Source organism: Pseudomonas sp. NBRC 111123 (assembly GCF_001320205.1).
Classification (GTDB): Bacteria; Pseudomonadota; Gammaproteobacteria; order Pseudomonadales; family Pseudomonadaceae; genus Aquipseudomonas; species Aquipseudomonas putida_J.
This window is the reverse complement of sequence record NZ_BCAZ01000034.1, coordinates 1-57,671: the sequence shown is the minus strand read 5'-3', so window position 1 is coordinate 57,671 and position 57,671 is coordinate 1. Positions and strand designations below refer to the sequence as shown.

Genomic DNA, 57,671 nt, shown 5'->3' with positions numbered 1-57,671 from the left:
TGCAGGTGCGGCTGTCTGGGGCCTTGCCAACATGCCAGTCGCCGGTACCGGCAGACGCCACATGCACCTGCTCAGCCAGGCCGGCCGCCTGCAATTGATGGCGCAGCACGCCTTCGGCGGTGGGCGAGCGGCAGATATTGCCGAGGCAGACGAACAGGACGCGCATCAGGCCTCCAGCAAGCGCCGTACGCGCTCCAGGTCTTCGGGGGTATCCACTCCCACGGCTGGCGCCTGGATGGCGTCTTCGACGTGGATACGCACGCCATGCCACAGCGCACGCAGCTGCTCCAGGGCCTCGGTCTGCTCGAGCCAGCATGGGCCCCAACTGACGAAGTCCTGCAGGAAGCCGACGCGGTAGGCATACATGCCGATGTGGCGGCGATACGGCACGCCTTGCGGCAGCACGTCGCGGTCCTTGGCAAAGGCGTCGCGGGCCCAAGGCAGCGGCGCACGGCTGAAACTCAAGGCCAGGCCGTTCTTGTCGCTGACCACCTTGACCGCATTGGGGTTGAACACGGTTTCCGGCTCATGGATCGGCTCGGCCAGGGTGGCGATGCCGGCTTCCGGGTGGGCTGCCAGGTTGGCGGCCACCTGGTCGATGATCACCGGTGGGATCAAGGGCTCGTCGCCCTGTACGTTGACCACGATGGCATCAGCCGGCAGCCCCAGGTGCGTAGCCACTTCGGCCAGGCGGTCGGTGCCCGATTCATGGTCGGCGCGGGTCATCAGCACTTCGGCGCCAAAGGCCTGGCAGGCTTCGAGGATGCTGGCGTCATCGGTGGCGATGACCACCCGACTGGCGCCACTCTTGCGCGCCTGCTCCCAGACGTGCTGGACCATAGGCTTGCCAGCAATTGCCAGCAGCGGCTTGCCCGGCAGGCGCGTGGAGCGCAGCCGGGCGGGAATGACCACGGTGAAGTTCACGCTCATTTGTCCAGACGCTCGTCGTCGGTCAAGGTACGCGCTTCGCTTTCCAGCATCACCGGGATACCGTCACGGATCGGGTAGGCCAGGCCTGCGCCCTTGCTGATCAGCTCGGTCTTGTCAGCACTGAGCTTGAGCGGGCCCTTGGTGATCGGGCAGGCGAGGATATCGAGCAGTTTGGTGTCCATGGAGGCTTCCTTGAGGCCAGGTGGCCGGAACATTGAATAAGCTGAATGAGCGTTCAGGGCTTGCGCAGCAACCGTTGCAGCTGGTTGTCGAACCAGGCGCCGAAGGCAGGCGTGGGCTGTGCCTCGACCGCCAGGTACCACCAGTCGTCGGCGGCGAAGGCCCGGCATTTCACCGCATCCTTCTCGGTCATGATCAGCGGCAGTGCCGGGCTGAACGCCAGGCTTTCGGCACTGAACTGTGCATGGTCGGCAAAGGGGTGCGGCACCGGCTGCCAGTTTAGCTCCAGCAGGGTATTGAAGAAACGTTGCGGGTTACCGATACCGGCCACCGCATGCAGGCGCTGGCCCGGCGGGAAAAAGCCCAGTTCGCGGCGTTCGCCGCTGCGCAGGTTGACCAGGGCAGACGGCTGCAGACGGAAGCCAAAACCGTCCGCACGGTCGCCATCGGCACCGTTGTACAGCACGGCGTCCACCTCTTGCAGGCGCTCGCGCGGTTCGCGCAGCGGGCCAGCAGGCAGGCAGCAGCCATTGCCCAGACCACGTGCGGCATCGATCAGTACCAGTTCAAGGTCACGGGCCAGGCGGTAATGCTGCATGCCATCGTCGCACAGGATCAGGTCAAGTGGCTCACTGGCGAGCAGCGCCTGCACCGCGCCGGAACGGTCAGGGTCGATCATCAGCGGCACGCCAGTGCGCTGGACGATCAGCAAAGGTTCGTCGCCGGCTTGTTCGGCCGGCTGGCTCGCTTCTACCCGCCACGGGTAGTGCGGCGGCTTGGCACCGTAGCCACGGCTGACCACACCCACCTTGAGGCCCTGGCGGCGGCAATGCTCGATCAGCCAGAGAATCATCGGCGTCTTCCCGGTGCCGCCCACGGTGATGTTACCTACCACGATGACCGGCACCGGCGCCCGATAGCTGGCACTTTCGCCACTAAGGAAACGCGCGCGCTTGCGCCTCACAACGCGCCGGTACAACGCTTCAAGCGGGCGCAGCAGCGCCAGGGCCGGATGCCCGGTGTACCAGGCGGCGAGCAAGCGGTCGGCGAGCGCCATCAAGGTGTCCCCTGGGCAGCCTCGACGGTGGTCATGCGCAGGTGGCTGAAACCGAGCTTGCCGGCGGCATCCATTGCGGTGATCACGGCCTGGTGTGGGGTCTTGCCGTCGGCGCTGATGGCCAGCGGCAACTTGTTGTCACCGCCAGATTCGCGCTCGATGGCCTCGCTCAGGGTCGCCAGGTCGCTCTTGGGCAGCAGGTGGTTGTTCACCGAATACACACCATCGGCGCTGATGGTCACTTCCACCAGTTTGCCCTGATCGGCCGGTGCCTGCTCGGCGCTGGCCGCTTCGGGCAGCTCGACACGCAACTGGGTCTCGCGGGTGAAGGTGGTGGTGACCACGAAGAACAGCAGCAGGACGAACACCACATCGATCAGCGATGCAAGATTGATGTCGACGTTCTCCCGCTGGCGATTGCGCCGGAACTTCACGCCTTGCCTCCGGCCACTTCCACTTCGCGGTCGCCCTGGATCACTTCCACCAGCTTGATCGCCTCCTGCTCCATGCCCACCACCAGCTCATCGATGCGGCGCAGCAGGAAGCGGTGGAAGAATACCGCCGGGATACCAACCATCAGGCCGGCCGCAGTGGTGACCAGGGCCTTGGAGATACCGCCGGCCAGCACAGCGGCGTTGGCGGTCATCTGCGAGCCCATGAAGGCGCTGAAGATATCGATCATGCCCAGCACGGTGCCCAGCAGGCCGAGCAGCGGCGCCATGGCAGCGATGGTGCCGAGGGTGCTGATGTAGCGCTCGAGTTCGTGGATGACGCGCGAGGCGGCCTCCTCGATGCACTCTTTCATGATTTCGCGGCCATGGCGTGAGTTGGCCAGGCCAGCAGCGAGAATCTCGCCCAGCGGCGAATCGGCGCGCAGGGCCTTGAGCTTGTCACTGGTGAGTTGCTTGTCCTTGATCCACATCCACACCTGGCCCAGCAGGTGCGGCGGGCTAACGCGGCTGGCGCGCAAGGTCCACAGGCGCTCGACGACGATAGCCATGGCGGCGATGGAGCTCAGAATGATCGGCAGCATCATCCAACCACCGGACTTGACCAATTCCCACACAGTAAACGCCCCTCTGGAAAAAGGCCGCCACTCTAACACAGGAGCGCAAAGGGCTCATCTGCCGGAGGTCAGGCAAATGGCAGGGCCGGCCTCTTGGCGGGCAAGCCCGCCCCTAACGAGGCTTGCGATCGCCCGTGGGGCGAGCTTGCCCGCGAAGAGGACCGGTCAGCCACCGCCAGCCTCCCGCCAGAATCGCCGCTGCCGACGCACACCCTCGACATCGCCATGGCTCCCCAGCACCAGCCGCAAGCCCCCTTCTTTCGCCGTGTCGTGAATGGCCACGCCATGCCGACCATAGCGTTCGACCACCTGAGCATGCGGGTGCCCGAAGCTGTTGTTGCGCCCCCGTGAAATCAGCACCCCACGCGCAGCCGTAGCGCGGATGAAGGCCTCGCTGGAAGAAGTGCGGCTACCATGGTGCGGCGCCTGCAGCCAGTCGATACGGGGCGCTTCGTTCTGTGCCAGCCAAGCCCGCTCTGCGCCGGCCTCGATATCCCCCGCCAGCAGCAAACGCTCGCCCTGCGCCTCGACCAGCAACACGCAAGAGCGGTCATTGCTGCTTTGCCCGTCAGCCCAGCGCCATAACGAAAAGCGTACGCCATCCCAGGTCCAGTGTTCGCCACTGATGCAAGGTTGCAGCTGCACATCATCCAGCGCTTCGCCGCCAATCATTTGCCGGACTGGCAAACCACGCTCGATGGCCGCAGCACCGCCCGCATGGTCGGCATGGGCGTGGCTGATCAACATCAGGTCCAGGCTGCCCACCCCAAGCTTGCGCAGGGTCGGCAGCACCACCCGCTCGCCCAAGTCGATTTCGCCCTTGGCCGGCCCTGCGTCGTACAGCAGGGCGTGATGCCGCGTGCGCAACAGCACCGCCAGACCTTGACCGACGTCTAGCTGCCATACCTCTACCTGACCATGCGGCACTGGCTCTCTCGGCACCCACAAGGCCAGCAGCAGGACCCCGCCCAGGCCGCGCACCGGCACTCCGCGTGGCAGCAACCACAGCAGCGCTCCAATACACACAAGCAACCATGCATGCACCGGCAAAGCTGGCGGTGTCCATGCCGGGCGCCACGCTGCTATCAAGGCAAGCAGGCGCAACAACAAGTCCAGCATGCCTCCCGCCAGCCATAGCAAGCCCTCGCCAATGCCTGCCAGCGGCAGCAACAGGGTGCCGAGCAACGCCAACGGCAACACGCCCAGGCTGACCCAGGGCACTGCCAGCACGTTTGCCAGGGGTGCGGTCAGGCTCACCGGCAAGCCCGTGGCCAGCAACACCGGCAGCAGGCCTACGGCGATTACCCACTGGGCCCGCGTCCACGCCTCCCAAGGTCGCCAGCCGCCAAGGCGCGCGGCAAAGCTGCAGATCAGGATCGCCACTGCCGCAAACGACAACCAGAACCCGGGTAGCAACACCGCCAGCGGCTCTGCCAGCAGCACCAGGTTCAGCGCCAGCAGCAGCGGGAACATCGCACCTAGCTGACGAAAGCGCAGGCGCCACAACAGCACCACCGTCAGCATCAGGCAAGCGCGCTGCACCGGCACGCCGCCGCCTGCCAGCCAGCCATAAGCCAGCGCCGCCGTCAGCGCCAGGCCGCATGCCCAGGGCAACCATGGCCAGTCACGCGGCCACAGCCCCCAGCGCGCCAGCCCCGCTATCAAGGCATACAGTAGCCCTGCAACCAGGCCGATGTGCTGGCCGGAAATCACCATCAAGTGCACCGTGCCGGTAGCCTGCAGTACCTGCCACTGGTCGCGGGCCAACCCCGCGCCATCCCCCAGTACCAACGCCACCAAAGCAGCTTCCTGACCAAGGGCATCGACATTCAACAGCCGCTCGCGCAACGCATCTCGCCACCCCGGTGGCGCCGCGTGCAACACCTGGCCCGCTTTCACGGTGCCAGTGGCGCCGATTCGGCGCGCCAGCAGTTGAGCCTCACGGTCCGGGCCATGAGGGTTGAGCAACCCCGCCGGGCGCTGCAGGGTGACCGCCAGCCGCCAGTGCTCGCCAGCGCGAATGGCCGGGCCGTTGAACCAGCTCAATTGCAACCGCCGGGGCAACTCGGCGCGACGCGAACGTGGCTGCTCCAGCTCAAAGCGCACGCCCTGCGCAGTCCGCGTCGGCAAGCCTGCGACCCGGCCCTCCAGCCAAAGCGTGCGGCCATCGAGCCCCGCAGCCAGGCGCTCATCCAGCGCCTGCTGGGCCGACCAGCAGGCCCAACACAGCCCCAGCACAAAACAGCCCAGCGGCCACAGCCGGGTGCACGCGCAGACACCACCCCCCAGCACAAGCAGTAGCAGCCACCCGACCGACGGCAAAAAGGGGAGAAAGCCCAGGCTCAATAGCCCGAGCGCGAGCGCAAACATCCCTGTGCGCATGAGGTAGAGCTCCAGAAGCGGAATCGCCTACTGAGGCATAGCCGAAAAGCCGCCCGTGCCTGCTCAACAATTGTCACAAACTCTGAACAAGGCTGAGATGGAATCAAGGCATACTTCCCCGATCAATGCTCCGGGAGCCCACATGCCGCGCCGCCTTTTCAAACGCTACATGCCGGACCCGACCAGCATTCGGGAACACAAGTCCTTACGCTTTTTCGGCAAGTTGCTGCACGACCCTAACCTCTGGCACCTCAACCGCCACTCGGTGGCGCGGGCCATGGGCGTGGGCCTGTTCGCGGCGTTGATCCCCATCCCCATGCAGATGCTGCTGGCTGCAGCACTGGCGATCCCGGTACGCGGCAACCTGCCGATCGCCGTCAGCCTGGTCTGGCTGACCAACCCGCTGACCATGCCGCCGGTGTTCTTCGTCACCTACATGACCGGCGCCTGGCTGCTGCAGATACCGCCCCGCAGCCTGCCCGACGAACTGACCTTCGAATGGATCACCGACCAGCTGGCCACACTGTGGCAGCCGTTCCTGCTGGGTTCGGTGGTGTGCGGGGTGGTGCTGGGCATTTTCGCCTACTTCACCACCCTGCTGTACTGGCGCTGGTGGATTGGCCGGCAGTGGCGCCGGCGCAAGCAACGGGTGTCAGGCACGCATGCCGCGGCCACTGACCAGCAGGCGAACGCACAGCACATAGAGCACCGCGGTGGCCACCAGCATGAAGGTGATCGCCGTGCCAATACTGATATCCGACACCCCTAGGATGCCGTAGCGGAACGAGTTGACCATGTGCAGCACCGGGTTGGCCAGCGACACGGTCTGCCAGAACGGCGGCAGCAGGTTAATGGAGTAGAACACTCCGCCCAGGTAGGTCAGGGGCGTCAGCACGAACGTTGGAATGATCGAGATATCGTCGAAGTTGCGCGCAAACACCGCGTTGACGAAGCCCAGCAGCGAGAAGATTGTCGCGGTCAGCAGTACCACGACCACGGTCACACCCAGGTGATGCACCTGCAGGTCGGTGAAGAACATCGACAGGATGGTCACGATCACCCCAACCGCCAAGCCACGCAGCACGCCACCCAGCACATACCCCACGAGAATGGTGTGTGGCGACACCGGTGACACCATCAACTCCTCGATGGAGCGCTGGAACTTGCTGCCGAAGAAGCTCGACACCACGTTGCCGTAGGAGTTGGTGATCACCGACATCATGATCAGCCCCGGCACGATGTACTGCATGTAGGTGAAACCCCCCATGTCGCCAATCTGCCGGCCGATCAGGTTGCCGAAGATGACGAAGTACAGAACCATGGTGATCGCTGGCGGCAGCAGGGTCTGCGGCCAGATACGCAGGAAGCGCCGCACTTCGCGGTAGACGATGGTGTTCAGGGCGACCCAGTTGGTGCGCAGTTCCACACTCATACGGCCACCTTCGACAGGTTTTTTTCCACCAGGGACACAAACAGCTCCTCGAGTCGGTTGGTCTTGTTGCGCAGGCTCTGTACCTCGATGTTCTGCAACGCCAGCTGGCCGAACAGTGCGGTAATGCCGATGTCCTTCTCCACCTGCACTTCCAGGGTGTGCGGGGTCAGCAGCCGGCAGGGGTAGCCTTGCAGCACAGGCGCCGAGGCCAGGTCCTGCTTGAGGTCGAGGACGAAGGTCTCGACATGCAGCTTGCCCAGCAACTGGCGCATGCTGGTGTTCTCGACGATGGTGCCGTGGTCGATGATGCCGATGTTACGGCACAGTTGCTCGGCCTCTTCCAGGTAGTGCGTGGTGAGGATGATCGTGATGCCCTTCTGGTTGAGCTCGGTGAGGAAGCTCCACATCGAGCGACGCAGCTCGATGTCCACGCCGGCAGTCGGCTCGTCGAGGATCAACAGCCGCGGCTCGTGGATCAGTGCGCGGGCGATCATCAAACGGCGCTTCATGCCACCGGACAGCGAACGCGACTGCACATCGCGCTTGTCCCACAGGCCCAGCTGGGTGAGGTACTGCTCGGCGCGCTCCTTGGCCAGCTTGGGCGGGATGCCGTAGTAACCGGCCTGGGTGACTACGATGTCGAAGGTCTTCTCGAACTGGTTGAAGTTGAATTCCTGCGGCACCACGCCCAGGCAGCGCTTGAGCGCCGAGGGCTCGCGGTCAAGGTCGTGGCCAAACACGTTGACTGTGCCACTGGTCTTGTTGACCAACGTCGAGAGGATGCCGATGGTCGTGGACTTGCCGGCGCCGTTGGGGCCGAGCAAGGCGAAGAAGTCGCCTTCGGCAACATCGAGGTCGATGCCTTTGAGGGCCTGGAAGCCGTTGCCGTAGGTCTTGGTCAGCTGTCGGATGGACAGGGCGGAACTCATAGCGGGTCACTTACCGAAGAAAAAGGTGCAGGACACGCCAGGGCAGATCACTGGCGCAGTGAGTGCGGCCATGGTGCAAGGCCCGGCCGCACAAGTACAGTCACATCTATTGATAATGACTATCGAAGCAAGCTCAGGTCAGCGCGGTCATTACGGCGGCCTGGTAGGCCGGGCGGGCCTTGAGGCGCTCGTACCAGGCTTCCAGATGACGCATGGCCGGGCGTTCGATGGGCATTTCGAACCAGGCGTAGACGAAGCTACCCAGTGGGATGTCGCCCATGCCGATCTGGTCACCGGAAAGGTACGGTTGGTGCGCCAGGGTTTCGTCGGCAATTGCCAGCAACTGTGCGCACTGCTTGTGCGCGGCGTTGATTGCCACCCAGTCGCGCTGTTCTTCAGGGGTGCGCAGCAGGCCCCAGAACAGCGGGCGGAACGGGGTGGCAAACGATGAGGTGGTCCAGTCCATCCACTTGTCGGCCAGGGCACGCTGGCGGGGGTCTTCCAGGTACCAGCCCTGCTCTGCACCGTATTCGGCGCACAGGTAGCGGACGATGGTGTTGGATTCCCACAGGGTCAGGTCGCCATCTTCAAGCATCGGCACCAGGCCGTTGGGGTTACGTGCACGGTAGTGCGGCTCGTTGACCACGCCAAAGGCGCCACCGGCGTCAATGGATTCGAAATCAAGACCCAGCTCATGGGCGACCCACAGCGCCTTGCGCACATTGCTCGAATTCTTGCGGCCCCAGATCTTCAGCATGGCAATGTCCTTATGGAATGCAGTGGGTGAACAGTCTACTCCAGAGTTTTATTGCCTGTACTGGCCTCTTCGCGGGCAAGCCCGCTCCCACAGGATCATCACAACCTTCAAGCCGGCGATATTCCTGTGGGAGCGGGTTTACCGGCGATGAGGCCGGCACAGGCGAACAATGATCTGAAACTCCCACCGCCACACCCTGTCACTGTTCTGAACAGGCTGTTCACAGTGTTGCGTCTACGCTGTGTGGGACGGCTCAAGCCCTTGGTTCCAAGGAGGACCGATTATGTTGCTGTTGTGGTTGGTGGTGCTGGTGATCGGCGCGGCATATCTCACGCACCGGCGCCTGGCGCCCTTGCAGATACTGGGCATCATGGCGGCCTATGTGCTGTTGATGGGCATTTTCAGCAGCGCCCCTGGCTGGCTGCTGACGCTGCTGTGGATTGTACTGGCCCTGAAAATCGCCCTGGTGGCACTGCCGGACTGGCGCCGCAAGGTGTTCACCGGCCCGGTGTTCAAGTGGTTCCAGCGTACCCTGCCTCCCATGTCGCAGACCGAGCGCGAAGCCATCGACGCCGGTACCGTGTGGTGGGACGGTGAGCTGTTCAGCGGCCGCCCCGACTGGCGCACCCTGCTCGATTACCCGGCACCCAAGCTCACCGAGGAAGAACAGGCCTTCATCGACGGGCCAACTGAAGAGCTGTGCGCAATGGTCAGCGACTGGCAGATCGGCCAGGACATGGACCTGCCACCCGAAGCCTGGCAGCACATCAAGTCCCACGGCTTCTTCGCCCTGATCATTCCCAAGGAATACGGCGGAAAAGGCTTCTCTGCCCATGCCCACTCCCAGGTGGCGATGAAACTGGCCACGCGCAGCGGCGACCTGGCGTCCACGGTAATGGTGCCCAACTCACTCGGCCCGGCAGAACTGCTGTTGCACTACGGTACCGACGAACAACGCAACCACTACCTGCCGCGCCTGGCTCGTGGCGATGACATCCCCTGCTTCGCCCTCACCGGCCCGCTGGCAGGCTCCGACGCCGGCGCAATGCCCGACACCGGGGTCATCTGCAAAGGCCAGTGGAACGGTGAAGAGGTCATCGGCCTGCGCCTGAACTGGGAAAAACGCTACATCACCCTCGGCCCGGTCGCTACCCTGCTGGGCCTGGCGTTCAAGGCCTACGACCCGGATCACCTGCTGGGCGAAGAAGAAGAACTGGGCATCAGCCTTGCACTGATCCCCACCAATACCCCCGGCGTGGATATCGGCAAACGCCACTTGCCGCTGGGCGCAGCCTTCATGAATGGCCCTAATAGCGGCAAGGACGTGTTCGTGCCGCTGGACTTCCTGATTGGCGGCCAGGCCATGCTCGGCAAGGGCTGGATGATGCTGATGAACTGCCTCTCGGTAGGCAGATCCATCTCCCTGCCTGCCGTTGGCACCGGTGCCGCCAAGTACACCAGCCTGGTCACCGGCCAGTACGCGAACATTCGCGAGCAATTCAATGTGCCATTGGCGGCCTTCGAGGGTATTCAGGAATCACTGGCGCGCATCGGCGGCAATGCCTGGCTGATGGACAGCGCCCGCCTGCTGACCGCCAAAGCCGTGGACCTCGGTGAGAAACCTTCGGTGTTGTCGGCGATTCTCAAGTACCACCTGACGGAGCGTGGCCGCGAATGCATCCAGCACGCCATGGACGTGCACGGGGGCAAGGGCATCATCATGGGCCCGAACAATTACCTGGGCCGCAACTGGCAAGGAGCACCGATTTTCATCACTGTCGAGGGGGCGAACATTCTTTCGCGCAACCTGATGATCTTCGGCCAGGGTGCTATCCGCTGCCACCCGTTCGTGCTCAAGGAGATGGCCCTGGCCGGTCGAGAAGACCGTGATCAGGCACTGAAGGAATTCGACGACCTGCTGATGAAACACATCATGTTCGCCGCTGGCAACGCGGCCAGCACGCTGGTGTTCAATCTGGGGCTGGGCCGCCTGGAAAAGGTGCCGGGTGATGCCCTGAGCCAGGGCTACTTCCGTGCTCTCAATCGCCAGGCCGCCGCATTCGCCCTGCTCGCGGATCTGTCGATGATGCTGCTGGGCGGCGCGCTCAAGCGCCGCGAACGCCTGAGTGCGCGCCTGGGCGATGTGCTGAGCTATCTGTACCTGTCCAGCGCCGCACTCAAGCGTTATCACGACCTGGGTTCTCCGGAGCACATGCAGCCACTGCTGCGCTGGGCCATGGAAGAAAGCCTCGGCCAGGCTGAAAAGGCCTTGGACCGGCTGCTCGACAACTTCCCCAACCGCTTTGTCGGCTGTGCGTTACGCGTGCTGGTGTTTCCGTTCGGCCGCCGTCATACCGGGCCATGCGATGAACTGGATGCCGAAGTGGCGGCGCTGATCGGCCGCAGCAAGGGCGACCCGGCCCTGGAGGAGTTGCTTGCAGGATGCTTCCGCCCGCAGGCCAATGGCGACCCAGTGGCGGCACTGCAACGGGCCTGCGACTTGTTGGATGAGGCAACCCCGCTGCACAAGGCGCTGCACCAGGCGATCAAGGAAGGCAGGGTTCAGCCTGCACCAGGGCAGTCGATGATCGATGCGGCAGTGCAAAGCGGTGCGCTGCAGCCAGGTGAGGGGCAACGGTTGCACGAGGCAGAGCACGCCCGCCGGGCGGTGATCGATGTGGATGCCTTCGACAAGGCACAGTTGCTGCCCGAGCCAGGCAAGGTGCGCTGAGCAAGGGGCCGTTTTGCGGCCCCTTCCGCAACCCGCGTATACTCCGCCACCGTTTCGACTACCCCGAGGACCTCCCCCATGGCCAACCCCCACCTGGAATATCACCTGCAACTGCTCAACCACCTGCGCACCATCCTGGTGGCACTGGGGGACGCCGAGCAGGTGCCAGAGGAAAGCCACGCCCTGTTCCTCGAACGCTTTGACGAGCTGCTGGCCCTGTTGCCGCAGAATCCGCTGGAAAGCCAATATCTGGGCCAGGACCTGATTTGCCAGGTGATTCAGCGCTACCCGCAAATCGCCCACCTGGTGCCGCGCGACCTGCTGTGGTTCTTTGGCGGTGATTGCCTGCACTACATGCCTGACGAGGAACTGGACCTGTACCAGCGCCTCGAAGACCGCCGCTACGAGGCGGAGCAAAACGACGAACCTTTCGACTGGCACCAGGAAAAGCAACTGCTCTCGATGCCAAGCGGCTCTGCCAATCATTGACCACCTCGACGGTCGCGCCTGCACCCAGGCGCGACCTGACGCTGTAGCCAACCGCCAATGCCCCGCATTCAAGTTGATTCGCCTTACAGACGCTCAGTGCCGTGCTGCTTAACCTGCACGCGTCCCTGCTACAGCTGAGCAACGCTGTCCAGGACTCCAAATGCGCCCATCATCCGTAACGATGATCGCGGCCATCAACTGACCAACGGGTATTTCCAATGAAAAAAACCTTGATCGCCCTCGGCTTGGCCGTGGGCGCCAGTACTGCCCATGCCGTACCGGACACCGGCACCATCCTCTTCACCGGCAAAGTCAACGGCAACACCTGCTCCATCGAGATTGTCGACCCATACAACGGTGCGGTACTGAACCCGATCGTGCTGCCTGAGGCTGAAGCCTCACAGCTCACGGGTGGCGTTGACAAAGAATCATCCCCTCTGGGCTTTGGCCTTAGCATCACTGCCGGAACCAATTGCGACCCGACAGGCAAGAAAGGCGTCGTCTCCTTCTCTGGCAAAGACGGCCCAGCAGGGGCGGGCGACACTCTGCATGCACTTCACCCTGGCAGCGCCGCTGGCGTAGCGCTGGCAATCAAGGACAACACCGGCACCGTCATCCCTTGGGGAGCCGAATCCAAGGAATATGACCTGAACGCCACTGGCCAGAGCATGATGCTGTTCTACGCCAACCTGCGCTCGACCGCAGCAACCGTCAGCGCCGGGCCAGTCAACGCCACGATTCCTTTCGTGTTCAACCTGAAATAGCCCCAAAGGCCGCACCATGCGCGGCGCGGCCCTTCCTTCACAATACTCTGTGCAGATCATGTCTAACACCGGATACCAACGCCTTCGACGCGCCCTGCTTCCTCTGTGCCTGGCCCTTTCATTACCAGCCGCCGAAGCCGCGCTGACCATCAACGCCACACGGGTGATTCACACCAGCGACGCTCGCAGCTCATCGGTTGTGATCGCCAACCCGACCAACAGGCCTTTCGCCGTGCAGACGTGGGTCAATACCCAGACAGACGATACCCTCACGGCCGTACCTTTGGTCCCGACCCCCGTGCTTTTCCGCCTGGCCCCTGGCAAAGACCAGCTTGTGCAGATCAACCGCCTGCCTAACGACCTGCCGCAAGACCGTGAGTCGCTGTTTTTCTTCAATGTCCAGGAAATCCCGCAGCAGGAAGCGTCTGGCCAAAATCAACTGAACATCGCCATGCGCACACGCATCAAGCTGTTCTATCGGCCCAGCCAACTCAAGGGCTTGCCGCAAGATAACGTCAAGAATCTGAACTGGTTCCTGCAGCAACGCGATGACGGCTTGCATCTGGTAGTCGACAACCCGACGCCTTTTCACTTCACTTTCGACCAACTGGAAGTCAATGGCGCCGGGCAGTCGGAAAAACCCAGCACCATGGCCATGGCACTTCCGTTCGCCCAACAGTCCTACCGCCTGACGCAGGTCCGCAAGCTGCAGGGGCTGCAGGTGACCTTCAATACCCTTAACGACTATGGCGCCTCTACCGCCGTCATGCAGCAGCCTCTGTCACTCAGGCCAGCAAGGTGATCTCCAGCGGCTCGAAATTCGGCAGCGCCGGCCAGGTACGGCCGGCGTCGAAACTGACCATCACTTCGATCGTGAAGTTCTGCCCCAGCAGCAAACTGCTCAAGAACGCAAGCGGCACCGTCGCGTCACCTGTTGCACCGATTCCTGACGTCAACTCACCCTCTGTGACGGCATGATTGCGCATGACCTGCAGATCACTGGCGCCTTCAGCGGACACACCGCGAATTTCGATACGAACCCATTGGTCCTGGCTTATCAACTTCCAGGGCGCCAGAGTGATGGCCGGGTCCCGCGTCTGCTGCTTCAAACTGAACGTCGTACCTGTCGTACCTGATAGCTGTGGAATTGGCATGCTGGAGCGTGGAAGCGGCTCTATCACCACCCGCCTGACATCAGACCACCATGGGCCGTCGCTCCCGTCTACCGTGTAACGCAGCGGCACTGTCTTGCCGCTCAGGGCAACCACATGACGCTCGGCAACACGATAGCTGCTCACACCCTCCACACCCTGCAACAACTGCTCACCGAACAGCCCAGGTGCCCATTCCACCGTGAACGGCTCGCCCGGATGAATGACCGCCGTTCCAGGGATTCTTATTTCCACAGGCTCATCAACGTCGACCAGTTTCAGGGTCACCTGCTCCTGGCTGCCAGTCGCCAGCGGCACCTCTGGCCTGGGAAGTACCCGCGGAATCGGTTTGGCATCGACGGTAACGGCCTTGGGCACAGAGACCGGGCTACTGTTTCCTGCGCGATCGCGCACCAGATACTGGGCATAGCGGCCACCATCACCGCGTTCCCGGATCATCTTGCCGTCATATTCGATGATCACGGGATTGCCGGCATCCTGACTGGTCAACGTGACTTCGCCTACCTGGGTATTGTCCAGCGGCTCATCATCCCAGTAGTACACGATCGTGTCGCCCGGCATGAATGTCTGGTAGACCGGCACCTGCCCGCGCAACACTTCGCCATTGTCCTTGAGAAACTTGTCCGTCACCGGTTGCGAGCCCAGGTCGGGAAATTCCAGGCGCCCTCTGTCACCCCCCAAAACCGGAGCGGTGCGATCAATGGTCAAGGTCAAGGGCTTGGAACCGATTTCGACACCGTTATAGCCCAGAACACGGTAGGTAACCTGAAACTCACCCTCTTTGAGCAATGAGTCGGTCGGCACATCGATAAACAGCTCATCGGGGTTGATGGCCGCATACCAGGTCTTTGCATCAACCAACTCGCCCCCCCAGTACAAAGAGAGTGTTTCCGGCATATCCGGCCCAGGGCTGGAAATCGGCCACTGCGGTACCTCGATGCGCAAGGGCTGGCTGAGGGCTGCAACTGGCAACAAACCTGGTGCGCCATCTGTGATGTCGTCCAGCATCGCCGGTGCAAACGGAGGCTCCAGAACACCGTCATTGTGTGTTAAATCCATTGGCATGATGCCTTCCTCCAGGACTGGAAACGCCAAGGGCGAGCTTGCGCTCGCCCTTGGCCAACATTACCAGCGGTAGCTCACGCCAACATTGGCGCCCCAAGGCTGCTCGATCCGTTCACCGTTGCTGTAATCGAAATCGGCATGCAGTTGAAGGCGCTCGTCCATCGCCACCGCGACCCCGACCCCCAGTTCACCACGCGAACCGGCCAGGTCATTGTCGAAACGGTGGTCATTGACTTTCACCTGGTTATTGCTCACGAACTCATGTGCATACGCGGCGCGCACATAGGGCTGGGCGAAACGCCCCTCACCCAGGTCAAAGGTACGCCCCAGCGTGGCACCAGCCTTGCCCAGCAGCGACCGGGTGTCGTCACCCTTTGCCTGGAGACCGTTGTCCAGGTGGTAATCCTTGCCCGCAATGTTCACGGCCGACCACTGGGTATAGGGCTCGACGAAGTAACCCTCACCCAAGGCGATATGGCGGCCAAACTCTACAGACCCACCGACGCCCAGGTTGTCATAGCTGCCCTTGGCACGCCCGCCATCGCTCAGCGTTACTTTCGAATCGTTGTCGAAGCGGTTGAGTTTGACCACGCTATCCAAGTAGTAGCCGCTGCTTGCATCGAGCCAGGTGGCATACAAGCCGAGGTAGTAACTTTTGACTTCGGCAGAACCGCCGCGGGTCAGGTTGAGGTCGGACGAACTGTGGCCGGCCATGACCCCGGCCAGCCACTGCCCATCGCCCCAAGGCAACGGTGTGTCAGCCCCCAGGGAAAATCCTTGTTGGGTTTGCTTGTAACCTGCTTGGTCGCTGACGTTGTACTGGTTGCCGTAGGCTCTGGCCCAAGCCCCGGCCTTGCGCTCGTCCAGGCGCAATTCGCCCATGCGTCCACGCAAGGTGGTCAACTCACCGTACCAGACCGTTGGCGCCGTATTGAACAGCGCCAGCACCGATGCAGTGCCAGGGCTGATGACCTTGCTCGAGCCGTCAAGGTACCAATCGTTACCGCGCTGCGCCAAGCCATAGGAAAACGCCCCCAGGTCGACCGGCCCGTTGAGCAACGAAAACGAAGCATCGCCACTATCGACGTGAACCAGGTGCAACGAATTCGGTCCGGCCGGCTCTGCACCGCTGCTACCGACCAGCAAGCTGTGGTTGCCGCTGGCATTCCCGGTCACTTCAAGGAAGTCGGTCTGCCCGGTGGCGAAATCGGCGTCCATGATGAACGTACCGCTCCCCGACAACTCACCCAGGGTCAAACGCTGGTACTGGTTGGCTTCACCGAAGCGCACCTCACCGCCGTTCATCTGCAGCTTGCCGACCTGGCTGTCCTCGACCATAGTCCAGCGGCCCTGATTGGCCAGCGTCAGGCTTGCCACATTTTCCAGGCGGCCGGTAAGGCTGGCATGGTTATCCAGGCTCACATTCGCGGTCGAACCTGCTTCGGCACGAATGTCTCCGACCAATTGGGCGTTGTCGACACTCAGGTTTGCCGTGGAGTCGCCCAACACCTCCAGCAGCGTGCCGTTGCTGCCCTTGAGGGTCGACCCTGCCCCAATCAGGATATTGGCGCTCGCTGGCCCCAGGAAGGCATCGCCCACGACGATTGCCGAACCGTCCAGACCTTCGACATGCGTCCCGACCAGGTTCACCTTGGCCGCATCGGCAAAATCTGGGTCGGCCAGAATCTCCAGGCCGATGCGCGCACCACGGATGATGCTGCCCCTGGCAGTCAGGCTGGCATCACCGAACAGTTCCGCCGCTGCTAAGTTGCCATTGCTGACCAGCGTGCTGTTGTCCAGCACCAGTGTAGAGCCAGCACTCAGCGACGCGCCCCCACGCCCCCCTTCGATATGGCTGTCACTGACCGTCACCGTCGAGCCCACACTGCCTTGGCGACCAAGGCGCAAACCGAACAGCTCGGCGCTTATGGAACTGTTGCCGCTGATAGTCCCGTTCGCTGAAACGAGTGTCACGCCCTCCGATGCTCCCCCATCAACCTTGGTGCTCTGCAGGTTCAACCCACTGCCTGCGTTTGCCCTGATGCGCTGGGTGGTGGCGCCAGTGGCATTGAGTTGCCCACCCGCATTGACCTGATAACTGTCAAGCGCGGTCGAAGCGTCAATGTTCAACTCACCATCGACAATAGTTTGCGCCCAAACCGGAGCGGTCCAGAGCAGCAGCAAGGAGGCTCTTAGGCTTCGGGTTAACCCATTCAGACCGAAACAGTGAATAGACTTCATAAGAAAGGCTCGCCTGTAAGAAATGCGTCGAAGACTTACAAAGCTACGAAGAAATTACGCCAAAATCTGTAGGAAAAGCCGTCAAACGCAAGTGGACGGCCCTTCCTCACAGGCTCAGGGTTTCAAAGGGCAGGAGCCTGAAGGTCCATGCATGGAAACCACCTGTTCCTCGATGTCCGATACATAAGAGCGCCCAGCCAACTTAAATTCATAGTGCACCCTCCCTCGCCCATCGTGATCAGGAGGCGCAAAGTCATAAATGGGGAGAATATGGTCTTCATAAGGCTGGACACGCCAAACGAAACCATTGATGTTGGTCGCTGTGAGTTCGATAGCTTCTTCCAGGGCCACACCCGGTATCACTGTCTCACCAACAAACCCTTGAACAGCTGTCCATTTCAAGGTCACCGTGTCACCTGCCTTGAGCCCGTACTGTGCCAGGTCCGGCACCCGAACACGGATTGCAGGGTCAAGCGGGTCAGGATTATCCTCATCGTACAGCGCACCGCAGGTTAGCCAGCCGACAGGGGCACCGGTATTGCCGCCCAGGAACTCTGGTTTCTCCGGATGGATGTCGATGGCAGTCACGTCCACATCGACGGTATCGGACCCTACAACGTTCGGGTTGCCGGGTCGCCTGACCTTGTAGTGGACCGGAACGATATCGTTGCCCCTCGCTGCGATGGCCGCCCATGGCACCTCGAACTCCACCTCTTCACCGATATCATCGCTTGCCAATGGATAGTCCAAACTGTCGAGATGGGCGTCGTCCCAGTAGAACGTGAGTTCGTCTTTCTCCTGCAACGTTTTATCAATAACCAGCATCAAGCGCGCATTTTCAAACTCATCAACAGGAAGCAATTCGTTCTCGGTGTCGGACACTTTGCCGTAAACAGCAGGAAGTGGCAGCCGCGGGTTTACCGGGTCTGGCCATTCCGGATCAGGATCGGGACCCGGGCCGACTGGGCCAATGCGCTCGAGATTGACCATGACCTCGATGCCCCGCCCCCCTTGCGGCACGGTGCCCCTGCGCACTTCGTATGCCACCGTCACGGCAACCTCACCCTTGCTGCTGCCACCGTAGCTGTCCCAAACAACCTTCGGTGTCATCCGAAAGTCCATCGGAAATGCGTTGAGGCTGCCCACCTCACGCCACTCGGACTCATCGCTACCCCAAATCACCCGCACCTGGTCGGTAGGCTTGGCGTTATCGAACGCCAGCACTTGCACGACGATACCGTCGAATACATCCTGCTGGTCGATCACGCCATCAGCAGCAGCATTCACTACAGGGTCTTTCAGGTTGCCAGGCAGTGGGCCTACGGCCACCCCCACCTCCCGTGCGGCCGAAATCCGGCTGACATTACCCGCCTTGTCCATCAACACGTAGAGCGCATATATACCGCCGTCCCCCCTCGCTCTGATGACGTCGGCAGGCACGGGGATATCCTGCGGCAACTTACCCACGTCGGCAAAGCCATCAGGGTCGACGTCTTCACCTTCAGCCGGTACTTCGTTGAGCCAGAACCAGAACACCTTGTCGCCGTCGGCCCGGTCTGGATAATCGGGCAATGAAAGTTTTACGGTAGCCATGTTAGCGTCAGTAATATTGGCGATTACCGGGAACGCAGCAGGGTACGCTTTATCGTAGGGTGGTTTGCGGTCAAACCTGACGTCAAGGGGGCCCGATGCGTCCTCCATACCGTTGTAGTACATCACCTGGTAGTCAAAACTATTTACACCATCCGACCACGCGTCCAACTGCGCACGGTTAAATTCGATTGCGAGTGGAAATTTATCGGCATCGTCGCGATTAAATTCATTCTCCAAGACCGGCGTACCGCTTTGCACATGCCGAACAACCAATGTGTCGTACCGCCCGGGGGGCGCCAGGACCCAGGTAGGAATGGTAATTCTAAATACCTTGCTATCATCTTCCAGGTATTCGACCTTGACCGTATTATCGGCAGGGTCTGCAATCATGACTGTGTCAACGCCCGGGGCGGACAACGCGAGTGGCTGAGCATGATGAATACGAATCGGGCGAAGTTTCGGCTGACCCTTGTTCACCGCAGGTCGCTTACCAGCTGAATCACTCATTGCAAGATCTCCCGTTGATCGGCGCAGGCTTAGTTCAGTGACTGAGGTACCTGATCGGCAGCAGCATCCCGGATGCCTCGGTCCTGACTGAAGCCTGTACTCAATCGCCGCGCATCACAACTGGCATTTTTATCAGGTATCTGACCCCCCCTTGGCCTTGACAGGCATGAAAAAGCCCGTGCAAGCACGGGCCGTTTCATTACCGTTTACACCACCAGATTCTAACTATCCTGACTGGCCAGCCGGTCCACAGGGTCATAGCCGTAGTGACACGTTTGCTCGGGAACATCGTCCTTTGCAGGCACGATCACTTTGATCATACGGTTCAAACCGTCATAGGTCATATCACGCCCTGCGTCATCCTTGATCATACACCCGTTCGGGTTATATTTAAGCTCCACATTACCACTGGCGTAATCAGGATGATCGTTGATGATACCGGTTAACTGTGCCGGGTCATCGGGATTTTCGAATAGGTAACTTGCCTGATTGCTGCCCCCTTCAAATGCCGTTACTACATCGGTGATATTATCGATTTCGTCAAAGCGGAAGTACTGCTCACGGATCGTCTTGCCAAATGGATCAACCGGGGAAAGTTCACCGTCGCTGGCATACTCCTCCAACCGCGCTCGATCGTCGTAGCCATAAGTCTCCTTACGCAGTACATGCTCACCCTCCTGCAGCGTTCGCGAGATCAAAGCGTCCCGTACATCATATTCCTGCGCCAGGCTTTGCTCTGTTGTATTCATCGTGAACGTGCGCAACACTTCTCGGTCAAACGCGTCGTAGCGCAACTCCGTTATCAGGAACTGCTCCCCTTCACGCGTATCCGTCTTGATCAGACGGCCAAGGGTGTCATACGTGAAGCGCGCCGTTACTTCCCCTAAAGTCGTCAGCGCCAATTGGCCTGCAGTGTTGTATTCATAGCGCTGAACCTGGCCGAGCACATCGGTGTAGGTCAGTTCGCGCTCACGTAAGCTGGCCTGGTAATACATGCTGTAAGCGTTGCGCACTTCCGACTTGACCGCACCCGTGCTGAAATAGGTACGCTCGAGCTGCTCCCCTTGCTCGACGGCAGTGCTCAAGCGCGCGTTCTGCTTGTCGTAAGCATACGTGGCATCGAGGTTCTTCGCAGCAACCTGGGACGTCGGATCGACGACCTTGCGCGTGACAGGCTCATCATTCAATTGAGGGTTGTACGTGTAGAGAATGGTTTCACCGGCTGGCGTAATCACCTTGTGGGGCTGGCGCTGGCCCGGCAGGTAGAACATCTGCCGTTTGCGCCCCCCCGTAATTGATCCGACCATGCGGGCCAGGCCATCGAACTCTTGTTCACCGAGCACCTTGTTACCGACCTTGATGAGCACCGGCAAATCTTCTCCGCTGTGCGAGGCATAGTCGCGGTGCACCACGCTCCCGTCAGCGAGGGTTTCGTCCACCAGCCGGTCAAACAGGTCGTAGACAAAGTATTTGCTGGCCTTGCGAGGGTCTATCTCCTGCGTCAGGCGCCCCAGGCCATCGTAGTGGTTTTGCTGCACGCTGTAGGACGCGCCGACCTGGCCCGGCGCCTCGAGGTCGAAGCGCTCCACCTGTACGGGCATTTCAAACAGGTTGAGCCAGCTGACAGTCTTGCCTGTTCGGCCTACTCCGCCAGTGCGCAGTAGTTCACCCGTGCTGGCGTCACGCAGTTCGCCATCCTCCGATTCGCGCCAACGGGTTTGCACCGGGCCTTTATTCCACTTGTCACTGCCCTGCGGGTCGGTCTGCTCGAAATGCCTGACGTTGTCCGGGCCGATCTGGCAATACTGCTGGCCCCAATCATCGTAGAGGTAGCGCGTGGTGTAGGCGGTTTCCGCTGCCGTCGCCTGCACCGGCTTGCCAACCTGTTGTGCGGCCCGGGCATCGACGTTGCCGGGCTCATAGTCCAGCCAGTCGTACTCGGTTTCCTCGACAAGGTTGCCGAAGCCGTCATGGGTCATCTTGTAACTGCTACGGAAGGCCTTGGCACGCAATTTATCGGGGTTGTCCGCATCCTCACGTTCCTGCGCCACAGCGCGGTTCAGGCCATCTACCCAGGTACGGGTGACCACTCCCTTGACATCCTCGCTGGTTTGCTCAGCCTGCTGGCCGGCCAGGGTAACCAGACTGTAAGTGTACTTGCGCGTAGCCCTGAACTCCGCGTCGTTGGGCGAGACAATCTCCTCGATCACTCGACGCAGCGGATCGTAGACGTACGCAATCTCTACCTCATTGTCGTCACGGTTGAGCAGCGGCAGGTTGGTCAACACATCCTGACGCAGGGTAATGACTTTTTCAGCATGACGAGGGCTGCCGTCCGCCTGAGGCTTGCCATGGTCGAAGCCGGTATGTGTCTGTACCGTTTGTAGCACATTGGCACCGATCTCCTGCGACATCTCATAAACGTAGGAAATGCTGGTCGGTTTTTCGTCGAGCGTGGTGACCTGCGTTTTGAGGCGGCCGTATTCCATACCGGCGCGGTGCGTATCGTAATACGTGTAATCCGTCGCACTGTATGACTGGCCGATCTGGTCGCTTTCACTGGCAAGGTTCAGTAAGGTCTCACTCTTGACCAGTAGCGTACCCGCCCTGTCTTGGGCGCCCTCCCTGGCTGGCAGCTGCGCATAGGTAAAGCGAGTACAGCGGATTGGCGCCACCGTTTGCCCCTGCTCGCCAGGGCCAGGTATCACCGTCGTGTCGCGCAGGCTGCGCACAAACTGCTGGGGATCCGGCGGGCAGTCGGTACCCGCCCCCTCCTTGGGGTAAAACGCATAGCGGGTGCGCACACCGTTGGCCAGCATTTCGTCAAGCAGGTTGCCGTAATCGTCGTATAGCGTCTTGTCAGTTTCTTCCCGTGACCCTGTAGAGCCGCTGCCTTTTTTCCAGCGCCGCGTAACGGTGTCTGGCATCTGGAAGAACTTCGGCTGCCGCCTGAAGGGCAAGCCAGGCACCTCGTGATACTGCGTGGCCACTTCGTGCACGTTTTCGTTCTGCGCAGTGACTTGGCGGGTCATGAGGTGAAAACGGTTGTAGTACTGTGTAACGGTTTTCAGCACCTGCTCTGGTGCATTCTCTGGTTTGTCGGCGTGCAGGTAATGAGTGATCTGCGTGTGATACTCGAAATCCGCACCCGTAAACTGGTAGAGGTTGTCAAGGCCATTGTCGAGCCAACTGACACCAGCAGCCCCGCGCCCCAGGAAGTTATTGTCCGAGTACGCGTAGGTGGTCAACATGGCGGGCTGCCCGGCACCAGGCTCGATGCGATGACGCTTCACCCTTGGCAACGCCGGATGTACATCCCCCGGGAAGCGATGGCCAATCCTGTCACCGTACTCGTACTCGATGGTCTCGCTGCCACCTACTGGGTTGTCCACCTTGCGCAGCACCGCAAGGTTGCGGTCGCGCTCGTAAGCGAAGTGTTGGTATTGCATGCGCCAACTGCCCTTGCTCGCGGTTGGATCATCCTGGTCAAAGGGCAGTTGCACCGATACCGGCAAGCGCAATGCAGGTGTACCCTCGGTGCTCAGGCCCAGGGTATACCGCGCCAACGGCCTGCCCTGGCTACCTGAATCTGGGTGCAGGTCAAGGCGTACCTCGCCGCTGGTGTACGACAAGCCAAGCAGCTTGAGCCCGGCGCCGTCTTCGATGCTGGTCAGGCAAGGTATGCCGTTGTAACTGTAGTCGTAGGCCAAGGTAATCCAGTGCCCCAGTGGGCCCTCGACGCGTACCGGCAGTGCAACGGTATTGTTACCACTGCCCCGCAGCTCCAGAAACTCTACCAGGCCGGACTTGTGCACTACCCGCCAGTGGGTGCCTGGCGTGTCTTCATGCATGTGGAAGCTTTCCAGCGTACGCTCGTCGATGCCCAGCCCGGTGCCATCGCCCATGTCAGACCCGGTGACCTTGTAACGCTCCCCGGTGTGCAGTTCCAGCATATTGCTGGCGGGCGTGTATTGCGTAAGGTTTAAACTCCAGCCATGACCAAAGCCTGAATCTTGACTGCTCATCGGGTTGAACCCAAGGCGCAGTGGCAGCGAGGGGCCCATGAGCTGGTTGCCCACCAACTCCGGCAAGCTGATACCCAGGGTGTACTGCCCGGTACGTGGGTCAACACTGTTCTGCACGAAACTCACGAAATTGAACGCGTTCGAATGCAACCAGTTTTTATTGCTCATGCTTGATCCCTCGATTAGTGCCTATGTTGAGTACCAGCAGGTTGCGGCTATCCAGCACGGTACGACCCAGGAAGTCGACCCGCAGCTCATGAAGGTTGCCCTCTTCATCGTACAGCTGGGCTTCGAGCCCTTTGTCCAACTCGGCTCGGTACATTTTCTGGACGCTGCCCTTGGCCATCTTGTCGTGCCAGTACGGCATGTCAGGTACGCGATGCAGGCAGATCATCAGCTGGCCTTTGCCAGGCACCTTGTTATCGACAAAGTCGGATTTCAGCCCTTCGTATTTCAGTTCATCAGCCATCGCCAACAGGCGGCCGTCGATCGTCAGTTCCGTCGGCGCGGCCTCACCTGGGGAGTTGAAGGCATATGACAGGTAGCTGAAGTAGGTTTCCTTGACTTGCTCGCTTTCCCAGCGAATAGCAGATGCCGCACTCAGCGTGCAGGTCATGAAACGCACCGGAACCCCCAGGTGGTGACACGACAAAAACCAGTAGTCGATGGTTTCGTCGCTGAAACTGAATTCGTCCTGGCTACCGGCAGGAGGCGGCGGCTCATTGAATACCCGCTCGCGCTCGAACGTATAGTCCGACTTGGGAAAGCTGGGGGCAGTGAGGCTCTGCAACTTGAGTGTGTTCTGCTTGTCGCGGGAGTCCCATTCACCGCCGCCGTCCTTGGTGAACTTGGCGTAGAATTCCGGGTTGCCGGCAGTGGTGCTCTGGAAGTAGAACAGCTTGCGCTTGGTCGCGCCTTCCCCTTGCACCTCACCCCGCACGGTCGGGGCTCCGCGGGGTTTGAACGGGTTTGCAGCCAGGTTGACATGCCAGGGCGCAACACCTGGCGCAGGACGTACCCCATCGTCACCCGTCGGTACGAATGGCAATTGCACATTGCTGATGAGGTCATAGAATTTCAGCGTACCGATCTCGGTCGGGCTCAGCGGAATCTCCACGTCGCCCTCTTTGGTGGTCTCGATGGTGACCAGCACTTCCACCTGTTGCATACCGTTGGCCAGGCATTCGGGGGCGCCACGCACCTCCAAATCGAAACGCTGCAAGCTGCGCCAGACCGGCGGAACCTTCGATTTCTCAGCCAGTTCGATCACGGCATAACCGCTGGGGTCTTCGTTGACTTCTGCCATGACCACAGCTGCAATGGATGAACGCGTGGCCGGCGGGGTATACAGCCCACTCTGGTCAATGCTGCCTTCCCCGAACACTGCCCAACGCGTAGCCAGGGCCGGGTCAGGCAGACTGAGGGATTTTCCATTTTCCAGTTCAACCTGCTGTGCGGCCAGCGCGAACTGGATGGGTTCTGCGGCATCGACTTCGGCTACATAATCGGGCTCGAGCGTAAGCGTGCCGGGGTAGGCATAGATGACCACCACGGCTTCGGCACTTTCCCCGCTGCTGGCAGTCGCCACAATGCGCTGCATCAGTACTTCCGGGACATACTCCGTAGGTGTGTCAGGCACGAACTGCGCCATTCCCCCACCTTGGTCAGTCAGCTTGCCGTGCGCTGGCTCACCCGGCGCAATTGCAAAGGTTACCGAACTGTCGGAACTCGAAAACGTGATAGCCCGGTCGCCCTCCGACCAGGTGGCCACCCGCGGCGATAGCTCCAGGGCCTTGACCGACTCGACAATCAGGGCATTGCGCACTTGTTCGCCCTGCTGGGTCTGGAAGTGGTTGGAAACCACCACCACCTGCTGCGCCTGGCGGAAGCCTTCGGGTTGCGAGGTATAGTTCCCGCCTTGGGTAATATCCTTGGAACCGATGGAGAACTGCATCAACTCGGCGCCCCACAACTGCTGGGCGGCGTCGACGGCTGTTGTGCCCCCCTTCAATGTCAACTGGCGTCGCTGGCCGGCCTCCATCTGCGAGCGCAACGGCTCGACATTGTAGGTATCCGGGGTTGGATCGATGCTACCGAACAGCACTCGATCCAGAGGGTCATGCTGCTCCAGCACACCCACTGCCTGGGCGTTGGGCATGCGCAATTGATCCAGCATGCCTGACTGATACTTGGTGAAAAGGCCTTTAAGTTCCTGGTTCAACAGCACCGTGGTATTGAACGTCGGCACACCGTCTGCGCGAGTATCATTCGGAATCAGGTAGGGGAATGTAGCCGGGTTGGCTGGTAAGGTGCCATCCTTTGCACCGACCTTGAGCCTGCAAAACAGCACCACCGCCCCCTCTCCAGCATGTGGCGAATCCTTCAACAGGCCTTCAGGATGTGGCTGGGTGCGCACGGTGAAGTCCACGGGGCACAATGGCCCAAAATCACTGAAGTCCAGCGTAGCGGCAACCGTGGTCTGACTATACGAGGGGTGTTCCAGGATTCGCTGGTTGATACGCTGGCCTATGAGCGCAGCTGCCCTCTCGGTCACCCCGAGGTTACAACTGGGTAGCTCGCCCTTCGCCAGGTCGAGCGTCAAACGGCCCTGGTTGCTGATGCCGGTCGCCTGAACTTGCAACATCACCGTCATGCTCAGCTTATAACCCATGCGCTCATGCAAGTTCTTGCTGTAGTTCAGACGCGGCGGGCGGCCGGCGAAATGCAGCCTGGAGACGACACTGCCGGTGAGGATGGGCAGCGTGACCTTGGCCTTGGCATTGGCCATCGAAGCGCTTTCGAACGAAAGCTGCGGCGGCCCGAGCACCACATTGGAGAGGGTGAGGAATTCGGTCTGGCTATCATCCAGGGCGAAGGCATCTTCGAAGGGCAGGATGAAACGCTGGTCGTCGAATGCGCTCAAAAATTGCTGCTCGAGCATCCGATTGATTTGTGCGCCATCGATCGCCACGATCGCACCCCAGTCATGCATCACGCCACCACTGCGTAGGCGTTCCAGGAGGGCATCTTTGGAATGGATGTTCATTTCAGGTCCTCCTTGACCATGTCAAGGTAGGTTTCCACCCCAACGAACGGGATCGGCAGAATAGCGGGCACCCACTTATAGACGTCGTCGTTTTCCTCGATCGCCACGATGACGGCGTAGGTTTCATCAGACGAAGGATCGGGCGTATATACGCCGTCAACGAGCGTTCCCGCGCCCTTGACTTTGAACCAGAACGTCTTCTCCTTGGGCACGATGTGATCACCCAGCTTTTTGTTGGTGCTCCAGTGCTCCAATTGGATTCCCTGGCCTGACGGCTTGAATTCGAACCAATTGGTGATGTTTTGCATGAGCAGCAGCACTTCGACTTCCTGCTTGCTTCCTTTGGAACCTTGTGCAATTACCTGCTCAACATGCAGGTACTCGGACAGCTCTTCTTCAAGGGTCCATTCTGGCGTCTTGCGGTATGCCAGCCATTGCGCCGGAATGGGTCGTGGCCCCGAAGCAATGTCCGCTTGGCTGGCAGGGGGGACATACAGTTTCGAATAAGGGACTGCAGGATCGGCGTCTGGGTCGTCGATCACCTTGCCCTTCGCGCCGTTCGACATTTTGAAGGTAATCGTTTCGCTACTATCCAGGCCTGTGGCGCGGACCTTGTAGCCGGTGTTACCGGGGTTGGCCATCATCACAATCGGGTCAAGGCCGATATCCCGGCTGACGATGCCGACCAATGCCTGGCTCACTGCATTACCCGATTTTGCTTTCGCGGTGACGATTACCCGCTTATGGTTGCCGGGCAAGTCTGCTTGGACGGGGGCTGTGTATTCGCCTGTGTCGGGGTGGATCTCGCCTGTTTTTCCGCTCCCATCCGGAAGGTTTGCGACCGACCACGTGACCGGTACGTTTGCACCCGTGGTCTTGAATTTAAACGTGCGGCCTGCGCCCACGATGGTTTCTTCCGGGTCAATCTGGAAGGTTGTCAGTTTCGGGCTCAATTGGCCGAGCGTTACCAAAGGGCCGGGGGCATGGGTACTTTCGGTGTGAAACACCTGCGTTCCTTGGAATAGCAGATTGTGTAGGAGGAAGGTGTCGATTTCCGTGTCCAGACGCTCAAATCCTTCCGTCACCTGCGGAACGAGTTTATTATCGAGGAATTCTTTATAGCCCGAGCTGTACAATACAGCGCCTGCGAATATTATGTCTTCAAAACCGTCCACACCCATCGAGGAACTGTAAACTTTCTCTCCAAACTTAAAACTAATAACACCATTCACATCAGGCGACAAATCATACGCACCCTCATAGCTGTGCCGAAATAAGAACTCCCCGTAAACCATCTCCTTGTCAACACTATTATAAATTTTCACGGGAACAGCGGCACCCCCCGTCCACGTCAATTTAATCTTGCCATCAACAAACCGTAACTTCAGGTCTCCATAATGACCATTTTCAGAACGCTGATCCGTAAAAACCGCACCGAAATCAGCGGGGTACAAAGTGAAGTAATCTCTTATGACATAATGTTGAGACATTACCCTCCCACCACTCGTAGCAGTAATTGCACCATTCTCGTATTTCGCAAAAAACTCGATCCCATTGTAGTCCATATTTTTGATGATAACGGGCACCGTCCTTTCAAACATCTTGGCTCCCGAAAAAAGCATCGCAGCCGAGAACTCACCAGCCTTACCCGGGAGGAAGTAACTAAATCCTTTTGCCGGAAGCTTCAGGTCTGATCGATTGCCTTCCATCTTAACAAAAACCAATACAACGCCATCGCCCTCGCTGTCGGCACCCAATACCTTGCTGTCCGCGGAAGCCTGTGTCCGTATCGTTATGGACTCGGGCTTCATCAAGTTGTCCGTGCGTGTCATGTGGCTGAGCTCAAAAATCTTATGTGCGCCCAACCAGCTTTCAAACACCTTCTTTACGGCGTCCCCGCCAATCGCGTCCTCTACAGGGGTGTCCGCAAACGAGAGTTCGTATGCCGTCCCCTTGCTCAAATCCATGCCAACATGCCCTCTGGTCAGGCCGACGTTGACCTCCTCCAGGTTCACACGCGCACGCAGGATTGGACCATTCAAAGCATCCGCCATCTTGATACGGGTCACTTGCCGCAATTTTTTATTATTCGGATTTTCGATCGTAATCTGCTTGCCGCCAACGACTTTCATAATCAAGTCTAGCCGCGAACTTTCGAGGTTGGCGTTAGAAAAGGACAGGCGTGGCTTATCAAACCGATAGTCGATGACTCGCTCAATCACGCTAGCGGTGGTGGATGCATCAAACGTAGCAGGTGGGAACCAGGATTCTTTATTAAAACGCTGAATATACTCCTGCAGCAGAATGACGTTTGTCTTGACCCTGTCGTAAACAAGAATCGCATCCCACCCAAGGCCATCCACCTCCTTCGCCATCAAATCCAGATACGCCTGTAGTGACAAGCGCTCACCCGCCGCAAAAAGTCCAGTATTCTTTTCCATGATCAATACTCAGTTAATAAAATCAGCCATTTATGGATTCAACGTCAAATCCAACCCGGGGAAATCAAACCAGGTGTCATCTTGACCCGTATTTTCAAAATTAACTTTTACATCCAGCAGAAAATTGCCACCCAGCTTCTGCTCCGCCAAAATTCCCTTATCCAGCTTCACCACTACTTCGCGATTACGCACTTCCTCTTCGCTCGCGAATTCACTGCGTAACAACTCCACGAGGGCACTGCCATTTTTTTTCACGCCGCGGTAAACAACGTTGAGCTGCTGCCCAGTTGCCATGAACGCCCAGGCAGGCAGCCTCAACGTGGCACCTGCACTTGGCACCGCAGCCAGCGACAACGTCGTGCCCGACGCTTCGTCACACTGAATGGTCGGATAGCGTGTCCGCGCCAAGGGCAGAACCCGCAATTGCACGAGCGGCGACTCCAACGGGGGCAAGTTGTCGCGTAGCAAGCGGAAAAACACCGGGAAGCGCTTAGCCGTTGCGCTTTCAGTCGCCTCCATGTTGGCGGCGACGGCAGTGGGCGGAACAGTGAAGCGATACGGAGGAACACTTCCCTCCACCAGCGTCTGTTCGTATTGCCCGGCTTGCGAACGTCCTTGCCAGACCAACTGCAGCCGCTCACCCGCACGCAGGTCAGGGTCGGGCACCACGACGGTGGCACCGGCTGTCGCCTGTTCAGCAGCCAGCCACATGTTTGGTTCAGGGGGTTCTGTCTCCCCATCCAGCACAAGAACGGGCAGGAAAGTTCGCGGCTGCAGCACTTCGATGTCCAGCAGCTGCCCTGCAAGACCCAGCCCTTCGCGAGCAACCTGGTAACCCAGCGTCAGCTGCTTCGCACCTTTGAGCACCTGCGCATCCAGGTGTATACCCTGCACACCCGTGGCAAGTGTGGTCAGGTCGGCACGCAGCGCAGCAGCACCTGGCTCATCGTTGACATGCAGCAATGTCCAGTCAGCGGTATTCAACGCCGGGTACGGAGGCACCTGCACCGTCAGGCCGTCAGGGAACCTTTCAGGATCCAGTGGGCCACCGGTGTAGCCCACAATATCAACGGCAGGCAGCAAAGCCGGGTCTGCGGGTATCGAGTCAATTCGATAGGTCTGGACTGGCCCATCAACCCCTTCGTTGTGATGGGAAAAAGCGATCTCGTAATGAACTTCTGCATGTCCCTTCTTGATGAAGTTGAACGGCCCCTTAGGTACCAGCCAAGCCAGGCTGTGGCCAACACGGTCCTCCTCCACTTCCAGCCGATAGGCATACTCCTTGTCTAAAGCACCGTTGGCTTTGTAACCGCGAAGCACCAATGTCACGGTGTCCCCCACACGCATCGCGGCATAGGGCGGCGCCACGAACGTAACGCCGCTGCTGCCCAACGCGTCCGGATCGATATGCAAGGCATGGGATTCAACGGCCTGCGCCACCGGCATATGCTCCATGCGATGCGGCCGTACGCCGATGAAGCTGAAGGTACGCAGTGAGCTGGCAGGCGTACCGCTCACACGCTCGTAGTGATAGAAGGCATAACCTTGATCGGCCTGGGTGAGATAGTGATTGGCAATATGCACGCGCAGACGTTGTTTGACCGGGTCAAACTCCGGCTCTTCGACCTCGATCTCTGTACCCACCGTCTCCAGGGCACTTCCCTCAGCCGTGGCACCTCGCCAATAAATCCTGATCTTGTCGCCTACGGCGATCCCATCGTATTGAATGTACGTAACCAATGCCCCATCGCCTAACTCCTTCAGGTCGATTTCGTCATACGAGTTACGGTTTTCAATGGTCGGCGCAGGAAGCAAGTCTTCCTGTCTAACTGCGGGGGGGCGTCGCATGAAAATTGCCTTATTCGAATGGACTGGCCATTAGTAATAAGCTCAATCAGCACGTTCACCAACTGGCAAAAATACTAGGTACGCGCCGGGCTATCACACTCTTGGCGGAGACGCACCTGACAGTTTTAACAGGTACGCCCCTGTCATTTCTGCCAGGTGCCTGCGACCACGCAACCTTTTAAGCTTTTTGTGCGGCCTCCCCCCTGAGATGACCAATCAAATAGTCAGCCATAGGACACAATGATGAAAGTTTTAAGAAAGGGCATCCTGCTTCCTCTGTGCATTGCCATGTTCAGTGCAACACTGAACACACAGGCCTATGCCAACGAGCCACTCGGCGGCGTCACACTGTTGAGCAAAAACAACATGCCTTGCGGTTTTCTTCCGCCGGCCGAGGGTTCGGGGCAGACCTATAATTATGCGACGAATAGCCCAAGCTACGAATGCTATCCCAACACCGTGCGGAGCGTTCGCTTTGATCGGCTACCTTCAGCCATGGAAATAATCTTTTCCTCCCGACCTGACTGTAATACGGCAGCGGCCGGAGAAAACGACTATTGGCTTAAATTCAAAACCACCGCCACCAACACGGGGTCTCCACAAATCTATTCACTTGAAGAACTTCAAACTTATTCAAAAGGCCAAACCATATTTCGCGGCTTGAAACTCGTGGACAAAAAAGCGGTGTCTGGCGATACCATGCGCGATGCGACCACGTGCGTAAAGTTTGTTGCATCCGCCGATATTGACACCCCGAGCCCGATGGCGTCGTTAAAACTAAAGCCTGGCGGAACGCTGGGTGAAAAAAAAGAGAGCGAAGACATAGAACGTGTCTGCCCTGACGCTTCGATGATATATGAACGAAAACACCGTGGTGATGAAAACGGGAAGACCTCTTATAACTGCCGCACTGCTGAAGGTTATGTGATCGAAGACCGAAAATGGTCTGTCACGTTTCGGGAATCGGGCCTGGACCCAGACGAGGAAAGCGCGATGCCATCCGGCAATGACAAGCGCTATATCTATTTTACCTGCCCGATCAACACCGTCATGACCGGCCGCCATCATAAGGACGACGAAAATGGGAACACCCGGTATCAATGCGCCTCCCTCGTCGACTCAACCAACAAACGCAGCGTTCTTGTCGAACCCACCCAGTGGTCACCCGAGCACAGCGAAAGCAGTGGCACAGACGAAACATGCGCAGAGAACGAAGTAATGATCGGCCGTGCGCACAAAAACGATGAGAACGGTGAAACCCGCTACCTCTGCGCAACCCTTCGACCTACCGCACAGTAAAGGAGCAACTGGATATGTCGACGACCTCAACAGCGCAATCCAACGCCTATAACTTCAGCAGTTTCGTGCAGAACAGCGTAGACCCGCGCACCGGTCAATTCACCCTGGCTATCGTGCTGCCAGAACTGGTAGGTAACGATCAGATGGGCCCGGCATTGCCGCTGCGCCTTGGCTTCAACCCGATGAACCATCTGGATGCCGGTTTCGGCCACGGCTGGAGCCTTAACCTCAGCCAGTATGTGCCTGCCAGCAATCTGCTCAGCCTGCAGACCGGCGAGACGATAAAGGTGACCGGCAGCGACAAGGGCGACGGTACCGGGCTGGCAATCGACGAGCGCAAGCTGGAAAGCTTCCACCTGCACCAGGAAGATGCAGAAAACTGGCGTGTGGAATACAAGAATGGCTTGGTGGAGTTTCTGCAGCTCAAAGGCCCCAGCAACCGCCGCGTTGCCCTGCCGGTCCGCATCGAAGCGGCGTCTGGGCATGGGATCACCCTGAACTATGATGACAACTTCAACCAGATACCCTGCCTGACAAGCATCGTCGACGGAAACGACGTGACACTGCTGAACATTGCCTACAACAGTGGCAGTGTAGTGTTCGACCTGTATCCGAACGTCGACAGCAAAACCCTGCCTGCGGCCCGTTACGAGGTCAAACTCGATAAGCGTGGAACCCCAGCGCTAAGGCTCCCCAACCAGGTGCTGCTACCGACCGCGGAAGGTGCCGGCTGGACACTTGATTACGAGTACATCGCGTATGACAAGGACCAGGAACAGAACCTGGCACTAATCAAGGAGATGACCACCCCTTCCGGGGCCGTGGAAACGATCGAATACTGGGTCGGAAACAACGGACACCGGTTCCCGAACGATGCCCGCCCGCCGCTGCCACGGGTCAAGCGCCATGCCATCGACCCACGCTTCGGTCAGCCGGTCATGGTCACCACCTACGATTACACCGACAACAACTACCTCGGCAGGGGTGCCAGTGGCATCACGTGGCGTGATGATGGCCTGGACAATTTGTACCAGTTTACCGGCAACGATTTCGAATATGGTTCAACCGCCAGCCATTGGCTCAAGGCAGCCGATGACACTTCAAAGGGCGATGGCAAGGTGCTGAAAACCATTACCAGTCGCTATAACCGCTTTCACCTGATAATCCGCGAAACCGAAGTGCAGAACGGTTGCGTGCAGGAAACCAGCACCGAATACCACGAGCAAAAGGGGATGCCATTTGCCCGGCAACCGGCGTACTTCCAGCTGCCGCACAAGGTGACCCTACGCTGGAAGCTCGAGGGGGGGGCCACCTGGCCCCGCGAAGAAACCAAAACGACGACTTTCGATGAGCATTGCAACTTGCTTGAGGAGATCGAGCACAACGGAATCCGCACCGCATACACCTATTACCCCATCGAAGGCGAAAAGGAAATTATCGATGGCAAGGAACAGGTCGCCTGCCCAGCCGACCCGCAGCACTTCAAGCGACGGATCAAGTACAAGACCACCTATCCCTCTACCCAGGCAAAAAGTGAGGCGGCCATCCTGCGTAGTCATTATCGCCACAAGGCAATCGCCCCTCTCGATGGCGCACGCAAGCGTTTCGGCGATACGTTGATCAGCGATCAGCGCACCTTGCAACTGGCCAGCGCCGAGGAGGGTGCAGCCGTTACCCTGTTGCAACACAGCGAACTTACCTATCTCGAGAAGCCGGACAACCCTCTGCTGCACATGCGCCCGAACACCGTGCGCCAGACCATGAAGCATGGTGACGACCCGCTCAAGGACAAGACCACCACCAGCTCATGGTTCTACAGCCTGATCAATGGCGATGACGGCAAGCAGAGCCTGCTCCAGACCCGTCACACCACGAAGGGTCATGACCTCATCGAACGCACCCTGCTCAATGCCGTATCACGCTACACCGGCCAAGTCATGCGCCAGCAGGACAGCAATGGCGTGTATACGCACATCTACTACGATGCGCTGCGTCGCCGGGTTCGCGAAACCGTGGCACCAGGTACCCGCTTCGAGGAATCGCGCACCTACGCCTACCACTTGAGTGTGAACGGTTCCCAGCCATCAAATGTGACAACCGATGTGCAGAAGGTTGTAAGTACCCTGTTGTTCGACGGCCTCAACCGCAGCGTAAGCGAGAAACGCGAGATCGATACGGCCAATGACCCTGACAAACCGGTGCGCCAGACGTTTCTGGTGGCGACGAAGCAATACGACAGCGTGGGGCGCCAGTGCGCTGAAACGGTCTATGACGCGCTCGATGACAACGAACGCCTCGAACTGACCACCCGCTTCGAATACAGCGACTGGGGCGACCTGAGCAAGACCATCCGCCCTGATGGCGTCATTGAGCGCCAGCAACGCGACCCGTTCGGCACAGACGGCGAGATCATCGAAACCTGGCAGGAGCGCCCGAATGAAGGGACGCCGGAAAAACCGGTCAGGCGCCAGTTGCACAAAACAGAACTCAACCGCTTTGGCAAACCCGTGTATGAACAGCGCATTGACCTGGATGGGCAAGAAGTGGGAAGGCGTGATTACCTGTACGACGGCCTTGGCCGTAGCGTGCAGGAGACACGCACCCAGCGCGACCCGCGAAGCACCAAAGCGGCGCCCAAGGCTCCCATGCGCCATACATGGAAGTTCAGCTATGACGTCTGGGGCCGCATGGCGCGCAACGAACGCCCCGACCAGAGCGCATTAGTGCGTAAGTTCGCCAACTTTACCAGCGAGGACCTCACGACGCAGCTTGGGCTCGAAGGCGATGCCACCCCTATCTGCACTCGCACCTTCGATGGCCTCGGCCGCATGAGCACGCTGGCCGTCGGGCCGCGGATCGAGCGCTATGACTACCAGGAAGGGCGTACCCTGGTACACCAGCATCACCGCAGCAGCAAACGCACCCATACCTATAGCTATCAGCCTGAAGTCACGACCCAACCCACTCTGATCAGCACCACCCTCACCGACGAAAAAGGGCAGCAGACGACAAGTCTCGACAACCCGAGCTTCAATTTCGAACGCCCAGACGCCTCCATTACCTCGGCCACCAACACCGAGGGCAAGCGCACCTACCTCTACACCGACCAGGGCTACTTGCTACAGGAAAGCTGGGCAGGTGAAACGACTAACAGCCGTATCACCGACGACCATACCATCCACTATCGCCACTCGCTGCAAGGCCGCACCCTGGCGCGCACCAGTCATGATGAGGCAACTGTTCACCGCTATGACGCGCAGGGCCGCCTGACCACAACCACGCGGGGTAAACTTGAGGCCAGCTTCGAATACGACGACGATGGCCGGCTGAAAAAAACCGAAACCGTGGACCAGCACAGCAAGCGCAAGGTCACCTGTGAACAGCAGTACGACTGCTTCGGCCGCGAGGTGCAACGCACATTCACCCTGGACGACGGAACGGTACAGGTGTTGACGCAGCAGTGGCGTGACGATGATCAGCTGCACACCCGTACACGCCGTCAGGGCGAAGAATTGCTACTTGAGGAGACCTTCGCCTACGATCAACTGGACCGCCTTGACAGTGTCGAATACAAAGGCTCGCAACTGCCCCGCAACACGGCCGGACGCGCCATGACCGAGCAGTACATGCGCTTCGATGAAAGGGACCAACTGACCGACTGCATTACCAACTTTGCAGACGGCGAAACGGACGAAGCCAGCTTTACCTACAAGACTGATGGCAGCTGCCAGCTCGAACGCGTGACCCACAGCCTGCAGCCAGACTACCCGGCCGACCAGGCCTTCAGCTACGACGCCGACGGCAACATGCGCAACGATGAATGGGGCCGCCTGCTGCACTACGACGACCGCAGCCGCCTGACCGAGGTTCGTGCCAGCGACGATATAGAGGTACTGGCCAAGTACCGCTACGACGGCCATGACCACTTGCTCGGGGTGAAGCACGGCAACGCCGCCGAGGTGCAGCGCCGCTACCAGGGCTACCGCCTCAGCGCCACCCACGATAGCGGCGTGCTCACCCACTACCTGTATGACGGTGAAACCCCACTGGCCATGCAGGTGCAAGGGCAGCCTGCCGACGACCGCCTGCTGCTGACCGATGCGGCGGGCAGCGTGGTCGGCGAGTATGCCGAAAGTGGCCTGCACAACACCCGTTACAGCGCCTACGGTGAGCGCACGCTGGATAAGAAGGACGAGGAAGAGCAAAACCTGGACTGCCTGTTGGCGTTCAATGGCGAGGTACGTGAAGCGGCCTTTGGCTGGTACCTGCTGGGTCGAGGCTACCGTGCCTACAACCCCGGCCTGATGCGCTTCCACAGCCCGGACTCGCTCGCACCGGAGCAATCCGGCACCAACCCTTACCTGTATGTACTGGGCAACCCGGTCAACTGGCGCGACCCCACCGGGCATTACGCCGAAGGCAACAACGATCCGCTACCGCCGGTCATCGACCCCATCAAGAAGCCCAAGCTGTCCTTCTTAGACAAGTGGCAGAACGTGATGTATGCCGCGATGGGTGCCATTGTCGGCCTGGCCTTCGTAGCTGCCTTCCCGCCTGCCGGCATCGGCATTCTATTCGCCGTGGCCGGTGGTATTGCTGTGACTGCGGGGCTAGGTATGGCGGTGTACGGCACAGTGGCCGATAACCCAGAGATTGCCCAATACGGCATGATACTTTCGGCCGTTGGTGGTTCTATCATGTCCTTGGCTTCAGTAGGCCAGAAACTTCATAGCTGGGGTAAAAGCAAGTTTTCCAGCAAGGCGGGGGCTGATACGACTTTGAGAGGGCCGCAGGCTGACCCAGTTCAAAATACAGTTAATTCCCCCGTTGTCCCTGATCCGTTGCCTGATCCAATTCCTTCGCCTGTTGCATCTGCCAGGGGCAGCGTGCGTTCAACAGCCTCAGCAGGACCAAGCATTCCGGCTGTCGATTATGATTCTACCCCCCAAGCCAGCCCTGTGGCCGTTAAAAGGGAAGCGCCTCGCCCTCCTGCACAACAGGCACCTTCGACTGGCAACCCACTAAATTTGCTGCAGCAAATCAAGAATTTCACGTTCAAGAATCATGTCGAGATGCGCGGGGCTACGAATACATGGAGCCGGAACACCAAGGGAGTAAGCTCTGGAGGCAGCAAGCTTTTCGGGAGTGAACAAGGGGTAGTAGTAGAAAACATCTAATTTTCCGTACACCCTTCACTCCCACATCTTCAAGGCGGAAAATCTCTGTTCTTCAGGGCCCTACGGGGCCCTGATTCTTCCCCCGCTGCCACTGCAAAACAATTCCCCTCCCCAAAAAGAAATCACCTACATCCTGCATCGCCATTAATTCCTATCGTGCGGCCCTTCGTTCCCGCTGCCACGGCCAACCTGCGCAAAGGCCAGGCCCGTCGCCCCCGATAGGTACCGTCCATGCCCCCCCTCCCCCAACGCTCACGCACGCCATCCCGCCTGCGCCTTGCGCCGTTGCTGGCGCTGGGTGGCACCAGCCTGCTGCTGTGTGCCTACCGGCCAGCGCTGGCCAGCCCGCCTGCACCGGCGTTCAACGCCAGTTTCATGCGCCAGGCCCCTGGCGAGTCGGCCGACGCTGCACAGCTGGCGCTGCAGTCACTCGCCGCCAGTGACTCCCTGACACCCGGCCGTTACCGCGTCGGCATCACGCTGAACCTGGCCCACATTGGCGAGCGCGAACTGGACTTCTTGCCCAGCCTCGACCAGCAAGGCCTGCAAGTGTGCCTGTCGGCCGACCTACTGCGCGAATTCGGCCTGCGCGAGGAGGCCCTGGAGCAGCCGCTGGATGACAGCATGCCCTGCCAGGACCTGGCCCACCTGCTGCCCGACGCCCGTGCCGAACTGGACCCTGGCAAGCTGCAACTGGCCGTGTCGATCCCGCAGTTCGCCCTGCGCCGCGACATTGCCGGCGCGGTACCGGCCGAGCGCTGGGACGCCGGCATCAACGCCGCTTTCCTCAACTACCAGGTCGCCACCCAGGCCCTCAACCGCCGCGATGGCAGCCAGGCCAGCCATGACTTGCTGTTCAACAGCGGCGTCAACCTCGGCGCCTGGCGCCTGCGCAGCAGCCAGGCGCTGCGCGACGATGGCCAAGGCGAACGCCGCTGGACCCGCACCAACACCTACGTGCAACGCGACCTGCCCGACAACCGCGGCAACTTCACCCTCGGCGAAACCTTCAGCCACGGCGAAGTCTTCCGCAGCCTGCCATTCAAGGGCATGCAGGTAGCCTCCGACATGGGCATGCTGCCTGATGTGATGCAAAGCTACGCCCCGGTCATCCGCGGCGTCGCACAAACCCGGGCGAAACTGGAGGTGCTGCTCAACGGCTACCCGATCTACACCACCTTCGTCGCCCCTGGGCCCTATGAGATCGATGACCTTGGCATAGGTGGCGGCAGCGGTGAACTGGAAGTGGTCCTGACCGAGGCCGACGGCCAGGTACGGCGCTTCATTCAGCCGTATTCCAGCCTGGCCAACCTGCTGCGCCCAGGCGTGTGGCGCTACAGCGCCACATTGGGCCGCTACAATGGCGCCGAACACCTCGACAACCCACTGCTGTGGCAGGCGACCCTGGCCCGCGGCGGCAGCTGGAGCACGTTGTATGGCGGTGTACAGGGCGGGGATTACTACCGCGCTGCACTGCTCGGCATGGCCCGCGACCTGGGGAACCTGGGCGCAGTGTCACTGGATGTCACACAGGCCAGTGCCGACCTCGGCGAGCGCTTCGGCCAAGTGCAAGGCCAGAGCTATTCCGCCCGCTACGGCAAGGCGTTCACTACCGGCACCAACCTGCGGTTCGCCGGCTACCGCTACTCCAGCGAAGGCTACCGCGACTTTGACGAGGCCGTACGCGAACGCCATGCCTACAGCGGTTACCTGGGCAACCGCCGCAGCCGCCTCGAAGCCTCGGTGTACCAGAGCCTGGGCAGTCACGGCTCGCTGAGCCTGACCCTGTCCCAGGACGACTATTGGCGCAGCAACCTGCAGCGCAGGCAGTACCAGCTGCAGTACAACACCCAGTACCGCAACATCAACTTCAACCTGTTTGCCTCGCAATCGCTTACCCGCGGCAGCCACCAGGACCGCCTGATCGGCCTGAGCATGACCTTGCCCCTGGACTGGTTCAACGGCGCCAGTGCCACGTTCGCCACCCAGGCCAGTAATGGGCGCCAGAGCCAGCGCGCCAGCCTCAGTGGTGGCGCGCTGGACAACCGTTTCAGGTATACGGCCTCCACCACCCGCGACGTTCAGCAACAGACCTCCGGCGCATTCTCGGTCGGTTACCAGGGCGCCAAGGCCAACGTCGGTGCTGGCTACACCCAAGGCAGCGATTATCAATCTTTTTCGGCCAACGCCAGTGGCGCCATGCTACTGCACGCGGGTGGCCTGACCCTGGCCAGCCAGCTGGGCGAAACCAATGCCTTGATCGAGGTCCCCGGTACGCCTGGCCTCGGGGTGCAAAACACCCCTGGCGGCAGCACCGACAGCGCAGGCTTCCTGATCGCACCACACCTGCGCCCGTACCGCAGCAACCCGCTGCATCTGGAAACCGCCAACCTGGCCCCGCAGATACAGATCGACAACGGCAGCACCCAGGTTGTGCCCCGTCGCGGCGCAATCGTCAAAGCAACCTTTGCCGCCCGCAATGTCAGCCGCCTGGTCCTGACCTTGCTACAGGCCAACGGCAAGCCGCTACCCTTTGGCGCCCAGGTCAGTAATGAGCAGGACGAGGTACTTGCGGTAGTCGGTCAGGCTGGCCAAGCGCTGGTGGCCACCGACGACAAACCACAGCGATTGCGCGTGCAGTGGGGCACGCAGACCTGCCAGTTGGCAATCGCCCCTCGCAGCATGCGCCAAGAACAAGGTTACCGCCTGGAAACCCTGCAATGCCCGAACCCCACCACAGCCAGCACCCGGACCTGAACCCATGAAATTATCCCCTCGCGTCTCGTTGACCTCCCTGTGCCTGGCACTGATGGCCAGCGGAGAGGCATTTGCAGCATCGTTGTGCGAATGGGCCGGCAATAGCGGCGAACTGGTGCACAACCTCACTCTCAGCCCGCAATGGGTAGCCCGGGATGCGCCAATCGGCTCGGTAATCGGCCAGGCAGACGTGCGCTACAACCTGCCTAACGAGGCGGGCCTACGGCTGGTTTGCACCAACTTCCTGGCCCAGGGGCCGCGCCTCACGGCCAGCGTGAACAATACCCAGCCACTGTTCACCGGGTCACTGCCGCCGGTCAACGGCGAAGACCTCACCGGTCGCGTGATCCAGACGGGCGTGGACGGTATCGGCATTCATGTGCGCCTGGACAACCCCTATCACGGCGCAGGCGGCACGCCCGACAATGCCTGGACCTTCATCAAATGGACATCAGTGCCCTGGCAAGGCTATGCCGACCATGACCCCGGCCCGCTAGGCATCGAAATGACCAACCTGCGTGCGTTCATCACGCTGATCAAGACCGGCCCGATCGCGCCCGGCCCCCAGTCGTTCAACGGTGTGCAACTGTTCAGTGGCACCTACAGCCATGTCGGCACCGTGATGCGGTATCACCTGCATGGCACGGTGACCGCCGCGCAATGTACGCTGAAGGCCGATGCGGTCAGCCCGTCACCGGTCGACTTGGGCGCCCACGAGGTGAAGGACTTCGGCAACCCTGGTGACGCCACCAAAGCAGTCCCCTTCCAGATCAGGCTCAATGACTGTGAAAGTGATGCGTCTGGCGGCACTCAGGCCTATGTTCGGCTCGACGGGGCCAACGGGTCGACTCCGATCGACGTAGACAAAGGCGTGTTCAGCCTGTCCAGTGGTTCGGGGGCTACCGGCATCGGCATCCAGGTGCTGCAAGCAGACGGCATCACCCCCTTCCGACTCGAAGAAGACATTGCTGTAACACCGCTGAGCCCAGGCGACATCGCCCTGAATTTCCAGGCCCGCTATTACCAGACCGCAGCCACTGTCACCCCTGGCGAAGCCAATGGGGCGCTCAATTTCACCATCACTTATCGCTGAGACGCGCCCAGCCTGGCAACGTGCTTGCCAGGCTTGCGGTTTTCAGAAAGGCGAAAACGCAAAAAGGGACCCTAAGGTCCCCTTTTGCGTTACATATTTGGAGCGGGAAACGAGACTCGAACTCGCGACCCCGACCTTGGCAAGGTCGTGCTCTACCAACTGAGCTATTCCCGCAATTTGAAGCTTTACCGCTAATCGGCGTGAAGCGCCACGAGGACCTTCACCACCACTGCACCGTGCGAACGCCACAGTATTTAAACTGGAGCGGGAAACGAGACTCGAACTCGCGACCCCGACCTTGGCAAGGTCGTGCTCTACCAACTGAGCTATTCCCGCAAATGGCGTCCCCTAGGGGACTCGAACCCCTGTTACCGCCGTGAAAGGGCGGTGTCCTAGGCCACTAGACGAAGGGGACACACTACACTTTTCAGTGCGCCAAGTATTGAACCTCACGATTCAGCCTGGACTTTCTTTTCCTGCCCCGCCGTCAAGCAGTGCCGGAGAAACTGGAGCGGGAAACGAGACTCGAACTCGCGACCCCGACCTTGGCAAGGTCGTGCTCTACCAACTGAGCTATTCCCGCAATGTGGCGTCCCCTAGGGGACTCGAACCCCTGTTACCGCCGTGAAAGGGCGGTGTCCTAGGCCACTAGACGAAGGGGACACGCTGCTGGCATTACTGCCTGCTTTCACTCCCTGCCGCGTTTCGCTGTGTGCTTTACGCTGCAAGTGGCGCGCATTCTATGGATGCTTCGAACACCCGTCAACCCTTTTGTAGAAATTTATTTAAATCAATGACTTCGGTCCGTATAGAAGGCGTCGCGAGGGCACGCCTAAGGATTGGCGTTGATTTTCTGACACGGCCGTCGCAAAGTGCCATCACTTGAGGAATCTGGCAGTCAGCCGACAAAGTGCATCGAGGAGGCCACGCCGGTCCCTTCGCGGCAGCGACGGCTACAACTACACTCTATTAAGCAAAACTTCTGGATGAGGCGTTAACGGTGACACCACTTCTGATCACTCTGCTCATCGTAGCGGGTATCGCGTTGCTGATCGTGATCGGCTACCTCAACAACGTGGTCGAAAACAGCAAGCTCGAACGTGCGCGACTGAAGATCGACCTCGCCGACCGGGTCCGCCGCTGTGGCGAAATCACCGAGACCTTCCCCGGCCAGTTCATGACCCCGGCACTGAAGCTGCTGCTGGCTCGCCTGGAGTTGAACCTCAACCAGCGGCAACTGGCGCTGGACAAGCACAACGCCGACTTCAAGGCGCGCATCGCCGAGCTCGAAGGGCTGATCGGCCAGGGCGAGAGGATCCCGGTGAACAACCCGCCCTGCCCGATCCAGACCGAAGTCAAAGCCAAGGATGTGCGCTTCCTGCTTGAGGCGCTACACACCCAGATCGTCAAGGCCACCCAGGAGAACGTGCTGCCAACCAACGAGGGCAAGCAATGGGTCAAGGAGATCCGCCACATCCTGGTGCTGCTGCATATCGAGTTCTTCAACAACCTCGGCCAGCAGGCGCTGCAGCAGGAACAGCCAGGCCAGGCGCGGCTGGCCTTCGAACGCGGCGTGCAGTACCTGCGCAAGCAGCCGGAGCCGAAGGTATATGAAGAGCAGTTGACGTATCTGGAAAAACTACTGGCGCGGGCCAATGCCCAGGTGATGGACAAGATGGAGCCGGCGGAGAATGAGCAGAACGAACTGACCGAAGGGCTCAAGACCGATGAAGACGAGACCTGGAAAAAGCGGGTGATCTACGACTGAACTTGAAACCTGTACCGGCCTCTTCGCGGCTAAAGCCGCTCCCACAGGGATCTTTGTAGGAGCGGCTTTAGCCGCGAAGAGGCCGGTACAGTCAACACAACATCAGCAATCGGTCAGCTCCAGGAAGATCGCTGCCAACCTTTCCAACCCCACCTGATCCGCCTCACTGAAACGCGCCAGTTTCGGGCTGTCCAGGTCCAGCACGCCAATCAACCGCCCTTCCTTGACCAGCGGAATCACCAGCTCGCTGTTGGATGCGCTGTCACAAGCAATGTGCCCGGGGAACGCATGCACGTCCTCCACCCGCTGGGTCTGCCGCGTTGCCGCCGCCGCCCCGCACACGCCCTTGCTGAAGGGGATGCGCACACAGGCGACCTGCCCCTGGAACGGGCCGAGCACCAGCTCTTCGTTGCGGTTGAGGTAGAACCCCGCCCAGTTCAGGTCGTCCACCTGGTTATAGAGAAACGCCGAGAACTGCGCCGCATTGGCGATAAAGTCGCGCTCGTCGGCAAACAGCGCCTGCACTTGCGCTGCCAGCAGGTTGTAGCCATCGAGGCCGGTGCCACTGGCATTGAGATCGATCATGTTTACTTTTGCTCCAGCAATTGCAGCCCGACCCAGTAGCGGGCGAACTGATAGGCACAACGGCCATTACGGTTGCCGCGCCCGGTCGCCCAGCGCACGGCGAGAATTTCCAGGGCTTCGTCACGCTGCCAGGCCAGGCCTGCAGGGCGGGCCAGCTGGCCGATCCAGTGCTCGACCACGTCGAGGAAGTGTTCCTGGCTGAAGGGATAGAACGACAACCACAGGCCGAAACGGTCAGACAGGGCGATCTTGTCTTCCACCGCTTCGTTGGGGTGCAACTCGCCATCGACCATCTTCCAGTTTTCGTTGTCGCTCTGTTTTTCCGGTACCAGGTGGCGGCGGTTGGACGTGGCGTACAGCAGGACGTTGTCCGGCGCCTGTTCCAGCGAGCCGTCGAGCACGCTCTTGAGCACCCGGTAGTCCCCCTCCCCGGCCTCGAACGACAGGTCATCGCAGAACAGGATGAAGCGTTGCGGCAGCTTTTGCAGTTGCTCGACGACGCGTGGCAGGTCGGCCAGGTGGTCGCGCTCGATCTCGATCAGGCGCAGCCCCGCGCCAGCATGCTCGGCCAGCAAGGCGCGCACCAGCGACGACTTGCCAGTGCCACGCGAGCCCCACAGCAGGGCGTGGTTGGCCGGCATGCCATTGATGAACTGGTGGGTGTTGCGCCCCAGCTGCTCACGTTGCTTGTCTACGCCGATCAGGTCGGTCAGGCGGATGTCCAGGCTGACTTCCAGCGGCAGCAGGTAGCCACTGCGGCCATCGCGCTGCCAGCGCGCGGCCAGGGTGGTGCCCCAGTCGATGTGCGGGCGCGGCGCCGGCAGCAAGGGTTCGAGACGCGCCAGCACGGATTCGGCGCGTTCCAGGAAACTATTCAAGCGAGCGTCCATGACGACTCCTACAAATTCAGATTCACGGCTGCTGTACCGGCCTCTTCGCGGCTGAAGCCGCTCCTACAGGGATATCACTGCCTTTGAGGCATGCGTTGATCTGTGGGAGCGGCTTTAGCCGCGAAGAGACCGGCACTGGCAATTGAGCAATCAAGGCTGAATGTGCGACAGACCCGCCAGTAGCCAAGGTTGATCGGCTATGCTTGCGCAGCGCAAGGGACGTGAAACCGGCTCGGGACTCATGGATATCAAGTTCACCAATCGCCTGTCATACAAGCAAGCCCGGTTGACAGTCCTGGTCGGCTTCATCCTGGGAACATTGCTCAGTCTCATCCAGATCGGCATCGATTATGCCAGCGAAGACGCATCCATCAACCGTGAAGTGCAGGCTTTGCTGCAAATCAGCCACGATCCGGCTTCGCGCATCGCCTACAACATCGATTCGGAGCTGGCGCTGGAGCTGACCCGCGGCCTGTTGCAGTCACCGGCGGTCATCCGTGCGCGGCTGATCGACAACAACGAAACGGTGCTGGCCGATGTCGAGCGCCCGCGCCTGCAAGACCGCTACCGGCCATTGAGCGACTTTCTGTTCGGCGAGAAGCGCCAGCTCAAGGACCGCCTGTTCCTGACCCACATGCCCGAGGAGTACCTCGGCACCTTGTACCTGGACGTCGACACCTACGCCTTCGGCAGCCGCTTCCTCGACCGCGCCGGGGTCACCTTGCTCAACGGCTTCGCCCGTAGCCTGGTGCTCACCGGCATCCTCCTGGCGCTGTTCTACATGATGCTGACCAAGCCGCTGGTGACGGTGATCGGCGCCCTCACTGGCCGCAACCCTCGCCAGCCCGGGCTGACCCGGGTGGATTGCCCGCCTGGCCACGAACTCGATGAGATCGGCGTGCTGGTCAAGGTCGCCAACCAGCAGTTCGTCAGCATGGCCACCGAAATTCAGCAGCGGCGCACCGCGGAAAACCGCTTGACGCAATACCTGAACGAGCTGGAAGACATCGTCTCGGCCCGCACCGAAGCACTCAAGGCCAGCAACAGCCGCCTCAGCCAGTCCAACCAGGAGCTGGAAGAGGCCCGCCAGCGCGCCCTCGACATGGCTCAGGCACGCGCCGCCTTCCTGGCCAACATGAGCCACGAGATCCGCACCCCGCTCAACGGCATGCTCGGCATGATCGCCCTGGCCCTGGACAGCCCCCTGGCCGGCGAACAACGCCAGCAGCTGTCGATCGCCCACGACTCGGGCAAGGTGCTGGTGGAGTTGCTCAACGATATTCTCGACCTGTCCAAGTTCGACGCCGGGCAGCTGGAGCTGGAGCGCATTCCCTTCGACATGGGCGCCATGGTCGAAGACACCGCCAACCTGCTGTCGCAGAATGCCGCACAAAGCGTCGAGCTGACCTGCCTGATCGCCGGCGACTTCCCAAGCTCGGTGCTCGGCGACCCCACGCGGGTGCGCCAGGTGGTCAGCAACCTGCTCTCCAACGCCCTCAAGTTCACCCGCTTCGGCCGCGTCGATGTGCGCCTGGTACGCATCGTCGGCGGTGTGCGCCTTGAAGTGCGTGACACCGGCATCGGCATCCCCGAAGATGCCCAGGCGCGGATATTCCAGCCATTCACCCAGGCTGGCGTCGGCATCACCCGCCAGTACGGTGGCACAGGGCTGGGCCTGGCCCTGACCCGCAACCTGTGCAAGGCCATGCAGGGCCACCTGCGCATTCAATCCGAACCGGGCTTTGGCAGCCGCTTCAGCGCCGAGCTGCCGCTGACTACGCATACCGAGGCTATTGCACCGGCAGCCCTGCAGGGCAAAGTCGTCGCCCTCAGCGACGCCGGCAGTGGCCTCAGCGAACTGCTACAGGCTCTGCTGCCTGGCTGGGGCCTCGACTATCAACGGCACGACAGTGGCGCAGCCATCGACAACAGCATCGACCTGCTGATCACTGACGACCTGGAACACCTGTTTCAGCTGCGCCCGGCACTCAAGGCACCGATCCTGCTGGTAACTGCTTACGGCAACTTCCTGTCCAGCGAACAATCGGCGCAACTGGCACCCCTGCATCAGCTGGCCCGGCCACTGTCGCGCAACGCGCTGTACCAGACCTTGCGCCGCACCTTGCAGGGGCATGCCCCGGAGCACCCACTGGCCACCCCACCGCTCACGGCCAACGAAGGCCGCGCGCGTATCTTGCTGGTGGAGGACAACCCGGTGAACCAGTTGGTCGCCAAAGGTATGCTGGCCAAGCTCGGCTGCCAGGTACAACTCGCCACCCAGGGCGCCGAGGCCCTGGAATGGCTGGAGCGGGAAGACTTCGACATGGTGCTGATGGACTGCAACATGCCGGTGATGGATGGCTATGAGGCCAGCCGGCGCATTCGCCAGAGCGGGCGTTGGCCAGAGCTGCCGATCGTCGCCCTGACCGCCAACGCCATGCCCGAGGAGCGTGAGCGCTGCCGCGCGGCAGGCATGAACGACTACCTGGCCAAGCCGTTCCGCCGCGAGGAGCTACTGGCACTGATCGACCACTGGGTGCCGCTCAGCGGCTGAGCAGGCGCTCGATGTCGGCTTCCAGGGCCTGGGGCTTGGTGGTTGGCGCATAGCGCACAACCTTGCCGCTGGCCGGGTCGACCAGGAACTTGGTGAAGTTCCACTTGATCTTCTGCGAGCCCAGCAAGCCCGGTGCGCGCTGTTTCAGTTCGACGAACAGCGGGTGAGTACCGGGGCCATTGACCTCGACCTTGCGGAACAGCGGGAAACTCACGCCGAAATTGGCTTCGCAGAACAACGCAATTTCCCGTGCATCGCCCGGTTCCTGCTTGCCGAACTGGTTGCAAGGGAAGCCCAGCACCACCAGGCCACGCTCGCGGTAGTCCCGCCACAGCTGCTCCAGGCCCTTGTATTGCGGGGTGAAGCCACACTGGCTGGCGGTGTTGACAACCAGCAGCGCCTTGCCAGCAAAGTCGCCGAGCTTTTTCTGCTCGCCGCCCAGGGTCACGCAGGGGATGTCCAGCATCGATCCGGCCATTTTCAGGCTCCGTCGTGGGGTTTGAAGTCCAGGCATACCGAATTGATGCAGTAGCGCAAGCCAGTTGGCGGCGGCCCGTCGGGGAATACGTGGCCCAGGTGAGCGTCGCACTGGGCGCAGGTGACTTCGGTGCGGATCATGCCGTGGGAAGTATCGCGGATCTCGATCATCGCGCTTTCTTCGATCGGCGCGTAGAAGCTCGGCCAGCCGCAGCCGGAGTCGAACTTGGTCTGCGAATCGAACAGCGGCAGGTCACAGCAGATGCAATGGTAGATGCCAGCGCGGCGTTCGCTGTTGTACTTGCCGCTGAACGGCCGCTCGGTGCCCTTGAGGCGGCACACCTGGTATTGCTCCGGGTCGAGCATCGCACGCCATTCTTCAAGGGTTTTGTCGATCTTTTGCATGTGGGGACCTCGGCAGGCTGAATTTCACCTCGCGCCGTCTTTTCCGTAGCGCGGGTGGCACGTATATTAGGTGGCTTCGTGTGCACGGGCTCCAAGTCTGGCACCCGCGCCCCGCCCTTTCAAACCTTTCGACGGCGGCGCACCGCGTATTCTCAATCGGGATCACATCATGCAGTTCAGCAAATCGAACAAGCTCGCCAATGTCTGTTACGACATTCGCGGCCCAGTGCTCAAGCACGCCAAACGCCTGGAAGAGGAAGGCCACCGCATCCTCAAGCTGAACATCGGCAACCCGGCGCCGTTTGGCTTCGAGGCGCCAGACGAAATCCTCCAGGATGTGATTCGCAACCTGCCTACCGCTCAAGGCTACAGCGACTCCAAGGGCCTTTTCAGCGCGCGCAAGGCGGTGATGCAGTACTGCCAGCAGAAAGAAATCGAAGGCGTCACCATCGAGGACATCTACCTGGGCAACGGTGTGTCCGAGCTGATCGTGATGTCGATGCAGGCACTGCTCAACAACGGCGACGAAGTGCTGATTCCGGCGCCTGACTACCCGCTGTGGACCGCGGCCGTGAGCCTGGCCGGCGGCAAGCCGGTGCACTACCTGTGCGACGAGCAGGCTGACTGGTTCCCGGACCTGGAAGACATCAAGGCCAAGATCACCCCGAACACCAAGGCCCTGGTGATCATCAACCCGAACAACCCGACGGGCGCGGTGTACTCGAAAGAGCTGCTGCTGGGCATGCTGGAGCTGGCGCGCCAGCATAACCTGGTGGTGTTCTCCGACGAGATCTACGACAAGATCCTCTACGACGAAGCCGTGCACATCAGCACCGCCTCGCTGGCCCCGGACCTGCTGTGCCTGACCTTCAACGGCCTGTCCAAGTCGTACCGGGTAGCCGGTTTCCGCTCCGGCTGGCTGATCATTTCCGGGCCCAAGCACCACGCCCAGAGCTACATCGAAGGCATCGACATGCTGGCCAACATGCGCCTGTGCGCCAACGTGCCGGCCCAGCACGCCATCCAGACCGCGTTGGGCGGCTACCAGAGCATCAACGACCTGGTGCTGCCACCGGGCCGCCTGCTGGAGCAGCGCAACCGCACCTACGAGCTGCTCAATGACATCCCGGGCGTCAGCTGCGTCAAACCGATGGGCGCGCTTTATGCCTTCCCGCGGATCGACCCTAAGGTCTGCCCGATCCTCAACGACGAGAAGTTCGCCCTCGACCTGCTGCTGTCGGAAAAGCTGCTGATCGTTCAGGGTACAGCGTTCAACTGGCCATGGCCGGACCACTTCCGTGTGGTGACCTTGCCGCGGGTGGATGACCTGGAAGCGGCGATTGGGCGGATTGGCAATTTCCTGCGGACTTATTCGCAGTAAGGTTTGACGGAACATTGGTGATGCCTGTGGGATCGAGCGCCGCCCGCGCGGCGCATCGCGGATAAATCCGCTCCTACATCTGTTGCAACGTAGCCATGCCTGACACGCCATGGTTGTCAGCCGGTTCGCACGGCTCAAGTCATGCGCCAGGGCGGGCAACCATGGTGAAACAGGTTCGGTACGTTGCAACAAATGTAGGAGCGGATTTATCCGCGATGCACCGCGCGGGCGGCGCTCGATCTCAAAGACCCCGCAAATCTCAAGGCATGCACCTTTCTTACATCCTGCAACGCTCTGTCTCACAGCCTCCACGCCATCCTCTGCCATACTGCGCCGTACACAGTTTGAAATAGTCGCCCGATTGAATCGCCGCGGCCGGCACCTTATATACCCCGCAGTAAGCAACGACTTATCCGTCAGGAGAACGTAACAACCATGATGCGCATTCTGTTGTTTGTAGCCACCAACCTCGCGGTGGTGCTGGTTGCAAGCATTACCCTGAGCCTGTTCGGCTTCAACGGGTTCATGGCCGCCAACGGGGTTGACCTCAACCTCAGCAGCCTGCTGGTGTTCTGCGCCGTGTTCGGCTTTGCCGGCTCCCTGGTCTCGCTGTTCATCTCGAAGTGGATGGCGAAGATGACCACGGGCACCCAGATCATCAGCCAGCCGCGCACTCGCCACGAGCAGTGGCTGCTGCAGACGGTCGAGGAGCTGTCCCGCGAAGCCGGCATCAAGATGCCCGAAGTCGGTATCTTCCCGGCCTACGAGGCAAATGCCTTTGCCACCGGCTGGAACCGCAACGATGCCCTGGTCGCTGTCTCCCAGGGCCTGCTGGAGCGCTTCTCGCCCGATGAAGTGCGTGCCGTGCTGGCCCACGAGATCGGCCACGTGGCCAACGGTGACATGGTCACCCTGGCACTGGTGCAGGGCGTGGTGAACACTTTCGTGATGTTCTTTGCCCGCATCATCGGCAACTTCGTCGACAAGGTGATCTTCAAGAACGAAGAAGGCCAGGGTATCGCCTACTATGTGGCGACCATCGTCGCCGAGCTGATCCTGGGCATCCTCGCCAGCATGATCGTCATGTGGTTCTCGCGCCGCCGCGAGTACCGCGCCGACGAAGCCGGTGCGCAACTGGCCGGCACCGCTGCAATGATCGGCGCCCTGCAACGCCTGCGCGTGGAGCAAGGCCTGCCAGTGCACATGCCCGATACCATGAAGGCCTTCGGCATCAACGGCGGCCTCAAGCACGGCCTGGCCGGCCTGCTGATGACCCACCCGCCACTGGAAGACCGCATCGAGGCCCTGCGCCGCCGCGGTTGATCCACCTGGCAAAAGAAAAGGGCGACTTCGGTCGCCCTTTTCTTTTGCCTGTGCCGTCCTCTTCGCGCCCCTGTGGGAGCGGGTTTACCCGCGAGGAGGCCGGCACAGCAAACACGTTATTCAGAACTGTACTTGATACACCCGCTCCACCACGCTCTCGACACCGGCCTGGAGGAATTTCGGGCTTTCTTCAATGACCTCCCGTTCGTCCAGCACCTGCACTTTGCCACGCGCATACCCTCGGCGCACTTCATCATCCGGCACCGAAAAAGGCGGGCCAGCCAGCAGTTGCTGATCGTAATCCATGGTCAGCAGCAGCCCTTTGCACCCTGTCGGCAGCACCTTCGCCAGATGTGCCATGTAGCGCGCCCGCATCTCGGGCGGCAGGGCGATAACCGCGGCGCGGTCGTAGAGCCCCATGCAATCGGCAACGTCTTGCGCCTGCAACGCAAAGAAATCGCCACACCAGACCTCTATGTCGCCACTGCGCCAGACCTCGAATGCCCCCTGCTCCGACACCTGCACCGGCAACGCCTGCTCGCGGAAAAAGTCCTCCACCGCCCGCCGGGACAGCTCCACGCCCAGCACCCGGTGCCCCTGCTCCTTCAGCCAGGCCATGTCCAGGCTCTTGCCACACAACGGCACCAGTACGCGACTGCCCACGGGCAGTGCCAGCTTGAGCCAATGCGACTGGAGGAAGGGGTTGACGTCCGTGCGGTGAAAACCGATCTGGTTATCGTCCCATCGCTTCTGCCAAAACGCAGGTTCCATGATCACTCCCGATTTTTAGATGGATTGCGGGTAAAACTTGGTTTGGATTTCGATCTGTACTTGATCGAAGATGATTGCATCTTAACCCTCAGGACCCCGTCATGCTGCCCAGCCTGTTCATCTCCCACGGTTCCCCCATGCTTGCCCTGCAGCCCGGCGCCAGCGGGCCGGCGTTGGCCGGGCTGGCCAATGCCCTGCCACGGCCGAAAGCGATCGTGGTGGTGTCGGCGCACTGGGAAAGCCGCGAGCTATTGGTGACCGGTGGCGCACAGCCAGAAACCTGGCACGACTTCTACGGTTTTCCGCCGGCACTGTACGCGGTGCAGTACCCGGCGCCGGGCGAACCTGCCCTGGCCAGCCAAGTCAGTGAGTTGTTGAACGCTGCGGGCCTGCCGGCGCGCCTGGATGCACAGCGGCCATTCGACCATGGCGCCTGGGTGCCCTTGTCGCTGATGTATCCGGATGCCGGCCTGCCGGTGATTCAGGTTTCCCTGCCAAGCCAGATGGGGCCTGCACTGCAGATCAAGGTCGGCCAGGCGCTGGCTGGGCTGCGGCGCGAAGGTATCCTGCTGATCGGCTCCGGCAGCATCACCCATAACCTGGGCGAACTGGACTGGCACGCCGGGCCGGATGTGATCGAGCCGTGGGCACTGGCATTCAGGGATTGGGTGGTGGAGCGGTTGAAGGCGGATGACCAGGCTGCGCTGCTGGACTACCGGAAACAGGCGCCATTTGCGGCGCGCAACCATCCCAGTGATGAGCATTTGCTGCCGTTGTTCTTTGCCCTTGGGGCTGGGGACAGGTTCGGGATTGTGCACCAGGGCTTCACCCTGGGCGCCTTGGGAATGGACATCTACCGGTTCGACTGAAGATTACCGAGGGGGCGCTTTGCGCCCCTTTCGCGACACAAGGCCGCTCCTACAAGCGATACGCGATCCCTGTAGGAGCGGCCTTGTGTCGCGAAAGGGCTGCGCAGCAGCCCCAAAATAGTACTGGCAAAAAAAATCCCCGACCTAGGCCGGGGATTTTTCATTGCTTCAGGATCAATCTTCGCGGTAGCGGCGCAGCTTCAGTTGCTTACCGGCTACACGAGTGTCCTTCAGCTTGGTCAGCAGCTTCTCGAGGCCATCTTCCGGCAGCTCGATCAGGCTGAAGCTGTCGCGTACCTGGATGCGGCCGATGGCGTCACGGGCCAGGCCACCTTCGTTGAGAATCGCGCCCAGCAGGTTCTTGGCGGCGATACCGTCACGGGCACCCAGGGCGGTACGGCAACGCACACGGCCTTCGGCCAGCGGCATTGGCGCACGACGCTCGCGGTCACCACGATCGCTGCGCTCCGTGCGCTCACCACGCTCGGCACGCTCGCCACGCGGGGCGAAGCTCGGCACCAGCGGCTGCTCGCGCTCTACCGCGGCCAAGTCCAGCGCCTGGCCATTGGTGGCCTTGCGCAGCAGGGCCGAAGCCAGGGCACGTGCACTGCAACCGAGGTCGGCGGTCAGGCGGTCGAACAGTTCGCCATGGGTGGCTTCTGCTTCGGCAACCAGCGGCGCCAGGCTCGAGGTCAGCTTCTTGATGCGGGCGTCCAGTACAGCCTGGGCGTTCGGCAGACGGGCTTCGGCAACCTTCTGCCCGGTCACGCGCTCGATCACCTGCAGCATGCGGCGCTCACGCGGGGTGACCAGCAGCAGTGCACGGCCATCGCGACCGGCACGGCCGGTACGGCCGATACGGTGCACGTAGGATTCCGGGTCGTACGGCATGTCGACGTTGAACACGTGAGTGATGCGCGGTACGTCCAGACCACGGGCAGCGACGTCGGTGGCGACGACGATGTCCAGGCGGCCATCCTTCAGCGAGTCGATCACGCGCTCACGCTGGTTCTGGGCGATGTCGCCGTTCAGCGCAGCAGCCTTGTAGCCCTTGGCTTCCAGCGCGGCGGCCAGGTCCAGGGTGGCTTGCTTGGTACGCACGAAGGCGATCAGCGCGTCGAACTCTTCGACTTCCAGCAGACGCAGAACAGCCGGGATCTTCTGGTCGGCATGGACCATCAGGTGAGCCTGGTCGATCGCGGTGACGGTCTGGGTCTTGCTCTGGATCTTGACGTGCTTGGGCTCGCGCAGGTGGCGTTCGGCAATCGAGCGGATCGACGACGGCAGGGTTGCGGAGAACAGTACGGTCTGACGGCTGGCCGGGATGGCATCGAAGATCACTTCGAGGTCGTCCATGAAGCCCAGCTTCAACATTTCGTCGGCTTCGTCCAGTACCAGGTACTGCACGGTCGACAGGACTTTCTCGTCACGACGCAGGTGGTCGCACAGACGGCCCGGGGTGGCAACGACGATTTGCGCGCCGTTGCGAATGGCACGCAGCTGCGGGCCCATCGGAGCACCACCGTATACGGCCACCACGTTAACGCCAGGCATCTGCTTGGCGTAGGTTTCGAAAGCGGTGGCTACTTGCAGCGCCAACTCACGGGTTGGCGCCAGGATCAGGGCTTGCGGTTCGCGCTTGCTCACATCGATCTTGTTGAGGATCGGCAGGGCGAAGGCAGCGGTCTTGCCGGTGCCAGTCTGCGCCTGGCCGATCATGTCGTGACCGGCGAGGATGATCGGGATCGATTGTTGCTGAATGGCGGACGGCTCTTCATAGCCGGTCGCCAGAACGGCAGCAACAATGTTCGGATTAAGATCGAGAGCGGCGAAGCCGCCGGTTTCCTGGGTCATGGGTCTGCCTCTAAGTGCATCCGCAAAGACCCATGCTGCAAAGCTGCACATGCCTTGAAAGACCGGACGGTCACCCAGGCAGCTTTGTCGGCGGGGATTTGCGAAAACGATTGAAAAAGAAAAACTTGGGAAGGTCCGCCTAGCGGACGTGCAGCCGAAGCTGGACTCGGAGGATTTGCACCACCTGATTTTGAGGTCCGCTAAAAGACCGGCGCGTACTATACCCGAATTAATGCCAGGGGGTGAGTAAATTTTTCTGGCCCTACGGCCAGTACCGGGCCATCAACCCTGACCTGCTGAATCGATTCCCACCTGTAATCCGAGTCGCCCTTTTCGCGGGCAAGCCCGCGAAAAGGGCGACTCGATCTCAGGTAGCTGGCCGAATCTCGCGAATCAAGCCTTCCAGGCTATAGCCCAACCGCGGCGCCAAGGCCTCGGCCCGCGCCCGCAGGCCGTCGAGGTCCAGTTCCTGCTCCAGATCCGCCGGCACCAGCAAGATCACATTGCCCTCCTTCACCGGCAACTCCCAGTAATGCCGGTGGTACAACCCGCGCAGCAGCGCCGCGCCCAGCGGCTTGCCATCATCGTTGGCCCACTGGTTGATCACCAGCCAACCACCCGGGTTCAGCTTCTTCTGGCAGTTCTCGAGGAAATTCCACGCCAGGTGCCCGACACCGGGCCCGTGGTCGGTGTAAAGGTCGACGAACAAAAGGTCGGTCTGCTCGGCCGTGGGCAGCAACTCAAGGGCGTCGCCTATGCGCACGTACAGGCGCGGGTCATCGTCCAGCCCCAGGTGTTCCATGGCCAGGCGAGGTACGTCCGCGCGCAGCTCGATGGCCTCGATGTCTTCCAGCGGCAGGAACTTCATGCACGCCTGGGTCAGGGTGCCGGCGCCAAGGCCTAGAAACAGCGCGCTCTCCGGCTGCTCATGGCACAGCGCGCCAACCAGCATGGCGCGGGTGTAGTCATATTCCAGCCAACTCGGGTCGGCGGTGAACACGCAGCTCTGCTCGATGGCATCACCGAACTCGAGGAAGCGGTAGTCTTCCACCTCGTACACGCTGATCACGCCAAAGGCATCCTCGACCCGGGCCAACAGCTTTTCTTCCCGCTCCGTCGCCATCTACCTGCCACCCACCCGCGCAAAAACGCGCATTGTCCGCCAACGCCCCGGATGCAACAAGCGCGGCGCCAACTGTTACCATGGCAGGCAGCCCAAACAGACAATACCGAGCCTGTGATGAACCGACCGTGGAGCCCTGACAGCTGGCGTGCCCTGCCGATCCAGCAGCAACCGACCTATCCCGACGCCGCACACCTGCTCAAGGTCGAGCAGACCCTGGCCAGCTACCCGCCGCTGGTGTTTGCCGGCGAGGCGCGTGAGCTGCGCCGGCAGTTCGCCGAGGTCACCGAGGGCCGCGCCTTCCTGTTGCAAGGCGGCGACTGCGCCGAGAGCTTCGCCGAGTTCTCGGCGGCGAAGATCCGCGACACCTTCAAGGTGCTGCTGCAGATGGCCATCGTCATGACGTTCGCCGCCGGCTGCCCGGTGGTGAAGGTCGGGCGCATGGCCGGGCAGTTCGCCAAGCCGCGCTCCTCGGGTGACGAAACCATCGGCAATGTCACCCTGCCGGCGTACCGCGGCGACATCGTCAACGGTATCGGCTTCGACGAAAAGAGCCGCGTACCCGACCCGGAGCGCCTGCTGCAGGCTTACCACCAGGCCACCGCCAGCCTCAACCTGCTGCGCGCCTTCGCCCAGGGCGGTTTCGCCGACCTGCATCAGGTGCACAAATGGAACCTCGACTTCATCGCCAACTCGGCGCTGGCCGACAAGTACCACCAACTGGCCAACCGTATCGACGAAACGTTGGCCTTCATGCGCGCCTGCGGCCTGGACAGCGCGCCACAACTGCGCGAGACCAGCTTCTTCACTGCCCACGAAGCGCTGCTGCTCAACTATGAAGAAGCCTTCGTGCGTCAGGACAGCCTGACTGGCGACTACTACGACTGCTCCGCGCACATGCTGTGGATCGGCGACCGCACCCGCCAGCTCGACGGCGCCCATGTCGAGTTCCTGCGCGGCGTGCACAACCCGATCGGGGTCAAGGTCGGCCCGAGCATGAACCCCGAAGCGCTGATCCGCCTGATCGACACGCTGAACCCGGCCAACGACCCCGGCCGCCTCAACCTGATCGTGCGCATGGGCGCCGGCAAGGTCGGCGCACACTTGCCTGGGCTGATCCGTACCGTCGAGCGCGAGGGGCGCAAGGTGCTGTGGAGCTCCGACCCGATGCACGGCAACACCATCAAGGCCAGCAGCGGCTACAAGACCCGCGACTTCGCGCAGATCCTCGACGAGGTGAAGCAGTTCTTCCAGGTGCACCAGGCCGAGGGCAGCCATGCCGGCGGCATCCATATCGAGATGACCGGGCAGAACGTCACCGAATGCATCGGTGGCGCCCGGCCGATCACCGAGGATGCCCTGTCCGACCGCTATCACACCCATTGCGACCCGCGGATGAACGCCGATCAGTCGCTGGAACTGGCCTTCCTGATCGCCGAAACCCTCAAGCAGGTACGGCGCTGAGCAAAGCCTGACGCAACCGGCTGCCCTCTGCCCGAGGGCAGTTCAGTTGCACCCGCTCCAGGCCCAGCCACCGGGCCATGCGCAACAGATGACCCGCCAGGGCTTGATACCCCTCATCGTCCAGCGCTATCGACTCTGTATGCACGGCGTGTACCGCCAGTTGCCCCAGGGCGCGCTCGGCGCGCAGGTCCAGGCGCGCGGCAATGCGTTCGCGGTAGAGGAATGGCAGCACGTAGTAGCCATATACCCGTTTGTGGGCCGGGGTGTAGATCTCCAGGCGGTAGTGGAAATCGAACAGCCGCTCGGTGCGGCTGCGTTCCCAGACCAGAGAATCGAATGGCGACAGCAATGCGCTGGCTTCGATGCGCCGGGGGATGCGTGGTGAGCCGGCGCAGTAGGCCAACTGCTTCCAGCCCTGCACCTCGACCGGCTGCAAACGGCCATCGGCAACCAGTTCGTCCAGTGCCGCCCTGCCCTGAGCGGCCTCAAGGCGGAAGTAGTCGCGCAGGTCGCGTTCGGTTGCCACGCCCAGGGCCGTGGCCGCGTGCAACATCAGGCCTTGATGGGCTTCGGCTTCGCACGGCAGCGCCTGATCGAGGATCGCTTTGGGCAGTACTCTTTCCGGTAGGTCGTAAAGCCGTTCGAAGCCGCGGCGCCCCGCCACCGTTACTTCACCGGCGGCGAATAGCCATTCCAGCGCATGTTTTTCTTCGCTCCAGTCCCACCAGGGGCCGGCCCGTTCCTGGCGGGTGGACAGGCTGCCCGCGCCCAGCGCGCCCTGTTCGCGCACGGCGGCCAGCACGCGAGCGATCACCTCCTGGCGTTCGCGGCCGAATTGCGCAAGCTGGCGGTAGATGCCGCGGCCCTCGGCGGCATGGGCCATGCGCCAGCGCAGCATCGGGTGGAGGCTGAGAGGTAACAGCGAGGCTTCGTGACCCCAGTATTCGAACAGTTGGCGCTGGCGGCCACGGCCCCAGGCGAGTTGGTCGAGCATGGCCGGCGGGTAGTCGCCCAGGCGGGAGAACAGCGGCAGGTAATGGGAGCGCACCACGGCGTTGACCGAGTCGATCTGCACGACGCCCAGGCGCTGCAGCATGCGCTTGAGTGCGGGCAGCGCTGGAGTAGCTTCGGGTGGCTTGCCAAAGCCCTGAGCTGACAAGGCCAGACGGCGGGCCTGGTTGATGGACATCTTGAGCGCCAAGCCTGGGCTCCCTGTGGTGGGTCTA

Annotated in this window: 40 protein-coding genes, 5 tRNA genes and 1 pseudogene (1 of these 46 running past the window's edge); 15 read left to right on the top strand and 31 right to left on the bottom strand. The window is 60.8% G+C overall.

The features are described 5' to 3' along the window. From APH27_RS17585 to APH27_RS17555, 7 genes are all read right to left on the bottom strand, one after another. Positions 1-166, bottom strand: partial view of a low molecular weight protein-tyrosine-phosphatase gene (locus tag APH27_RS17585; RefSeq protein WP_027919453.1) — the 5' portion only. Its footprint begins 299 nt before the window's first position; only the first 166 of its 465 coding nucleotides appear in the window; its start codon is at positions 164-166; its stop codon lies beyond the left edge, outside the window. Next, a complete protein-coding gene (gene kdsB / locus APH27_RS17580; RefSeq protein ID WP_027919454.1) occupies positions 166-930 on the bottom strand; it encodes a 3-deoxy-manno-octulosonate cytidylyltransferase in 765 nt (254 codons plus the stop codon). Before kdsB ends, APH27_RS17585 begins: the two co-directional genes overlap by 1 nt. After that, positions 927-1,112 (bottom strand): Trm112 family protein, encoded by a 186-nt coding sequence (locus APH27_RS17575; RefSeq protein WP_003247142.1) that lies wholly within the window; start codon positions 1,110-1,112, stop codon positions 927-929. The genes kdsB and APH27_RS17575 overlap by 4 nt, the downstream gene beginning before the upstream one ends. A gap of 53 nt (positions 1,113-1,165) precedes the next feature. Beyond that, positions 1,166-2,167 carry a tetraacyldisaccharide 4'-kinase gene (gene lpxK, locus APH27_RS17570; protein ID WP_027919455.1) on the bottom strand — a complete coding sequence of 334 codons (1,002 nt, stop codon included), beginning with the start codon at positions 2,165-2,167 and terminating at the stop codon, positions 1,166-1,168. After that, positions 2,167-2,601: a biopolymer transporter ExbD gene (locus APH27_RS17565; RefSeq protein WP_027919456.1), complete on the bottom strand. Its 435-nt coding sequence runs from the start codon at positions 2,599-2,601 to the stop codon at positions 2,167-2,169. Before APH27_RS17565 ends, lpxK begins: the two co-directional genes overlap by 1 nt. Next, positions 2,598-3,233, bottom strand: coding sequence for a MotA/TolQ/ExbB proton channel family protein (locus tag APH27_RS17560; protein WP_027919457.1), 636 nt, complete (start codon positions 3,231-3,233; stop codon positions 2,598-2,600). The genes APH27_RS17565 and APH27_RS17560 overlap by 4 nt, the downstream gene beginning before the upstream one ends. Positions 3,234-3,398: 165 nt before the next feature. After that, entirely contained in the window at positions 3,399-5,615 is a 2,217-nt protein-coding gene (locus tag APH27_RS17555; RefSeq protein ID WP_060485501.1) for a DNA internalization-related competence protein ComEC/Rec2, read from the bottom strand. Positions 5,616-5,757: 142 nt separating this feature from the next. Here APH27_RS17555 and APH27_RS17550 point away from each other — a divergent pair, with 142 nt between their 5' ends. Continuing rightward, positions 5,758-6,384 (top strand): DUF2062 domain-containing protein, encoded by a 627-nt coding sequence (locus APH27_RS17550; RefSeq protein WP_027919459.1) that lies wholly within the window; start codon positions 5,758-5,760, stop codon positions 6,382-6,384. Here the strand turns inward: APH27_RS17550 and APH27_RS17545 are convergent. The 3 genes from APH27_RS17545 to APH27_RS17535 form a co-directional block, all read right to left on the bottom strand. Next, positions 6,268-7,047: an ABC transporter permease gene (locus tag APH27_RS17545; RefSeq protein ID WP_027919460.1), complete on the bottom strand. Its 780-nt coding sequence runs from the start codon at positions 7,045-7,047 to the stop codon at positions 6,268-6,270. The genes APH27_RS17550 and APH27_RS17545 overlap by 117 nt on opposite strands. Then, positions 7,044-7,976, bottom strand: a complete 933-nt coding sequence (locus tag APH27_RS17540) for an ABC transporter ATP-binding protein (RefSeq protein ID WP_027919461.1) — start codon at positions 7,974-7,976, stop codon at positions 7,044-7,046. The genes APH27_RS17545 and APH27_RS17540 overlap by 4 nt, the downstream gene beginning before the upstream one ends. A gap of 133 nt (positions 7,977-8,109) precedes the next feature. Then, positions 8,110-8,733: a glutathione S-transferase gene (locus APH27_RS17535; protein ID WP_060485500.1), complete on the bottom strand. Its 624-nt coding sequence runs from the start codon at positions 8,731-8,733 to the stop codon at positions 8,110-8,112. A 283-nt stretch (positions 8,734-9,016) separates the two neighbouring features. On the opposite strand from APH27_RS17535, the gene APH27_RS17530 reads away from it, so the two are divergent. From APH27_RS17530 to APH27_RS17515, 4 genes are all read left to right on the top strand, one after another. Continuing rightward, on the top strand, positions 9,017-11,464 hold the full coding sequence (locus APH27_RS17530) for an acyl-CoA dehydrogenase (RefSeq protein WP_060485499.1): 2,448 nt from the start codon (positions 9,017-9,019) through the stop codon (positions 11,462-11,464). A gap of 78 nt (positions 11,465-11,542) precedes the next feature. Then, positions 11,543-11,953, top strand: coding sequence for a PA2817 family protein (locus APH27_RS17525; protein ID WP_060485498.1), 411 nt, complete (start codon positions 11,543-11,545; stop codon positions 11,951-11,953). A gap of 218 nt (positions 11,954-12,171) precedes the next feature. Then, the gene (locus APH27_RS17520) at positions 12,172-12,717 is read left to right on the top strand and encodes a fimbrial protein (RefSeq protein WP_060485497.1); all 546 of its coding nucleotides are present in this window, start codon (positions 12,172-12,174) and stop codon (positions 12,715-12,717) included. 16 nt (positions 12,718-12,733) lie between these two features. Further along, the gene (locus APH27_RS17515; protein ID WP_256250614.1) at positions 12,734-13,519 is read left to right on the top strand and encodes a molecular chaperone; all 786 of its coding nucleotides are present in this window, start codon (positions 12,734-12,736) and stop codon (positions 13,517-13,519) included. On the opposite strand, the gene APH27_RS17510 is transcribed toward APH27_RS17515, so the two are convergent. The 7 genes from APH27_RS17510 to APH27_RS17480 form a co-directional block, all read right to left on the bottom strand. Next, complete coding sequence (locus APH27_RS17510; RefSeq protein ID WP_156335895.1) at positions 13,503-14,954, bottom strand: hypothetical protein; 1,452 nt, start codon at positions 14,952-14,954, stop codon at positions 13,503-13,505. The genes APH27_RS17515 and APH27_RS17510 overlap by 17 nt on opposite strands. 60 nt (positions 14,955-15,014) lie before the next feature. After that, positions 15,015-17,195, bottom strand: coding sequence for an autotransporter outer membrane beta-barrel domain-containing protein (locus tag APH27_RS17505; protein WP_060485496.1), 2,181 nt, complete (start codon positions 17,193-17,195; stop codon positions 15,015-15,017). 114 nt (positions 17,196-17,309) lie between these two features. Continuing rightward, positions 17,310-19,295: a hypothetical protein gene (locus APH27_RS17500; RefSeq protein ID WP_156335894.1), complete on the bottom strand. Its 1,986-nt coding sequence runs from the start codon at positions 19,293-19,295 to the stop codon at positions 17,310-17,312. Positions 19,296-19,516: 221 nt separating this feature from the next. Next, positions 19,517-23,488 carry an RHS repeat protein gene (locus tag APH27_RS17495; RefSeq protein ID WP_060485494.1) on the bottom strand — a complete coding sequence of 1,324 codons (3,972 nt, stop codon included), beginning with the start codon at positions 23,486-23,488 and terminating at the stop codon, positions 19,517-19,519. Next, positions 23,478-26,366 carry a hypothetical protein gene (locus APH27_RS17490; RefSeq protein WP_060485493.1) on the bottom strand — a complete coding sequence of 963 codons (2,889 nt, stop codon included), beginning with the start codon at positions 26,364-26,366 and terminating at the stop codon, positions 23,478-23,480. Before APH27_RS17490 ends, APH27_RS17495 begins: the two co-directional genes overlap by 11 nt. After that, positions 26,363-28,807, bottom strand: coding sequence for a hypothetical protein (locus tag APH27_RS17485; RefSeq protein ID WP_060485492.1), 2,445 nt, complete (start codon positions 28,805-28,807; stop codon positions 26,363-26,365). Before APH27_RS17485 ends, APH27_RS17490 begins: the two co-directional genes overlap by 4 nt. Positions 28,808-28,837: 30 nt before the next feature. Then, positions 28,838-30,655, bottom strand: coding sequence for a hypothetical protein (locus tag APH27_RS17480; protein WP_060485491.1), 1,818 nt, complete (start codon positions 30,653-30,655; stop codon positions 28,838-28,840). A 243-nt stretch (positions 30,656-30,898) separates the two neighbouring features. Here APH27_RS17480 and APH27_RS26445 point away from each other — a divergent pair, with 243 nt between their 5' ends. Beyond that, on the top strand, positions 30,899-31,954 hold the full coding sequence (locus APH27_RS26445; RefSeq protein ID WP_156335893.1) for a hypothetical protein: 1,056 nt from the start codon (positions 30,899-30,901) through the stop codon (positions 31,952-31,954). A gap of 26 nt (positions 31,955-31,980) precedes the next feature. Here the strand turns inward: APH27_RS26445 and APH27_RS26635 are convergent, their stop codons facing one another. Continuing rightward, positions 31,981-32,166: a hypothetical protein gene (locus APH27_RS26635; RefSeq protein ID WP_177331690.1), complete on the bottom strand. Its 186-nt coding sequence runs from the start codon at positions 32,164-32,166 to the stop codon at positions 31,981-31,983. Between the two features lie 27 nt (positions 32,167-32,193). Between APH27_RS26635 and APH27_RS17470 the strand changes: the two genes are divergently transcribed. The 3 genes from APH27_RS17470 to APH27_RS17460 all read left to right on the top strand — a co-directional run bounded on the left by APH27_RS17470 (position 32,194) and on the right by APH27_RS17460 (position 40,981). Next, the gene (locus APH27_RS17470; RefSeq protein ID WP_177331689.1) at positions 32,194-37,131 is read left to right on the top strand and encodes an RHS repeat domain-containing protein; all 4,938 of its coding nucleotides are present in this window, start codon (positions 32,194-32,196) and stop codon (positions 37,129-37,131) included. A gap of 231 nt (positions 37,132-37,362) precedes the next feature. Further along, entirely contained in the window at positions 37,363-39,888 is a 2,526-nt protein-coding gene (locus tag APH27_RS17465) for a fimbria/pilus outer membrane usher protein (protein ID WP_060485488.1), read from the top strand. A 4-nt stretch (positions 39,889-39,892) separates the two neighbouring features. After that, on the top strand, positions 39,893-40,981 hold the full coding sequence (locus tag APH27_RS17460) for a fimbrial protein (protein ID WP_082435174.1): 1,089 nt from the start codon (positions 39,893-39,895) through the stop codon (positions 40,979-40,981). 98 nt (positions 40,982-41,079) lie between these two features. Here APH27_RS17460 and APH27_RS17455 read toward each other — a convergent pair. From APH27_RS17455 to APH27_RS17435, 5 genes are all read right to left on the bottom strand, one after another. Beyond that, positions 41,080-41,155: transfer RNA gene (locus APH27_RS17455), tRNA-Gly, on the bottom strand. Positions 41,156-41,241: 86 nt separating this feature from the next. Beyond that, positions 41,242-41,317 (bottom strand) — tRNA-Gly (locus tag APH27_RS17450). Between the two features lie 3 nt (positions 41,318-41,320). After that, positions 41,321-41,396 (bottom strand) — tRNA-Glu (locus tag APH27_RS17445). Between the two features lie 92 nt (positions 41,397-41,488). Further along, positions 41,489-41,564 (bottom strand) — tRNA-Gly (locus APH27_RS17440). 4 nt (positions 41,565-41,568) lie between these two features. Beyond that, a tRNA-Glu gene (locus APH27_RS17435) sits at positions 41,569-41,644 on the bottom strand. A gap of 337 nt (positions 41,645-41,981) precedes the next feature. On the opposite strand from APH27_RS17435, the gene APH27_RS17430 reads away from it, so the two are divergent. After that, positions 41,982-42,749, top strand: coding sequence for a hypothetical protein (locus APH27_RS17430; RefSeq protein WP_027919477.1), 768 nt, complete (start codon positions 41,982-41,984; stop codon positions 42,747-42,749). A gap of 102 nt (positions 42,750-42,851) precedes the next feature. Here APH27_RS17430 and APH27_RS17425 read toward each other — a convergent pair whose 3' ends face one another. Then, entirely contained in the window at positions 42,852-43,334 is a 483-nt protein-coding gene (locus APH27_RS17425) for a GAF domain-containing protein (protein WP_027919478.1), read from the bottom strand. Between the two features lie 2 nt (positions 43,335-43,336). Next, a complete protein-coding gene (locus APH27_RS17420; RefSeq protein WP_027919479.1) occupies positions 43,337-44,224 on the bottom strand; it encodes an ATP-binding protein in 888 nt (295 codons plus the stop codon). Positions 44,225-44,423: 199 nt separating this feature from the next. On the opposite strand from APH27_RS17420, the gene APH27_RS17415 reads away from it, so the two are divergent. Beyond that, a complete protein-coding gene (locus tag APH27_RS17415; protein ID WP_060485486.1) occupies positions 44,424-46,778 on the top strand; it encodes a response regulator in 2,355 nt (784 codons plus the stop codon). Here APH27_RS17415 and APH27_RS17410 read toward each other — a convergent pair. Further along, positions 46,768-47,256: a glutathione peroxidase gene (locus APH27_RS17410; protein WP_027919481.1), complete on the bottom strand. Its 489-nt coding sequence runs from the start codon at positions 47,254-47,256 to the stop codon at positions 46,768-46,770. The genes APH27_RS17415 and APH27_RS17410 overlap by 11 nt on opposite strands. Before the next feature lie 2 nt (positions 47,257-47,258). Next, positions 47,259-47,660 carry a peptide-methionine (R)-S-oxide reductase MsrB gene (msrB, locus tag APH27_RS17405; protein WP_027919482.1) on the bottom strand — a complete coding sequence of 134 codons (402 nt, stop codon included), beginning with the start codon at positions 47,658-47,660 and terminating at the stop codon, positions 47,259-47,261. Positions 47,661-47,829: 169 nt separating this feature from the next. On the opposite strand from msrB, the gene APH27_RS17400 reads away from it, so the two are divergent. Further along, positions 47,830-49,041, top strand: a complete 1,212-nt coding sequence (locus APH27_RS17400; RefSeq protein ID WP_012313392.1) for a pyridoxal phosphate-dependent aminotransferase — start codon at positions 47,830-47,832, stop codon at positions 49,039-49,041. A 435-nt stretch (positions 49,042-49,476) separates the two neighbouring features. Beyond that, entirely contained in the window at positions 49,477-50,364 is an 888-nt protein-coding gene (htpX, locus tag APH27_RS17395; protein ID WP_027919483.1) for a protease HtpX, read from the top strand. Positions 50,365-50,484: 120 nt separating this feature from the next. On the opposite strand, the gene APH27_RS17390 is transcribed toward htpX, so the two are convergent. Further along, positions 50,485-51,135: a thiopurine S-methyltransferase gene (locus APH27_RS17390; protein ID WP_060485485.1), complete on the bottom strand. Its 651-nt coding sequence runs from the start codon at positions 51,133-51,135 to the stop codon at positions 50,485-50,487. 101 nt (positions 51,136-51,236) lie between these two features. On the opposite strand from APH27_RS17390, the gene APH27_RS17385 reads away from it, so the two are divergent. Beyond that, complete coding sequence (locus APH27_RS17385) at positions 51,237-52,004, top strand: class III extradiol ring-cleavage dioxygenase (RefSeq protein WP_060485484.1); 768 nt, start codon at positions 51,237-51,239, stop codon at positions 52,002-52,004. A gap of 174 nt (positions 52,005-52,178) precedes the next feature. Here the strand turns inward: APH27_RS17385 and APH27_RS17380 are convergent. Then, positions 52,179-53,892, bottom strand: a pseudogene (locus APH27_RS17380) (DEAD/DEAH box helicase). Positions 53,893-54,225: 333 nt separating this feature from the next. Then, entirely contained in the window at positions 54,226-54,981 is a 756-nt protein-coding gene (locus APH27_RS17375) for a spermidine synthase (RefSeq protein ID WP_060485483.1), read from the bottom strand. Between the two features lie 117 nt (positions 54,982-55,098). Between APH27_RS17375 and APH27_RS17370 the strand changes: the two genes are divergently transcribed. After that, positions 55,099-56,445, top strand: coding sequence for a class II 3-deoxy-7-phosphoheptulonate synthase (locus tag APH27_RS17370; protein WP_027919488.1), 1,347 nt, complete (start codon positions 55,099-55,101; stop codon positions 56,443-56,445). Here the strand turns inward: APH27_RS17370 and APH27_RS17365 are convergent. Continuing rightward, positions 56,426-57,634: a winged helix-turn-helix domain-containing protein gene (locus APH27_RS17365; protein WP_305728787.1), complete on the bottom strand. Its 1,209-nt coding sequence runs from the start codon at positions 57,632-57,634 to the stop codon at positions 56,426-56,428. The two genes, APH27_RS17370 and APH27_RS17365, sit on opposite strands and share 20 nt — an antisense overlap. Positions 57,635-57,671 lie beyond the last annotated feature (37 nt).

Coding starts and splice junctions, on each gene's coding strand:
- kdsB (WP_027919454.1), bottom strand. CDS start 930: ATGAGCGTGAACTTCACCGTGGTCATTCCCGCCCGGCTGCGCTCCACG.
- APH27_RS17575 (WP_003247142.1), bottom strand. CDS start 1,112: ATGGACACCAAACTGCTCGATATCCTCGCCTGCCCGATCACCAAGGGC.
- lpxK (WP_027919455.1), bottom strand. CDS start 2,167: ATGGCGCTCGCCGACCGCTTGCTCGCCGCCTGGTACACCGGGCATCCG.
- APH27_RS17555 (WP_060485501.1), bottom strand. CDS start 5,615: ATGCGCACAGGGATGTTTGCGCTCGCGCTCGGGCTATTGAGCCTGGGC.
- APH27_RS17550 (WP_027919459.1), top strand. CDS start 5,758: ATGCCGCGCCGCCTTTTCAAACGCTACATGCCGGACCCGACCAGCATT.
- APH27_RS17545 (WP_027919460.1), bottom strand. CDS start 7,047: ATGAGTGTGGAACTGCGCACCAACTGGGTCGCCCTGAACACCATCGTC.
- APH27_RS17540 (WP_027919461.1), bottom strand. CDS start 7,976: ATGAGTTCCGCCCTGTCCATCCGACAGCTGACCAAGACCTACGGCAAC.
- APH27_RS17535 (WP_060485500.1), bottom strand. CDS start 8,733: ATGCTGAAGATCTGGGGCCGCAAGAATTCGAGCAATGTGCGCAAGGCG.
- APH27_RS17530 (WP_060485499.1), top strand. CDS start 9,017: ATGTTGCTGTTGTGGTTGGTGGTGCTGGTGATCGGCGCGGCATATCTC.
- APH27_RS17525 (WP_060485498.1), top strand. CDS start 11,543: ATGGCCAACCCCCACCTGGAATATCACCTGCAACTGCTCAACCACCTG.
- APH27_RS17520 (WP_060485497.1), top strand. CDS start 12,172: ATGAAAAAAACCTTGATCGCCCTCGGCTTGGCCGTGGGCGCCAGTACT.
- APH27_RS17515 (WP_256250614.1), top strand. CDS start 12,734: ATGCGCGGCGCGGCCCTTCCTTCACAATACTCTGTGCAGATCATGTCT.
- APH27_RS17510 (WP_156335895.1), bottom strand. CDS start 14,954: ATGCCAATGGATTTAACACACAATGACGGTGTTCTGGAGCCTCCGTTT.
- APH27_RS17505 (WP_060485496.1), bottom strand. CDS start 17,195: ATGAAGTCTATTCACTGTTTCGGTCTGAATGGGTTAACCCGAAGCCTA.
- APH27_RS17500 (WP_156335894.1), bottom strand. CDS start 19,295: ATGAGTGATTCAGCTGGTAAGCGACCTGCGGTGAACAAGGGTCAGCCG.
- APH27_RS17495 (WP_060485494.1), bottom strand. CDS start 23,488: ATGAGCAATAAAAACTGGTTGCATTCGAACGCGTTCAATTTCGTGAGT.
- APH27_RS17490 (WP_060485493.1), bottom strand. CDS start 26,366: ATGAACATCCATTCCAAAGATGCCCTCCTGGAACGCCTACGCAGTGGT.
- APH27_RS17485 (WP_060485492.1), bottom strand. CDS start 28,807: ATGGAAAAGAATACTGGACTTTTTGCGGCGGGTGAGCGCTTGTCACTA.
- APH27_RS17480 (WP_060485491.1), bottom strand. CDS start 30,655: ATGCGACGCCCCCCCGCAGTTAGACAGGAAGACTTGCTTCCTGCGCCG.
- APH27_RS26445 (WP_156335893.1), top strand. CDS start 30,899: ATGAAAGTTTTAAGAAAGGGCATCCTGCTTCCTCTGTGCATTGCCATG.
- APH27_RS17465 (WP_060485488.1), top strand. CDS start 37,363: ATGCCCCCCCTCCCCCAACGCTCACGCACGCCATCCCGCCTGCGCCTT.
- APH27_RS17460 (WP_082435174.1), top strand. CDS start 39,893: ATGAAATTATCCCCTCGCGTCTCGTTGACCTCCCTGTGCCTGGCACTG.
- APH27_RS17425 (WP_027919478.1), bottom strand. CDS start 43,334: ATGATCGATCTCAATGCCAGTGGCACCGGCCTCGATGGCTACAACCTG.
- APH27_RS17420 (WP_027919479.1), bottom strand. CDS start 44,224: ATGGACGCTCGCTTGAATAGTTTCCTGGAACGCGCCGAATCCGTGCTG.
- APH27_RS17415 (WP_060485486.1), top strand. CDS start 44,424: ATGCTTGCGCAGCGCAAGGGACGTGAAACCGGCTCGGGACTCATGGAT.
- APH27_RS17410 (WP_027919481.1), bottom strand. CDS start 47,256: ATGGCCGGATCGATGCTGGACATCCCCTGCGTGACCCTGGGCGGCGAG.
- msrB (WP_027919482.1), bottom strand. CDS start 47,660: ATGCAAAAGATCGACAAAACCCTTGAAGAATGGCGTGCGATGCTCGAC.
- APH27_RS17400 (WP_012313392.1), top strand. CDS start 47,830: ATGCAGTTCAGCAAATCGAACAAGCTCGCCAATGTCTGTTACGACATT.
- htpX (WP_027919483.1), top strand. CDS start 49,477: ATGATGCGCATTCTGTTGTTTGTAGCCACCAACCTCGCGGTGGTGCTG.
- APH27_RS17390 (WP_060485485.1), bottom strand. CDS start 51,135: ATGGAACCTGCGTTTTGGCAGAAGCGATGGGACGATAACCAGATCGGT.
- APH27_RS17385 (WP_060485484.1), top strand. CDS start 51,237: ATGCTGCCCAGCCTGTTCATCTCCCACGGTTCCCCCATGCTTGCCCTG.
- APH27_RS17375 (WP_060485483.1), bottom strand. CDS start 54,981: ATGGCGACGGAGCGGGAAGAAAAGCTGTTGGCCCGGGTCGAGGATGCC.
- APH27_RS17370 (WP_027919488.1), top strand. CDS start 55,099: ATGAACCGACCGTGGAGCCCTGACAGCTGGCGTGCCCTGCCGATCCAG.
- APH27_RS17365 (WP_305728787.1), bottom strand. CDS start 57,634: ATGTCCATCAACCAGGCCCGCCGTCTGGCCTTGTCAGCTCAGGGCTTT.